The organism is Streptomyces sp. NPDC085932 (assembly GCF_044540525.1).
Taxonomy (GTDB): domain Bacteria; phylum Actinomycetota; class Actinomycetes; order Streptomycetales; family Streptomycetaceae; genus Streptomyces; species Streptomyces levis.
Genome location: NZ_JBITSJ010000010.1, coordinates 57,260 through 110,894 on the forward strand (window position 1 = coordinate 57,260; position 53,635 = coordinate 110,894).

Here is a 53,635-nt window from a genome sequence, read left to right on the forward strand (position 1 = left end):
CCGATGGTGGCAGGGGGCCAGCCCTACGCGGAGGGTATACGGCGCATCGGAGCCAACGTCCTATGGGCGGGCGGCATGCCGACCACACGTCAACTCGACGTGATTCGGCGCGTCCAGGCCACCGGCATTCTGATCACTGCTTCCTTCGCCGGCCACCTCGCCGAGCGCTGCGAGGAGCTGTTGGGGGAACCCGCCTCGGCACTGGGCATCCGCCGTGTTCTCTCCGGCGGTGAACCCGGGCTCGGACAGCCCGAGATCCGCCAGGGCATCCAGGCCGGATGGGGTGCGAACAGCGTGCACGAGGTCATGGGGCTCTGCGACGTCATGGCTGGAATGTGGGCGGAATGCGAGTATGGCGGTGGGATGCACTTCACCGCTGCCCGGCACGTACTCGTCGAACTGATTGACCCCCAGTCACTCCGCCCTGTGGAATGGGCAGAGGGCGCAGAGGGCGAGCTGGTGTACACCACATTGGACCGGGAGGCATCCCCCGTTGTCCGCTTCCGGTCGGCAGATCGCGCTGTCGTGGTCAGCACCTCCTGCCCCTGTGGTCGTGGCGCTCCCCGGATCCGCTGCATCGGACGGACGGACGACATGCTGATCTACAAGGCCATGAACGTTTTCCCGACCGCGATCCGGGACGTGGTGCTGGATGTCGCGGCGGACTTGGTCTCCCCGCGCATGCGGGTGCGCAAGAGTCATCGGAACCAGGTTCGCTTCGATAGCCCGATTCCGCTCGAGGTCGAGTCGGCAGCTGTTGACGGATCCGACGTCAAGCGCCGGATCGAGCAGGCTGTGCGCGATCGTCTGCAAGTTCGGGTGGATGTGGAGGTGCTGCCTGTGGGCACCATCCCGGTCAGCGCGTACAAGAACTCACTTGTGTATGTGAATGAGGAGCCCTCCGCATGAAGCTGGTGAGTTTCGGCCCTCGCGGTGGGGAGGAACCCGGTGTCCTGGCGGACGAGGAAACCATTGTCCCCTTGCGCCCGCTTCTGACGGAGCACGGCCTGGCCGGCATCGGCATGCCGGCCTTGCTGGCGCTGTTCCCTACCTTGCGCAAACACATCGAGAAGGTACTCGCGGAACCGTCCGAGACTCTTCCTCTGGCACGCACCCGAATCGGCCCTCCCGTGCCGCGGCCCGGATCCGTCTACGCCGTAGGTGCGAACTACCCTCTGCACGTGGCGGAGCTGGCCGGCTCCGACCGCCGGGAGAGGCCGAATCGGCCGGTGCTCTTTGCGAAGACGGTGTCCTCGATCAATGGGCCGAACGACGCGATCGTCAAACCTGTGGAAACGCAGGCCCTCGACTATGAGATCGAACTCGCCGTGGTGATCGGCGATGGGGGGCGTCGGATCACCAGGGACGACGCGATGGACCATGTGGCCGGTTACATGATCGCCAACGATGTGACAGCGCGAGATGTCTTCCTCGGGGAAAGCAAGAAGAATCCGCTCCACCTGCAGACCTTGTGCGGCAAGGGCTACGACACCTTCTGTCCGACCGGTCCCTGGCTGGTGACAGCCGACGACATACCCGACTACCGCGACCTCAGGATGCGCTTGTGGGTGAATCAGGAACTCCGGCAGGACGCCACCCCGGGAGGCATGTCCTTCGATATCCCCGACCTCATAGCCGCGGCTAGTTCCTGCTTCACTCTGCGCCCCGGTGACGTACTACTCACGGGCACTCCGGCCGGAGTCGGGGTGGGTCTCGAACCACCTCAGTTCCTCACCGCAGGGGACGAGCTTCGACTGGAGATCAGTGGGCTGGGTGAGATGAGGACGCGCATAGTCGGGGAGCGAAGCGAGGCGGATACCGGACTCTGATACCGAACCTCAGGTATCGCCTAGGTAGCAGCGATCTGGTGGAACCGGCTCTGGTCGAGGGAGGGTGGAACGTAATAACCCTCGCGCCCGGTGGTGGCCAGCCCCGCCTGTGTCATTTGCTGCAGGTGCCGGGAGACGGCGATGTCCAGGCGGGGAGCAGCGGCAAAGGCACGTAGGGCTGCGGTAGCTCCCCCGCGATCTGCCGGCGCACTCTTGGCGCGTTGCCCAGGGGTGTTACGGGTTACGTCACGCGGAGCGGCCAGGGGTCGTCACACGTGACGCGCACATGTGGCCACACGTAGTGGCGCGCAGTGAAACTCACCGAGCGGGAACGGGCAGCGGTGATGTCGTGGTCATGCGGGCGATCCAGACGCAGCAACCGGTGCTGGAGGTCGACACAGATCCGCGGGACAAGAGTGTGCAGGATCGGCAGACCACCATCCTGCGCGATCCGTTGCCCTGCGTCGGTAAGGAGGCTCCGTAGCCGGCCGGCGTGGCCGGGGTGGTTCTTGTTGAGCTCGGACCATGCCGCGTGGCGGGTGGCCGGTCTTTGACCGGGTCCTGGCCTTAGACCGTGTCCTACGTGCGAGGGCTCGTTGAGCCATCTATGGGGCGAGGTACGTGGAGTTGGATTGTTCCGGACGGGCTGTGGGAGATCGCGAAGCCGCTGATCCCACCGTCGAAGGTGCGGCCGCAGGGCGGAGGAACGCAGGACACGCATGATGAGGCGCTGTTCGCGGCCATCATCTACGTACTGGTCAGCGGCTGCGCTTGGCGCCAACTACCCCCTTGCTTCGGCCTATCGAAGTCGACCGCCCACCGCCGGTTCCTGATCTGGTCGAGAGCCGGCGTCTGGGGGCGGCTGCACGAGGCTGTGCTGCACCGACTCGACGACGCCGGCCTCGTCGACGTCACCCGCGTCGTCCTGGACACCGCCCACGTCCGGGCCAAAAGGGGGCGAACACACAGGTCCGAGCCCCGTGGACCGGGGCAAGTCGGCCTCCAAGATGCACATCTTGTCGGACGCGAACGGACTGCCCCTCCTCGTCGGCGTCTCAGCCGGCAACACCCACGACAGCAAAGGGCTGAAGCCCATGGTCGAGGGTCACCAAACGAGACACGACCCCCACCGCGGCCGCCACTTCAAGCCCCAGCGCCTGCACGCAGACAAAGCCTACGACCGTGCCGACCTGCGGAAATGGTTACTCGGCAAACGCATCGGCGTACGCATCGCCCGCAAAGGCATCGAGTCCAGCGAACGATTGGGCCGCCGCCGCTGGGTGATCGAGCGGACGATGTCCTGGCTGTCCGGCTATCGACGTCTGAGCCCTCGCTACGAGCGCGATCCCCGCAACTACCTGGCCCTTCTCGGACTAGCAGCCGCCCTGTGCTGCTACAAACGACTCGTCCGCCTCACCACGTAGGACACTAAGTGATCCTGATAAGGCGTCGGACGTGGCGAGGCTGAAGCAGGCCTCGTATCGGTCGTCGCATTGTTCCCCGCGGATCCGCATGCGACGGGGTGAGAACGTCGCGGGTGCGCCTGTCAGCGACACCGCAGGCGGCCTCCTGTCATCGGTGATTCAATGGCCCTTGCTGCCCGGCTTCCTTGGCCGCTCGGTCAGCAGTGCTAGGCAGTTCGTCCCACGCCTGCTTCACTTCACGCGACCAGGCGCCGCAAGCGGGCCATGCCACAGCCGAAGCGGTGCTTCATTCATCGCTACTTCAACGAGCCAGTGGAGGAGCGCACAGGCAGGGTCCTGACTCATGCGGCGTCGGGCCGATCTGGTTGGGGCAGCACCCCGGCATCAGCCTCTCCGGACCGCGCTGTGCCGATGCTGCCTGCTGCTCCGCAGAGACAACTCCGTCCGGGGCGAACACGGCGTTGCGGCGCCCAACCTTCCTGGCAGAAGTCGCCGGAGCGCCCATGCCTGGCGCCGGCGCAGACAACCTGGCGACGACGGCTTCGCCGAGTACTTGCTCCTGAGCGAGTTACGTCACCCGCCACAAGGTTCGTGTCCGTGTCGAGCACGTTCGATCCCGCATGCAGAACGAGAGATCCTCCCCTGTCGAAGCAATGAGGCGGCGGCGTCTCCCACACCGCCGCCTGCATGCGCAACCCGGCTCTCGCCTCGCCAGACATCCTTGGCAGCACCCTAAGAGACCGTTCTTGCGGTAGCAGTGCGGACGCGGAATCTAGGGAATTCCCCTGGTCCTGGAATGCCACTGACCATCGATACTGGACGGCTGGAGCAAAGTGAGGGATCCGCAGATCCATGGAGCAGTTCTTGGGCTGACATCCCGTACCGAAAAATGAGACCCGCTACTGGGTTAGACCTCACACCCTGACGAGAATCCACGCACCAGAATGATGCAATCGGAAGAGGAAACTGTGTCACGTGGTCAACTACTGACCTTGGTTGCGAAGACCGGACCAAACCGCACAACGACATCGCCGGTATCACGGTTCCGCCTTGCCGGAGCAATAGGAATAGTGACTGTCAGTACGGCAGTCACACTCAGCGGATCTGGCGGCGCCGCCGCCTTGGGCGGCGATTACGAGGGTGCCTGGGAAATTCGCAACGACCTCAACCTCACTGTCGATGCGCTGAATAATGTGAGCGCGCAGGGACAGCCGATGCAGGCTCGGTCACTCATAGAAGGAAACACACTCAGCTGGGAACTTGTCCCGGTCTCCAACCTGCTCACCATAGACGATTCCGGGCGGCAGGTCGAATCTTTCAAGTTCAAGGCGATCACGGCCGAGAATCACGACCTCTGCCTCGAGGCAACAGGTGCCTCTCCGAGTGTCGGAGCTGTAGTGCAACAGTACAGATGTGACCCAAATGCGAAGGACCAGCCTAACCAGTCGTGGTTCGTGTACAAGGCCCCTGCAGGCCATACCTATCTGGTCAATGGCGCCTCATGGGACCTTGCTGACATGCCGGTTGGCCCAGAGGGGCGTGGAATCAGTTCCCGAGTTTGGTGGCGAAATATTCGCATGGTGGACGGGGAAATAAAGGTAACCACCTACTACAACGACAACACCCATGTGACCAAGTCTGCTTTGGTTATTGAAGCACAGGCACAAGACTCGACGCATCGCCTCTACCTCAAGGAGGGCCTCAGCTTCCCGCACTGGCAGCACTTTTCACTCAAGGAAACGAGCACCGTCTCGTTCGATGAGGCCGCCGAAAATCCGGCAGATGAACAATGCAACGTCTGGTGCCAGCTGGTCGATTTGTTTTGAGGCCGCCCGCTGCAGGCAATAGACTGTTCGGGTGCGAAGCCCATAAGGCCAGGACGGCTTCATCCCTCGATCACCGAAAGATCTTACGGCCGGGCTGCACACGCCATCAACGCTAACGTAACCGGCGGGCTTACCGCAGCCTTTTGAGAGGCTGCGGTAAGCCCGCCGCGGACTCCAGTATTCCTTTCCTGTCGCCTAAGGGCGAAAGGGGACCAGATATTGCAAGTCGGCCATGGAAGGCATTGCCATCACTCCCGGTAGCACGTCTCCCACAGTAGTGTGGGGTTCGGTACGGTCGGCCAGGGAAGTTTGGTCTTGCCGGTGTCACAGCTGGCGGAGACACCGTTGACGGCGGGGGTTGTGAAGGCGACCGTCGTCTCGGGATGAAGGTAGGGAATCGACCTTTGGTATCTATGGCGGTGTGCGTCGAACGCCCTCCCTTGAGGCTTGCTGCGGCGGCGTTGGCTGCGGTACTGCTCGCGGCGGGATGCAGCGCCGTGCCGCCGACGGCCGAGGGGGCCAGTGGTGAGGCGCAGCGGGAGTCGCCGGCTCCTTTCCGTGGGGAGCAGCCGTCGGCTGGGAAACCCTCGGAGCGGCCCCGGCCCGGGGATTTGAACGGCGACGGCTACGACGACTTCGCTGCGGTGGTGGCGGGCGAACGTCTGGTGGTGGTGTACGGCTCGGCGTACGGACTCAATCCAGACCAGTGCACCGTGATCCCGCAGCAAATTTCGCGGCTGAAGCACGAGCAGATTCCGCTCTTCCGTGCCGATCTGGATGACGACGGTTTCACCGATCTCGTCCAGGCCCCTCAGCAGCGTAGGGCGACCGTCCTGTGGGGTGGTCCGCATGGCGTGGGCGACCCGCAGCCTCTTGCCCGAGCGCCGCGGAGTCCCGGTGCTACCGGGGACTTCGACGGTGACGGCAAGGCCGACCTACTCATCCCCGGCGGCACCACGGGCCCTGAGGGCACGGTGTGGTTCGGTCCGATTCGGCGTGAGGGCGCGCCTGCCCGCAAGCAAGACCTGACCAACGGCCGTTGGCCAAACTCCCTCCCCTCGCGCTTCTTGGCCGGTGATTTCGATGGTGACAAGGCCACGGATCTCGCTCTGTGGTTCCACTGGAGCGATCCCGATAGCGAAGGCGACGGCGATGTGACGGTCAGTGGTCTGCACTACTTGCGCGGCGGCCAACGTGGGCTGAGGCTGGCCGAGCGCCGCGAGCAACCAGATATCGGCATGGAGGGGCAGACGGGCGACGTAGACGGCGACGGCATCGACGACCTGTACACGGCGAGTTTCACCGCGGCCCGGAAGGAACTGGAGGCCGGCTACTGGCTCAGCACCCGCGCCGGACCTGAGAGCGGCAGGCACGCTGCACTGCAGGCAGTCTCACCACCGGGCCTGAAGGCGCAACCTCACTACGGTGGCATGGGTGGCACCGCCCTGGGCGACGTCACCGGGGACGGCAAGGCCGATCTGGTCACCTCGGCAACCGGCGCCAACAGCAGTAACGGCGTGATCTGGTTGATCCCCGATCTACTGGCGGCGGACACCAAGGCGGTGCACGCACTTCACCTCGACACCCCCGGAGTCCCAGGGAGCGACACCCCCTCCGCGGGCCGCGGCACGAACCGCAACCGCATCACGGCCCTCGGCCCGCTTCTCGACACCGACGGCGACGGGCACCTGGAGGTGGTCTTCGGAGCCACAGGGTTCCTGGACTCGAAAAGGCCGGAACTGGATGCGTTCTGGGTGCTGCGCGGCAGCAGTGAGGGGATGAAGCATCAAGGGCACTTCACTGCCGAGGACCTCCGCTGAAGCCATCGCTTTGATGTGACGCAGCCACACACCGATATGAGCGAATGCGGCCACGAGGAAGGTACGGCATCCAGTTGTTCGGGTCGGCACGGCCCAGAGGCGATCGTAGGTGCCGAGCGGGTCGAGGACGGACGTCGGCCTTCGCCGTCGCCTTCGCCTTCGCCTTCGCCTTCGCCTTCGCCTTCGCCTGGAGGAGAGGACTGTCAATCGCCTGCTGACACCAGGCACGGAGTTTCTGGCCGGGATCGTCTACGTGGCGACATCGGGCTGCAACTCTCCTCTGCCTCGTTCGGACCTTCGAGTGCCACCGCCCGCCGGTGGTTCACGGAGTGGCCGAAGTCCAGGGTGTGGACGAGACCACGCCGTCTGGTTCCGACGAGCTCGATGCCCGCGGTGAGCTGGATTGGTTACGCTGAGCGATCGACTCGGTGACCACGAGGATGCTGAAAGGGTGCCGACAGGCCCGCATCCTGTGGACGGCGGTAAGTACGGCTCGAACATCCACTTGATCGGGGCCCGACCCTGCTTGTGCAGGGGCGACCGCCGATCCGCTCCTGGCGGGGCCGACGACCCCGAAGGCCAGGCAGGCTCCGTGACGAGAGCTATGACTACGACGACCTGCGGCGGTGGTTACGCGGCCGCAGCATCACACCACCTACCGCCCGCTGAGGCGCGGATTCAGGCAGCAGCTCGGCCGCCATCGCCTGCTGCCCGTACAAGCGAGCAACTGGGTCGCAGTCGATTGGAGCATCAAGCAGGCGGCTGAGGGCGCTGTGCTTCCGCACCGACACATCGAGTCATGCATCTCTGTGGGTACGACTGGATGAAGTCGGACGGGGATCCTGGGTAGGTGCCCCTGCATCACCCAGCCTCATCCCCAAGGAACGCCAACTCACCCCTCTTGGGAGAAGACTCCTCCCGCAGAGCCGTAGATGTCCACCGAGCCGCTCGGCACGGTGAAGCTGAGGATGAGCAATTAAGGAAACAGACGTATGTGCTCATTGACGGGAGCCGCGTGCCACGTTCCACGAGAGACAGCATCGTGAGGAGAGCGCTGAGGAGGCTGCTGTCATGAGCGCCGTCCCCTGCATCTGAATTATCTTCGGCTGCAAGGCCACCCGCTGATGTACGACGCCCTTTGGCCTCACATCGGGTTCAGAGTGACGCGCTTAGGTGCCGTCTGCAACAGAGCCCGTCTCATCACATAGGCCACAGGCGGCTACCTCTTCCGAACCGGCTCAGTGGCCGGATATCGCAGGGGGACAGCACGATTATTCAATGGCACCTTACTCGCGAATGCAGGGAGGATCGCATGTCTGAGCTGGGACTCCTCGATACCAGCGGCATACTCCGGCAACCTTGGGTGAGCCAGGATCGCACGAGCGCAGGGTTGGGATGGGAGCACGCCTACATCTCTACGCAGCGAGAAATTCCTTTTCACTCGATATTCAAGGCTGCCCCTACCCATCTGCTGATTCTGCATCTGGACGGGCCAGTGACTGTCCGGCGTCGTTCCTGCGGGGCCATGAGGGCCCGGCGGATTCCAGCCCGCGGAATCTTCCTCCACCCCGCGGGCCGCGAGCTTGATGTCGAATTGCAAGGTGTACTAGCCACCATACACGTCTACCTTACTGATTCGGCCCTGCAGGAGGCGAACGGACTACCGATGGCAGTGGAATTGGCCGAGGAACTGGGCGGCTCAGATCCCATGGCCGAGCAGCTTGTGCTGGCTCTGGACCATGTAGTGCGCCATTGGGAGCCAGCTGCCCGCACCTATGCTGATCATCTCGTGGGAATGCTGGCTGCGCAGCTCGCTCGGGCCCATGCGATCGGACGACCAATCGTCCGGCTGGGAAAGTATCCGGCGGGCTTGACAGCTCGCCAACTCACCGACGTCAGGGAGCTGATGGAGCAGCACCTTGCCGAACCGCTGCCCATCTCTGTCCTGGCTTCGACAAGTGGTCTGAGCCCGAGTCACTTCAGCAGGCAATTCAAGAACAGTACCGGGCAGTCACCCCATCAATTCCTGCTTCACCTTCGCTTGGACCGCGCGGGTCGGCTTCTTCGAACCACCATGCTGCCCATCGCTGACGTAGCCCTCCGCTGTGGCTTCTCGCACCAGGAGCACCTGACGCGTGTGATGCGAGCCAAGTTGGGTGTAACACCAGCTGCTCTGCGTCGAGCAGGCTGACCATTCGCTTCCCGCTTCCCGGCAACTACAAGGGGGACAACATCCGGCGCCCGACCAGGCATGGTGTCCCCGGGCCGCTTGCTGCAGTCAGATGCTCGTCGGATGTGTCCGCGTCAGCAACACGGCCACCCGACTCGCGCGCCGCACGGGCACTTCCCAAATCACCGCTACGGCCACCGTGCGCCGGATGCACAGCCGCTCCGGACCACATGGCATCGGCGGCGATCACGCACAACACCCCTTTCCGTCCCTCACATGAGCACGACAGGCCGCAGGGCAGGTGTACATAGGCCTTCGAACCGCACTAGGAGGACGCTGCTACCGCTTCGGCGAAGACCTGGTAGCTGTAAGCGTTCGTCACGCATTCGAAGCAGTACTCCTTTCCGAGCCCTTGTCCTTACGGTACGCGGACCTGTCGAGGGTGTCGCTGTCGACGAAGTGTGAGAGCTGGTGCCGGACGCAGTAGCCCTGCTGATCGGCATCGAGAGTTCAAAGCCCCTCCACCAGGAAGATGGCGTGCCCATAGTCGGTGTAGGCGGACGCGCTGCCGTCGGCCATGGATGAGCTGAGCTTCTTGTTCCCTCCACCTCCGTACATCAAGATCGCGGCATGATCGGCAGCCACCGCCTCGACACCGCAGGCCGAGCCACGGACCGCTGGGCGGCTGCCGATTGGCCTTCGCGAAGTCCCGGGCCCTGTGGAGCACTTGCGTCTCTTCGACGGCCTGCAGCCCGGGTGCCTGTGCGTTTCATGCAGGGCCTCGCGCGGATCGTGCAGGACGCGTGAGGGAGCTCTTCGCATAATCGGTGCCCTAAGCGGCCGGCGCAAACCGGATGCACATGTGGAGGCAGAGCACGATGCGAACTACTCCAGGTCTCGCGGAGCCCTCCCCAGGCGTGCGTGGAGCACTACCACGGCTGACAACACCCCGCCGCCCTCGGTGTGATGCACCACACCTCCGGCCCTTTCGCACCGTGCCCGAATCCGAGGGTGTCTCTGAGGTGCTGAACGGTACCCGGCGCTGCCATCGCTCAGAAGGCCCTCCGCTCGACGGAAGTCAGGCTGACCTTCGGCACTTGCGCATGCTTGTCCCCCATCGACCCTCTCACGGATGCCACCTGGCTGTGCACCAGCGACCTTCTGGCAGCCTCCAGTCATCCACCGCCAGTTCTGTGGGAGCCCTGCAATGATCGACCACCCCCGCGACGTGTACATCGTCGACGCCGTCCGTACGCCCTTCGGCCGTTATGGCGGCGCCCTGTCAGGGGTGCGTCCTGACGATCTTGCGGCCGGCGTGCTGCGAGCACTTCTCGACCGTAGTCCGAACCTGGACCCGCCATGCATAGACGACGTTCTGCTCGGTAACGCGAACGGCGCAGGAGAGGACAACCGCGACGTTGCCCGCATGGCTGTGCTGCTCGCAGGGTTGCCTGTCACCGTGCCAGGTGTCACCGTCAACCGGCTCTGCGGATCTGGCATGGAGGCCGTGATTCAGGCGGCTCGCGCCATCGCTGTCGGCGACGCCTCCATCACGGTGGCCGGCGGGGTCGAATCCATGAGTCGCGCACCTTGGGTGCTGCCCAAGCCGGACCGGGCCTTCCCCGTGAATCAGCGACTGTACGCGACGACGCTCGGCTGGCGGCAAGTCAACCCCCGCATGCGCACTGAATGGTCGATCCCACTCGGAGAGAGCGCGGAATTGGTAGGTGCCGAGTTCGGCATCACCCGCGACGCACAGGATGCGTTCGCCCTCGCCAGTCATCGCAACGCCGCTCTTGCCTGGCACTACGGTGACTACGAAAGGGAAGTCGTCCCCGTCGAAGGCGTAGACCTGCCGCGCGACGAGAACATCCGCGACAACACCTCTCTGGATGCCCTTGCCGCACTCAAACCGGCCTTTCTCGCGGATGGCACGATCACGGCAGGCAATGCCTCACCACTCAGCGACGGGGCGTCTGCTCTGCTACTCGCCGACGGCAAGGGTCTCGCAGCAATAGGGCGCGAGCCACTGGCTCGAATACGCGCGGCAGCGGTGACGGGCATCGAACCCCAGCGCTTCGGGCTTGGCCCGGTCGACGCCATCCGTAAGGTACTGGCCAAAGCAGTGGTCGGTGCAGCTGACCTTCAGACGATCGAACTCAATGAGGCCTACGCGGCTCAGTCGCTGTCTTGTCTGGCCGCGCTGCCAGAACTTGACCCGGACGTCGTCAACCAGCGTGGTGGCGCCATTGCCCTCGGACACCCACTGGGCGCATCGGGCGCCCGCATCACCGGAGCCGTTGCGCATCAACTGGCTGCCGCGGGCACCGGCGTGGGACTTGCGGCTCTGTGCATCGGGGTGGGCCAGGGCCTGGCATTGGTGATGGAGCGGTGAAGCGTGGCCGCGTCCGCCATGCAGAGCAATGTACGGCCAAGAGCGCTTCTGTGTGAGTCTCACCTGCGGAGGCATCAGTGGTGCGGTAGATGGCTGCCCTGTCCCGCCTTCGACGAGTTTCCCTCCCGCTCGCGGACGCAGACCGCGGGAGATGCCGTACAGAACGATCCAGCAAGGGCACCGTCTCGGCGGCTGGGTGACTTTGTCACTGCTGCCGTCGGGTGTCCCTCGGCAGGTCACGGTCTCGATGAGTGGCACCCTAGGTTATTCCCTAGCACTATGTAATGGGCCTTGCTTAGCCCCTGATCCGGTGCTGGGATAGGCGAGCACGATACTCACCAACTCATGCGCACACGTCCCGGCCACTCCGCCGGCCGGGATTCGGTTGAGGACGTTGCAGTGCAAGCCCCGCAACTGCGCACAATCCCCGTCACGTGGCCTCGCCACGTGACGGGACCTCGGCCGGGGGGTGCTGCCTGACCTCAAGTGGCACCCCCACTTACATGCTGACAAGAGGTGTCTTTCGCCTGGAAGCCCTCGCTGGTCCCCGTCGGCACCATCCGGTTCGCCATGCCCGGGCCGCCGCGGCCGTCGGCTGCGGCTCTTACCCGCTACAGTCCTGATCATCGCTACGGGGTGACGCCGCATTCTCCTCTCGCCGGGCACTGGTCATGGACGCTTTGGTCACGGCATTCTGCCGCCGGCAAGTTGACGACCTTCATGAACACGGGCCGAGTGTGCTGCACAAGAGCGCCGGACGTGGATGGAAAGGTGGCTGGCCGACAGGGCCCGTAAGACGCAACGGCCGCTCTCATGCGGGAGCAGCCTTCCCGCCCGGCGGCGTAGCCTTCGTCGAGCGCAGGCGCCGTGCCTTGCGCACCGCCCGCCGTACGAACGTCTCGACCCCGCCCTCCCAGCAGCCCGGGAACGCCCGGGCCTCGTGGGGCTCGGCGAGGTAGACCGCGCGTCCGGGATGCCCGCGGCACGGTCGCGGAAGTGCGGGTAGGCCAGGTAGACGCGGCGGCCCTTCTTCTCCAGCAGGGCCGCCGCCTGCTTCTTGGCCTTCACGAACCGCACCACGTCCAGGAGCAGGTCCGCGCGCTGCTCGGCGACCAGGTGCAGGCGCAGCCGCTCGTGGACCTTTAGGCGCTGGGCGACGCCCTCTGTCCAGTACGTGTCATCAGCGGCTTGGCCAGCTCCAGCTTGTGCCGCCGGAAAACTCCTCGCTGTCGATGGCGAACTTCGGTCCGAACTGCGGCAGCAGGGTGACCAGGACCAACAGCCTCCTCGGCGACGCGCTCCGTCCTGAAACTGAGCGCCGTACACCCCTGACGCCACCCCGCCGGAATTACCCTCTCCGAGGGTCCATTGTCGGCAGCGGGACACTCGCTCGCACGAGAGTCTGCCCCCAGTTCCGCAGCCACGCCCTGGATCCCACGCGGCCGCACTTCGAGAGTGTTCACTTAGCGAACCGCATGTGCGGATCCGATGCATCGGAGATCCGACGCCAACGGTCTCGGCCATCTCTCTCTGCCGGCCGAGATGCCCCAGGGGCGCGCGGACGCCTTCGATGGCCGTCGCCCACGGTGGCGGCCGTCGATTGTCGCGGAGAAGCCCGCCGGGCCGTGATGCGCGGTGTTTCACCGCGAGTCAGGTCGGCCCTTGGGCAGATCGACGGGTTCCCAGGCCGTGATCCGCGGCGGAGCAGCAACGGCTCGATCACCACCCCCAGGTCATCGGGGAGCTCGTGACAAGGCACTACGAACAGGCCGAGGACCCACCGGTGTTGCGGGCACGATCCGGCCTGGCGTCTCGACCGAAGGACGCGTTCCGGTGATGGGGAAGCCTTGCGACAACCTCACGTGACGTAACACCACAGACCCGGACTGCTTCACTCGTGAACTGCCGGCTCATCGGCCATGCAGCGGAATCAATGGGGCTGTGTGCGCATCTCTCCCATGCCGTGCAGCCCGGATCATATGACGTGCATTACCGAGACCGTCCTCGCCTGAAGCGGTGACGCTGAGAGGGCACAGTGAATCACTGAAAAGGCGCCCGTTGCATCGATGATGCCGTGTAGGTTTGGATGCGCAGAATCTTCCTCAACTCTGCCCTGGATCGGATGCCGAGCTTGTTGAAGATATTAGCCAGATGAAATTCCACTGTCTTGGTGGTGATATAGAGCTCATCAGCGATCTCCTGGTTCGTCATCCCCGAGGCCACGAGAAGGGTAACCGAGCGCTCTCGCTGTGTGAACCGACCTACTGCCCGCAGAGGTTGCCACACCTGACAGGTCGATGCATGGTCTGGCGCAGTGGAAAGAACATCTGAACTCCGCGTACCGAAGATGCACCTCAAGGCAGCGCACAACTCCTCTACGTGCCCATCATCTTCGCTGCGCAGGCTCGCTTCCAAGAGCATCTGAGCAGCAACCCTTACGTACAGTGCTTCCATCGCGGTCATATCCGCAACCGCCGGCCGCGAGCCATCCGACTGGATTCCGGAAGCTTTGAGGGCGAATTCCCGAATGGCAGATACTGCTTGGGCGGCAGCTTCACAGAGATCATCTATTTCCCGCGATCCAGTCACCCTCGCCACCCTCTTCGAAGCTGTGCACTTGCACCCTTTACTGGGACATGGAATTGACGCTTCCCCAGGTGCAGGGCCTCCACAGGCCTTTCCACCTCACGATGACTCGCCCCGCGGCTGCCATCAATGCGTGCGATGGGTGACTCGCCGCCTCGTGAGGGTGAGTCCACTCCGTGGGTCGGGTGGCATGGGTGGAGCGCTCAGCACTTCCTTCCTCAGGTATCAATCTGCTGTTTCCGGCCGTTGAGTCCCTCAAGCGCGTGGCGGGCCAGGTCAGGTTATGTCGGTGCCGTTCGCCAACCAGAAGTCATCCGGTGAAGTGGATCTGCTTGTACCTCCAGGAGGGTCGCCTGAAGGCGGTGTCTTGGGACCGACCGAACCAGGGTGCGGTCGGCGCCGAGGAACCATCGGCGGTCACCCGGCCCCGAGCCGCCGCGTCATCGACCTCCCCGCCCAGAACACTTCCAGCGAACGCACACGCGGGAAGCGGTGGACGCCGCCCAAAGCCGTCCTGCGCCTACCCGCTGCCTCGCCACCGGTGGGGGCGGGGCCTGCTCCACCCATCTCCTCGGCAGGAGTTCAGGCGCCGGTGACCCTGCTGCTTTTGTGCAACAAGTGAGCAGGAACTTGCAGGATGCGCGCCGCTCAAGGTCGCACACTGCTTCAATCAGCGCGACGCTTGGAGGTTCTCAACATGAGTACCGTTGATCGCCAAGTGGCGGCGTCGCGCGCGGTGCGTGCCGGTCGATCCCGAACTCGCAGCGACGCATAAAGAGTAATCAAGCGGGTGCTACCCCATACAAACAGACACATGACTCCCGCGGCGACCAGGCCGGTTCAGTCGCTGTGCTCCGCTTACTCCCTTCTGGAGCACCCTCCGCACTAGGTGTGAACGAAACCGGACATGCCGTCGCGGCATTCCTCAGGAAACCTCATTCAGCCAATGCGCGGGTCTTCGCTCTTCTCAGCGCTGACCATCGGAGTACTGCCTGTGATTGCGTTCTACATGCCTCGAATTTAGGACACATAAATGGAAAGATCCAATACTCCTGCCGATTCCTTCCTTGCGCTCACACTCCGATCCCTTCGAACGCCGGACGCGGGGATTCTGATTTTCAGAATCATATTCGGAGCGATCATGGTCGCGCACGGGACACAGAAGCTTTTCGGATGGTTCAATGGTGGAGGCATAGAGGGGACTTCTAAGTTTTTTTCGACTGTCGGCTACCCGGCTAGCAGCGCCATGGCGATCCTTGCCGGCCTCACGGAAACTCTGGGCGGCATGGGGATTGCACTTGGGCTTTTCAGTGCAATATCAGGTGCAGCAGTTCTGGGAACCATGGCAAATGCGCTTTGGATAAGCATTCCGAATGGTTACATGAGTGGTCCCGGGGGGGTAGGTTACGACCTTCCGCTTGTGCTCTGCGCAGGAGCCTTTACCCTCATACTGACTGGCCCCGGGATGTATTCGATTGATCGCCTTCTGAGAGTAGGCTGCATTCGCTCCGTAAACTCTCCTATATGGGCACTAATCGGTCTCGGGGTGGCCGTTGCCACGCTGCTGTCACGCGGTTAGTACTACTGGAATCGGGAAGCCGGACGAGACAGCGGATCCACGACTCTGACCGGACACGAGATCGGCTGGATGCCGCGCCAAGAGCCGGGGAGAAAACCACCAAAAGGCCACGCGTCAGCTTGAGGTGTTCTCCGGCCCTTGGCGCAATGCAGTCGTCGGCTCACTCAGGCCGGTAGCCAGTGACTGCGCTCCGGTCGCAAGTGCTGCTCCGGACGGCTCTACTCGGCACCAACGCTAGGTCTGGGAGCTCCCGCGCAGGAAGCGCCGACTTCCGGAAGGACGCCCTCAATGAGATATTTGGCTATTCTGCCAGTCGCACATCGATTACTCCCATGCATCCCGTGAGTTCCCTCGTCTCGCACCGTCAGAAGCCGATGACTCAGTTTCCGAGCCATCGCGACACCGCCCTCGTAGGGTGTCTTCGGATCATGAGTCGCTTGAACCACAAGTCCCGCAGGGTATCCCTTCCGTTCCGGGATAACGTGTTGCTCCGTCAGCCCAAATGACCGGAAGGTGCATGCCGTTGGAGCTGCCGCTGTCGCTCCCTTGCCATAGGGGAACTCACGCACGAACCGCGACATCTCCTCGTAGTAGACGTCGGGGTGGGTCGGCCACTCGACCTCGCAAGTGACCGTTGCATGTGTGCCATTGAGCTGTCCATCGTCCTGGGCTGTGGCGCTCTTTCCGATCAATTTCACCAAGTCGGTACGGAGCGGAGCCGCTTTCAAGAGCGAGAGGCGCAGTTCGGATACCATAAGAGCAATTTTATGCCATTTCGGGCGGGCCCCGAAGGTACCAAGGAACTGATCAAATCGGTTTCGATCTAGAGACATCCGCGGTGGAGAGGCCGGAGAAGCAGAAACCTTCTGCCCTTCAAGGCCATCAGCTATCCCTTCGATGGCAGCCATCACCTCGCCGCGGGACGAACCGAGCCCATAACGACTATTTCTATGACTCACCCAATCCGCCCACTCTTCGAGATTTTCCTTAGCGGCTATAGGCATTTGCTTGGTCGCTTCATAGTACAGCCAATTTGGGTGCATTGAGGAGTCCAACACGCTGCGGTTCAGACGGCCTGGGAACAGCGTGCCATAAACCGCACCGAGGTAACTACCGTAAGAGACTCCCAAATAGGATATGCTGCCCTCGCTCAGGATTGCTCGCATCACATCGATGTCCCGAGCCGTATTGGCTGTGTTGATGAATGGGCGGAGTCCTTCATTACCCCGTTGACAGTTTTCCTCGTATGTTCGGGCCTCCTCCATGATATGCAACATCTCCTCCTTCGTGGGTCGAGTTATGACTCGCTGCGATCTGGAGGGTCCATCGCATTTGAGCGCGGTTGACCGGCCCGTCCCTCGGGGATCAAAGCCAATCAGATCAAAGTTACGGGACAGCTCCACGTTTTGTCTCGCAACCTTTGCGGGCATGAACAGTCCTTCGCCTCCAGGCCCACCCGGATTGAGGACAAGGACGCCCAAGCGTCTACCTTTGTCTCTAGCGCTGAGGCGGCTAATCGCAATCTCTATCGTTTCGCCATCGAGGTTTCTATAGTCCTTTGGCACCTTTATCACGCCGCAATCCAGATTTGATCGCGATTCTACCTCGGTGATGGATGGCTCGCCGGCGGGTGATGGCACACGACAGGTCTCCCAGGTTATGACTTGCTGGTGAAAGCGTGCACCGACGTCAATCTGCCGACCACCGCCGTCATCCTGGGTAACAGACACCACCCCGCCGGCCAGCAATGCGAGACTTGCCACGAGAGATACCTTGCCTGCGTGCTTGACCATGCGGGCCACCTCGTAGTACATAGACATTCGTCACGTGTCGAACCTCTTCGGACTTCGCCCTGTGCAGGGCTGACAACTGCGCCCGCCCACTCATCGGTACACCCTCTGCGTGATGGGCGCAGATGAGTATCACCCACGCAGCGGCATTTCTCCCGGGGGACTGTTCCTAGTGTTCTCGCGCTCTGCGCTCCCCGGCAGGTGATCCCGTGCGTGTTGAAACGGATTCGTGATTCGATCCGCTAATCCTTGTGCCAGTGGTTCAGCCCAGCGGGCACTTCAACTTCGGCCGCAAGCGGTCGATTGCAGCCTCCTTACAGGTCCGCATGGACGGCGGCGGCGAGGCCCCTCAGGGACAGTTGCTCCCGGTCCGCGCGTCTCGTCCTACGCCATGTGCAGGGGCCACACCTCTAGATTCGATGGACCAGGCACCAGCCAGGAACACGCCACGCAAGTGAACGGCAGTAACGGCAGTGGTCACAACTAGTTACTTTGTCACGGCACTTGAGCACGCCCCAGGGTCCTCGGCCCCGTCACGGCCACGCCCACCGCCCTTCGCCCCGGGATCACACACACCCGGTCGGCAGCGCGACACCAGTGACCTCATGGTCGCAGTCGTGACAGTTGCCGCGGGGATCTCCAAGGGGGATTCGAGCGCGAAGGTGCCGGCCTTTTCAGCGATTTGTGCCGACAGCCGGTCGATCGTCGGAACATCAGGCTTCCCCCCGAGACGCCCGTGATCGCGCGCGAGGTCCATCATGGGGGCAGGGGCGCATCGGACCAACCGGTCAGGACGGGAGGTGCCTCGGCGCCCTCGGACAGGATGACCTCGTCGACCACGGGCGGGCTCTGCCAGCCGTTACAGAGGGTCTTGCCCTGTGACGTCTCCGGCCGGTTCGTCGAGCAAGGCGATGCGGGCGGTGACGCGCTTGCCGACCGGCTCACGCTGCGCCTGCAAACCCTGAGCCACGGCCATCACGATCTCCAGCCCGTGCTGGCCCACACGGCCTGCGCCAGCCGCCCTGGCCACCGGCAGCACTGGGTTGGAGTCCCACACCACGACCTCCATCGTATCGGCGGCGATCCGCAGCTCCAGCAGCACCGGACCGGGGGCGTACTTGAGGGCATTCGTCACCAGCTCGCTGACCACCAGCTGAGCCGACTGAGTCGCCCGCTGCGAGACTGGCAGGCCATACTCCCTCTGCACTCGGGTGAGGAATGCGACAACTAGACGGCGGCCCTGCGCTATATCCGTGCCGTTGCCGTCCAGCGCCGCCGCGCTCTGGATGAACCGCTCATCCCGTGTCGTGCCGTCCCCACCCAGCGGAACCGGTTCCGTCACGGCCACCTTCGCCCCCCCGCTCACGTCCCGCGCCCACCCCCACCCCTGAGTTGCACGCCTTGCACCAGCTCCACGTGTGGCGGAGGGCGTGCCCCTGTCCGGGAAGAGGCAGCAACATCATGAGACCCGGGGTAAGCAAGTATCACCGAAGCGGCGAAGGAACGTATAGAAGACGCCAACAACGCGCGCAGCCGGAGCGCTGCCGGTCGTGGTCACCGACACCGCCAACACGGTTGGTGCCGCGACGGCCCACGAAGTGACGTGACGCGAGTCGATCACGAATGTGGGGCCGACTGCCGCGATCTGGTCTTCGATTCTGAACATCACCACCAGGACGATGCAGGGCGAAGGACACTCAGCTTGGTGCGTAGCGCCATTTCCGCATCCCGCGCTACGAACGGTGTGCGTCAGGCAGGGGGCCATGAACGTTGGACCCGCCTGTCGCGCATCCCGGTCGCTCCTGCGAGAACCTTCGTGTCACTGCCGCATCCGGCGCAGCACGCCCGTCTCCATTCCTGCTTGCCAGGAACAGGCCTAGGTCGTGTCCGCAAAGTGCTGTGGTCGTTGGCTGGTTCGTGGTGCGTCGTCATGAGCTGACTGTTGAGTCGTGGGCCGTGATCGAGCCGTTGCGGGCCCCGCCGCGAATGGGCCGTCCACTGCGGGATCGCCGTCAGGTGATCAACGGGATCCTGTGGAAGCTGTCCACCGGGGCGGCCTGGCGGGACCTGCCCGAACGCTACGGACCGTGGAAGACGGTCTACGAACGCTGCCGCCGCTGATCGGCCGACGGCACCTGGGACCGGCTCCTGGCCCACGTCCAACAGCACTGCGACGCCGCTGATGCCGTCGACTGGAGCGTGGCATGCGTCGACTCCACGACCGTGCGGGCTCACCAGCACGCGGCCGGGGCCCGAAAAGGGGCCTCTGGCCGGGCGAGGCGATCGGCCGGTCCCGCGGCAGGCTGACCACCAAGATCCACCTCGCCTGCGACGGGCAGGGCCGACCGCTCGCTTTCACGATCACCGCCGGCAACGTCAACCACTGCACCCAGTTCGAGCACGTCATGGCCCGCATCAGCGTCAGCCGATGCGGGCCCGGACCACCCAGGACGCGACCCGAGCAGGTCGTCGCGAAGTAAGGGCTACCCGTCCACGAATACGAGGTTGCGGCGCCTTGTACAGCCCTTCTTCACCCCTAGGTACTTGCAGAAATTTCGGCCTTGTGTCCAATACGCAGCAAGTTCCTGCTTCCAGCACTTCTCTGCCTCGGGCGCGCCTGCCGATCTGGTGTGTGAACTGGCGTACCCGTTCACCATGCGGGTCACATGGGACCTGCTGGGGATCGCGGATGTAGACGTGGCTCTGTTTCGTTCCTGGGCCGAGATCATCCCATCGCTGACCCACTGTGGTGCCCAAGATGTCGACCATGCTTTGCAAGACATGGATGACTATCTACGGGCACAACTCGAAGCTAAACGCAGTGCGCCGCGCGACGACATGCTCAGCACCATCGTCGCGGCACAGGACGCCGGCGAGCTGACGGATCCACAGGCACTGAATCTGGCCCGCCTCATGTTCTTCGCCGGTCCGAACTCCACAACCGAAATCATAGTTCCGGGGTATGAAGGTGCTCATGAGCCACCCGGAGCAGTGGGCAAGACTCGTCGCTGATGTATCCCTCGTGAACAGCACGGTGGAGGAGGTGCTCCGATTTTCCATGATCAGCGGGACAGGCATGACGCATATTTCAGTCGCCACCGAAGACCTTACGTTGGCAGGTATTCGCATCCGGGCCGGCGAATCAGTGGTGACGCCACTGATAGCAGCCGATCGTGACCCACGCCAGTTCAATGATCCAAACCGTTTCGATATCACGAGAAAGGGAGTCTCGTCCCATGTCGCATTCGGTCGCGGAATCCACTGCCGCCTCGGAGCTCCGCTGGCAAGACTTTAGCTGCGGGAAGCCTTTCGTAACCTTGCACAATACTTTCCAGCAATGCAGCCCGTGCCGGGAGAGGATCTGACCTGGTGCGCCGACATGCTGACCAACCGCATAACAGAATTGCAGGTCACCTGGTGAAGGCAATGGACAATCCGCAGGAAAACGCGACATAGCGCCTCTGGACTCCGGTAGTCGACTCTACCGAATTTGCGTAGCTCAGGCTGTCTTTACAAGCCCTTCGCGGGACTGACATGCTCACGACGCACTGCGGGACGTCCGCGACAACCTCACCTGCTGGGGGCAACCTATGCTGAGCAAGTCCGACTCACCTCACTTATCACGGCTCAGATCACCAGGACTGATCCTGCTCGCACTGGCCACGGTGCTAGCGGCCCTTCTGCCCTTGTCGAGTGCGTTCGACGGCAGAGCAACGGCTGCCGTCTCTCCCGTGAACGCTCCTCCAGCGCCTCATCACGGAGCCGCTCCCGCCGCGGCGATGCGGCCTCGGGCCTCCGTACTGCCCCGAGATGGTTGGACCGTCACCGCGGGTAACGCCAGGAGCACCGCAAGGGATAGTCGTGCGGCGCTTCTGCTGGACGGCAGGGCGGGCACCGTTTGGCAGAGCAAAGGGTCAGGCGCCTCAAACTCGCTGCCCCATCAGATCACTGTCGACATGCACCGCACGTCGGTGGTATCCGCCCTTGTGTATCAACCGCGTGCGGACATGGCGCTGGGCCGGATCGGCCGGTACGTGCTTCACCTGAGCACCGACGGCACCACGTGGGGGCCGGCCGTCGCTACGGGCACGCTCGCCGATGACGAGACAACGAAGACAGTGGCCTTCGCGCCGAAGGGCGCTCGGTTTGTGCGTCTGACTGTGCTCAGCGAGGCGGGCAACCGTGGGCCGTTGGTCGCGGCTGCCGAGATCAATCTGCTGGGCGACCCGGGTACACCGGCGGCCGTGGTGGACCTGCCCCGAGACGGTTGGACCGCGACCGCCAGCAGCCAGGAGACCACTGCCGGGGATGGCCGTGCCGTCAATGTGCTGGACAGCAGCGCCGGCACCATGTGGCACAGCAAGTGGTCGGGCACCCCAGCAAAGCCACCCCACCACCTCACCATCGACATGAAGACCAGCCGAGCCGTCTCCGCACTGAGTTATCAACCTCGCAAGACAGGATTGAACGGCCGGGTCGGTACATTTGCAATCTCCACCAGCGCAGACGGCACGACATTCGGCGCCCCCGTGGCGAGTGGAACGTGGAGGGACGACGGCACGGTCAAGGTCGCCACATTCACCCAGACGGTACGCGCCCGGTATGTACGGCTGACGGCCACCTCCGAGGCGGGTGAGCGCGGCCCGTGGGCCTCGGCGGCCGAGGTGCGCCTCAGCGGACCGGCCAGCCCTGCCACCCACGGTGCTTGGAGCGGGCTGATCGGGTTTCCCCTGGTTCCCGTCGCCACGGCCGTGCTGCCCAACAACAAATTGCTGGCCTGGTCCGCCTACGGCCTCGACCGCTTCGGCGGCAGCAACGGCTATACACAGACCGCCATTCTCGACCTTACGACCGGACAGGTCTCCCAGCGTCGTATCGACAACACTCGGCATGACATGTTCTGCCCCGGTATCGCCGTTCTGAGGGACGGACGGGTATTGGTCACCGGTGGCAGCAACGCCAAGCGGGCCAGCATCTACGACCCTGAAGCGGACCGCTGGACATCAACTGCTGACATGAACATCCCACGCGGCTACCAGGCCATGACGCTGTTGTCCAATGGCGACGCATTCGTCTTGGGTGGCTCCTGGAGCGGCGGCAAAGGCTCGAAGGACGGCGAGGTGTGGTCGGCCGCTTCCGGCACCTGGCGCAAGCTGCCCGGTGTGCCTGTGACCAGCACGATGACCGCTGATCCGGCAGGAGCCTATCGGGCTGACAACCACCAGTGGTTGCACGCGACTTCCGGGGGCAGGGTTCTGCACCTGGGTCCGAGCCGACAGATGCACTGGATCTCCACCACCGGGAACGGCACCATCAAAGCCGCCGGCACACGGGCCGACAGCGCGGACGCCATGAACGGCAACGCCGTCGCGTACGACATCGGCAAGCTCCTCACCCTGGGTGGGGCCACCGCTTACCGGGATAGGCCAGCGACACGGCGCGCCTACACCGTCGACTTGAACGGAGGCGCCCAGCCCGTCGCAGAACGCACCGGCGACATGGCACAGGCCCGGTCCTTCGCGAACAGCGTCGTCATGCCCGACGGCAAGGTCGCCGTCTTCGGAGGGCAGTCACTCCCCGTGCCCTTCAGTGATACCTCGTCCGTGATGACGCCGGAAATCTGGGATCCCGCCACGGGAAGCTTCACCCCCATGGCATCGATGGCCGTCCCGCGCAATTACCACAGCGTGGCCAACCTGCTCCCCGACGGGCGCATCTTCTCCGGCGGCGGAGGCCTCTGCGGTGACTGCGCCACCAACCACGCGGACGGCGCCATCTTCACCCCGCCGTACCTCCTCAACGCTGACGGCACCGAGAAGACCCGCCCGGTGATCACCGGCACCCTCCCGTCCAAGGCAGCTCATGGCGCCAAGTTGAAGGTGACGACCGATTCCGCCGTCACCTCGTTCGTCCTCGTGCGAGCCGGAGCCGCGACACACTCCACAGACAATGACCAGCGCCGCGTGCCGCTGACGGCGCGTCCGACCGGTGGCAATGCCCACGAGCTGACCATCCCTGCCGACCCGGGTGTAGCGCTGCCAGGGACGTATATGCTCTTCGCCCTCAATGCCCAAGGCGTCCCGAGCAAGGCGAAACTCCTCACCGTCGGCTGACGACTCACCCCCTCGGCCGAGCCGGTCGCATCCCACAGAATGCGACCGGCTCGGCCGGAAGGAACCGACCAGGGTGCGAAATCCTGCCGGGGCGCTCGGCCCCGCGGGTGGGGTGTCACCACCGCCATGTCGTGGGAGGCGATCGAGAGCGCGGGTCGGTCTTGTCTTGACGGGTGCCCGATTACCGTCACCATCGGCATAATCCGGTCCGCTGCTTATAGCAGGGCCAGCTACATGCGCGGACTCGGCGCCGAGGTTCCGGGGCGGTGAGCTGGTAGGGCACCGTCGCCCCTGGAAGCGTGCGGACGGACGATGCGACGCGGATGGCCTGTTGTGCGCGTACTCGGCGGGCTCCCGTCACTGCCGTTGTCAGGCCATCCCTTGAGTACACGATCACGCCTCATCGAAAAGAGCTTTCCACAGCTGTTCACGATCGTCCGCTACGACCCTATGTGCTGGTTGTAGCGCAGAATGCTGCTGACGAGATCGGGCCCCGGGTAGTCCATCATCACCACGCCGCTCCGAATCATGTCCCGCCCTTCAAACCAGTGCAACGCATGATGGTTGACTCCCGTGAACCACAGTGCGCCGGCAGCGACCGCATGCGGATGGGCGCCAAGACCGACACCGCTGAGGAAAGTGACGTACAGCGTCTGCGGGTTGCGGCTCGCGGCTTCTTCGAGGTGCCCTTTGGCCTTGTCCCACTTGTTCTTGATGTCGAACAGCGTGGGTACGTCGTAGGCGTCCTGGATGTTCAGAGCTGGGCTATGGTAGCTCAGACCGAAGTCCGTCCCCTCACCGCTGAATTGCTGCAGAATGACGAACTTGCCGCGGACTTCGCCGAGGGTAGGAGCCGGCTGCTCGCCGTCAGCCGGCCACCATAGGTGGTCGCGGGCCAGCGGCGCCGTGTCTGGGTTCTGCTCCAGGTACCACCGCAGTGTCTGGGCGAAGGAGCGGGTGTTGCCATCAGCCGTATGTTCCTCCTTGAGGCGCATCAGTATCGTCTCGCGGGGATGGGCCTTAAGGAAGTCCGTCGTCTGGCGCAGAACGTCGGTGAAGTTGGCGTTCAGATACACCACTCCGTGGTGGATTGTGAAACGGTCCTTGAAGTGGCGTGCTCGGATGTCCAGTGCTCTCACACCGGCGTTGAGCTGTTCGGGTAGCGCGCTCTGCTGGGTCTCGGCGACGAAGGTGACATCGCGGGCCATGGTGTCGTGCGTACCCGGAATGGACAAGTCCGCTAGATTCGTCGTATCGGGCAGTGCGGCCATCCAGTCAGGGTGGGACACTGCGTTGAGTCCCTCGCTGTGCCGGCCGTTCGCCCATGCGGTACTGCTGGGCAGTAGCACCAGCAGCATGGCGATGAGAGTCGTCAAGCCCGCTCGTACCAAGGGCTGTGAGGGGTGGAAGCGGGAGGTTGGTGTCGTGGCCGCGGGTACGGGTCTGTGGCTTTCCCAGACATGCAACGTGTCGCGCATATGGTCCCTTCTGCGCATGGCCCGGCCGATGACGGCCGAGCGGGTCGATGGGCGGTATGGGCAACGCGGATGGTGACCTTGCCGGGCGCCCGGACCGGGTTGGGGGAAGAAGCAGTGGTGTCGAGGGGCACCTGCCACCCTCGGGTGAGGGGCACCCGCACTCGTCGCCCGGGGCGTGCCGGGGCAAGCGAAACGATCGCCGAGCGCTGAGCGTGGCGATGCCGACTGCTCGGTGGTCGGTGAGGATGCTGTGCATCCAAAGACCAGGGGTGACCAAGCGCTTGAGCACGCTCCCATGACCGGCTTGCCCTCTCGCCGGCGGGTACGCAGACGCCCGCAGGTGGAGCCGCACCGGTAACAGAGCGGTTGCACGGCCACTGCCCCGCAGGGCTCGGCAGCCGGATCGCCTCCGGTGCGGCTGCCTCTGGGCAGGTCGTTCTCAGGCCGGGATTCTCTTGGTGACCGGTCCCTGGATGTGCGTCGGCGCTCCTCAACTGCCACGGCTATTCCCCTTCGCCGCGTTTGTCAGCTGTTTCCGTGCTGATGCGGTCCACGCGCTCGCAATGTCGCTGCACTGACAGCACGGGCAGACAGTACGAGTGCTGCCCAGCCGCCGTCATTGGCCGTGGCGGCCAGACGATTGACATCTCACTGTGCCGGCCACTTCACTCGCAGGCGTGACTGAGAGAGCAGAGACGAGCGTGTCAACGCGCTATGTGCGCAACGTCGTTGAGATCGCGGCCGAGCGAGGCGCGGACCCAGACTGTCTACTGCGGAGTGCAGGGCTGAAGCGTGGCGATCTCGATGGGATCGAGCGAATCGGGTCCAGCGCCGTCCGCCGCATTTGGGACCTTGCCATTGACGCAACCGGAGACCGCGGTTTCGGTCTCCATGTCGGGGGGCGACTGCCGCCTGGCGCTTACCACATCCTGGGACACGCCCTGCTGGCGAGCCCTACTTTACGCGAAGCGGCCCACTTCACCGTTCGCTATCACAGCCTCGTCAGCGACGCCGGCGGATTGTCGTTCACCCTGCAATCCGACCGAGCCGTGCTGACCTATCACAGGTTCGACCCGCCCAGTGAGGCCGGAATTCAGCAGACCGAGGCCATTTTCGCCGGGATCCTCACCGCAGCGCGGTGGCTGAGCTCCGACGGCTGGAAGGCCACACACATCTCCTTTACCCACGTCGCTCCTGCATGTGGAACGCGGCTATGGGAGACGGCTCTTGCCGCGCCGGTGACCTTCGAGGCTGAGGCGAACCGCATGGAGTGGACGCTGCCACAGGTGAACGCCGCTCTCCCCTATGGCGACCCCGTTCTGCTCGACTTTTTCCGCACATATGCCGACCGGATGATGGCCGGGTCGCGAAGCGATCTTCCGGTGAGCCACCGTGCCGCCACTTGGCTGAGCGGCCAGAACCTAGCCGCCGTGAGCCCGGACGACCTCGCCAACGCCCTCCACTTGAGCGGACGCAGTCTGCGCAGGGCCCTGAGCCAGGACGGTACATCCTGGCGACGTCTGCTGGACCAGGCCCGCCATCGCCTTGCCGTGCAACTGGTCAGCCACAGAGGCCGGACCCTCAAGGATGTGGCCCGACAACTCGGGTACAGCGATGCGACCAGCCTGGTGCGGGCATTCCACCGCTGGGAAGGCATGTCCCCGCGCCGCTATGCCGCCAGTGCCGTTGCCTTGGAGGCGCAGACACCTCTGCGGGCACATGCCGAAGCTAACTAGGACCTCCGCTCGGTGTACGGCCGCCGCGGCCCGCCCGCCGTGACCCGGCAGCCCGGCGAAACGCCACAACGGATGGCCGCACCCCGACACTCATTCCGAACGGTGCAAGCTTCACGGGCGTTCGATCACCAGAGCCGATGACAGCACTTGGCAGGGCGGGGTACCTGCGGCGTTGTCTAACGCATGTCATCCGGGAGGTTCCACCAAGCATGGCCTGCAGGGTCATCAGCGCCGGAACAGGGGCCAGACAAGTCGCTGAGTGGTCAATGCGCGGCCTCGAACGCCTCGCGAATCTCCCTCCGGACCCGGCCACGGTCGCTGACGTCGTAGCCATTGTTGCGTGCCCACGTCCGGATCTCTTCGGCACTGGATTCGCCCTTCGAGGCCCTCCGCGCCGCAGCAGCACCCTTCCTCCGACCTGTCTTACGGCCGTGCTCGATGAAAGGCCGCAGTGCCGCATCGAGTTGGTCGTAGTTTTCGGGCGTAAGGTCAATTTCATACTCGACGCCGTTGAGCGAGAACCTATGCGTGGACACCTCATCCGATTCCGCGCCAGTGAGGTCGTCCGTCATGATAGTCACAACCTTTTGAGCCATGTACAGATCGTACCCCATTAGTTGCCGAGCACTCCGAGGCCTCCTGGTCGTGACTCGGCACACCGGCCACGCCCTTTCATGTGATGACATTCCAGAATCAAGGTCATGGCAGTGAACCTGCAGCCCTCCGACTCACATGAAATGGCCCGAATCTGGCTGTTTGCCTGAAAGGGACCAGAGAAGCCAGGGCCATCGGAAACCGCGGCTTCCGGGTATGCTCGCATCGCTCCGAAGACGCCGGCAGCAAGGATCTCCGCAAGACCAATCTCGCGTCCTGGAGCCATCAACTACCGCCGCGCCATGGTCAGAGCAAGGACGACATGGTGTGGAGTGCGCCGAGAAGAAGGCAAGCAGGAGGATGGCGGGAGCCTTCTCACCATCTGGTCACTTCGCGTCGCCTGCCAAACGACAACCGCCAGTCCCGCGACGGCATGCGGATACCTGGAAGGACCACCACCCTCCTGCAGGCACAAACGGGCCGGTGTCCAGCAGCGACCGGCCCCTGCCATAAACCGTGACCACACCCACCTCATCGCAGCGCACCGACGCCTGGGATTCGCCACTGTCTGCCTCCGATTGCCTGGTTCTCCGCATGGAGGCGATGCCCTCAAGCAGGATTGCGTCATACAATCCGGTTCTTGCGGATGCGTATCCCCCGGTGCGCGAGGGGCACTGCGCCGACTGTCGGCAAGGTAGTGCGCTGAACGTCGCGGCCACCATGCTCAGGACGGCGGACAGACACCCCACGCGACCGCAGAGGAGCGGGTCCGCAAGTGCAGGAGACGCCGAGACCGCTCGCGCTGCTCTCCGCGATCGGACACTTGCTGGCCCTGACATCTGCGGTTTGGTCATGTGACTGCCCGCTTGATCGTTTGTTGGTGTGGGCATGGGGAAGCGTCAGTCGAGGCCGTGGATCGTGTCGGACGAACTGTGGTCGATGACAAGCCGTTGCTGCCCGAGCCGCCCCCAAAATGGGTCAGGTCTGGCTGCGTGTCGCGTACGGCAGGCTCTGTGCGGCATCCTGTTCGTCTTGCACACGGGCATCCAGTGGGAGTACTCACCCCGACAGCTGGGTTTCGGCTCGGAGATGACCTGCTGGCAGGCCCTGACGGCTTGAAACGACACCGGCGACTGGGACCAGCCTTACCAGCTGCCTGACCAAGCTCCGGTCGGAGAAGCAGCTGGCTGGCCGCGGGCGGTGATCCACTTCTCCCATGTCCGGGCCGCATGCAGGGACCCAAAGGCAGACGCAGCCCGGTCGACCGTGCACGGCCGGGCAGCAGGCGCCACATCCTCACCGACGGCCTAAACGTCCCACTCGCGATGCCGCTGACCGGCGGCAACCCCAATGACGTCCCCCCAGCTCCTGGCCCTGCTCGAAGGGGTCGCAGCAGTCGCCCGTGTCGCCGGCCGGCCCCGACGCCTGATGCCGCCGTTGCCGAGTCTCGCTTCGCGATCGGCCCGAGTGACGTATCCATGGCAACGGACTACGAGGAGAGGCGTGCCACGGCCTGACTAGGGGCGTCGAAGTCAGCCTGATTGGGCAGAGCTGAGCGCCGCACCGAGGTGGACCCAGCCTCTTGGGGGTCTCCTTTCCGGTCGGCCCCCGACCTGTCTGCACGCACGGACGTGAATGAAGGCCACAACAGGTGTCAGGACGTGAGTTCGCACCAGACCAGCGTTCCGCTTGAACATCCTGTGATGCCCCAACTCGTCGCGAGCTGATCGATGAGGAACAGTCCTCGACCGCCCTCCCTCTCTGGATGGACTGCATGAGCTGCGTCCAGCACGTCGTCCGGACCGGCCTCCAGGAGTTCGGTGGTAGCCGCGGGAGGCATCCGGCCGGTGTCGATGACTTCCACGCGGACCGTGTTGAGAGCCAGGGACCAAGGAGTGTGTTGGATGCGCATCATGACCGGCGGCCTTCCGTGCGTTACGGCGTTGGAGACCAGCTCCGAGACCACCAGACGCAGGTCGTCCGCAAGACCGTGAAGATGCCAGGTACTCAGCTGTTCAATGGCGAACGTACGGGCCAGTCCGGAGGCCGTCGCGTCAGCAGGGAGGGCATGCCATGACGCCTCCGAACGGCTGTCCTCCATGGCGTCCGTGGGGCAAGCTGTGGTTTTCATGATTGGCCACCTTGGGGGTGGGACGGGCTTGGCTGGGCGACAGGAGAGACCGGAGAAGGTCCATATCGCAGCGGAAGCGCGATAGGCGGCCTGTGCCCGCTTCAGGCCGCCCACCTGTCGTCCTAGAGGCCGATAATGACCTTGGGGTCACCGGTGAACCAAACGTTGTCGATGCACGCGCGTCGCATGAGCCATCGCCGGCCGTCCCGCACGAGATCAACGTCGTAGAGGTTCTTCAGTAGCGCATGTCGGGTGTGGTCACCCTTGGGCAAGTGCTGGGCTTCCACATGCGCTGTCAATCGCGCGTGATCATCTGCCACCTCCACGCGGACGTTTGTCACTACGTGGGTGGTATCAAGTGGGATATCAGGGTTCAGAATGATATCGGCGATCGTATCCCGACCGGACATCAGCGGGATATCAAGACCGCACTTTGCAGCGGCAGGCCGGAAGTCGAACTCTCCATCGACGGTAAACGCAGACAAGAAGAGATCGCGATCTTGGAGGTCCGATCCCAGGGCGAAGCGATACAGAGCGTCGATGACCTCCAGGCGATCTCTCAGCTCCCGTACCACCGTCTCGGTGCCACTTGCATCAATGGCGTGATGACGCGTGACGTACATGTTCGTCCTTATGACTAGGCCCTGTAGGGTCGCGATCCGAAGTCCGTCTTGTGGTGTTCCTTCGCCGAAGCCGGACATCTTCGATTCTTTTCGCGTCTTCCGTCCCAGGCCAGGGCTCCTGGGGGTGAGCGACCCGCATGCGGGGGTGAAAGGACGAAGATCGGCAGCGCTAACGGCACATTGATTACCGTCCGCGCTCAGTCGCTTACCGCTCGTCTGCCATCCAGCACAAGCGGCCGGAAGGGGACGCTGGACATTACTGATGGATTATGTCTCAGCCGCCCTCCCTGGTCGACGAATGGCCACTTTGACAGCGGGACCATCGCGGGCAGGCCGGCAGAGGTCTCGACCAGCGACAGGCCCTGGTTGCCATAGCGGCCAGCTCAGTCGGTCGGACATCGTGCACTCGATGACACGCCTTTCCCTTTCGAACCAGCGCCGGACTGGGTTGAGAGAGTCTTTTGTCTCACGGCAGGATGAGCTGCCGTATCGGAACGCATGCCAAGGCGCGCCGAGTCGGTGCAGCTCGGAAGCCGGCTCGACACGCTGCACGTCTCCTTGGCGAATCAGGCCCTGCAAGACGCCGCGAGCGCCGGTCTGCCGTTGCGACTCACCGCAGCCCAGCCGACGTGACACCACAGCGACGCTGCTCTGCGCACGTGGGCGCAGCGCCTTCCGGCCTGACAGACAGGCAGTTCGCGGTAGCGGTCGAACTGATCGACGTCTACCCGGCCAATCCACTGTCACTGGCGGACATGGCCACCGCTGCCGGACTGAGCAACAGCCACTCTGCACGCGCTTCAGGGCCCGCACGGGGAACCATTTCATTCTCGGACCAGGAGCACCTGACGCGCGGCATGCGTGCACTTCGCGGCATCACCCCGGCGGCCATGCGGCGATCCGTCCGAACTGAGGCCGATTCGTGCAGCCCAGCGCAGCACGAACGTGCAGGAGAACTTCCGAGTGGTGTGCGAATACTCAGCAGACCGAGACGCGCAACACGAAGGAAGGCTCTGATGCGAGACTTCACCCATACTGCCGGTTCCTCTCGGATCATCTTCGGTGCGGGAACGCTAGGCCGCCTGCGCGACGAGCTGGAACGGCTGGGGTGCCGACGTGCCTGGCTTGTGAGCACGCCTCAGCAAGGGGAGACGCTCGACCGTGCGCGGAAGATCCTGGGACCCCTTGTCGCTGGTGAGTTCCGCGATGCGGCGATGCACACACCAACCGATGTCACCGAGCTGGCACTCATGTCCCTGCAGGACAAATCCGCTGACTCTCTGGTAGCCGTGGGTGGTGGCTCGGCGATAGGCCTTTCCAAGGCTCTGGCTGCGCGCACAGGCTTTCCTCAAATCGTGGTACCCACAACTTACGCAGGATCAGAAGTCACCCCTATTCTGGGCGAGACGAGCAACGGAGTAAAGACGACCCGATCTGCGACCTCCGTCCTACCGAACGCAGTCATTTATGACGTGGACCTCACGCTCACTCTTCCCATCCCGTTCTCGGTCGCGAGCGGCCTGAACGCGATAGCTCACGCCGTCGAGGCCCTGTACTCTCCGGACGCCAACCCTGTGACCGACCGCCTTGCGCTCAGGGCCATATCTCTCCTCTCCACCTCTTTGCCGGAGATCGTCAAGGATCCCACCCTTCTTGAAGCGCGCGCCGACGCACTGGAGGGGGCATGGTTGGCGGGTACCTGCCTGGGCACCGTTGCCATGGGTTTGCACCACAGCTTGTGCCACACGCTCGGCGGGACCTTCGGACTTTCACACGCCGACACTCACGCCGTCCTACTCCCCTATGTGATGGCCTACAACGCGTCTGCCGTCCCGGAGGTCATGCACCGAATTGCTCGCGCCCTCGGCGTAGGTGACGCACCCACAGGCGTGCGTGATCTGTGTCAGGCTCTGCTCGGTCCTCTCACTTTGCGAGATCTTGGCATGGCCGAGGACGACCTGCCGAAGGCCGTTCAGCTCACTGCTTCGAAATCATGCGCCAACCCGCAGGACGTCAGCGCTCATGCCATTTCCTCGATCCTTGAGGACGCCTGGCACGGCCGTCCACCGGAACCCGCCGACCGGCTCGCTGCGGAGCTGTACAAGCTGACGGAGACGGTGGTTGCGAGTTTTGAAGCAGCTCCCGATCCCCGCGTCAGAAGCCTGCTCACCGATCTGGTCCGTCGCCTGCATGAATTTGTGTCAGTAAACGACCTGACTCAGGACGAGTGGAATTACGCCATCGGTTTCCTCACCCGCGCCGGCCAGCTGTGCAGTGATACTAGACAGGAGTTCGTCCTGCTTTCCGACGCCTTGGGAATTTCCAGCGCCGTCGACATACTCAGCAACTCGCGAACGACCGGCAGCACACCCTCTGCCGTCCTTGGTCCCTTCTACCTGGAAGGGCCGCCATCCCTCTCGAACGGATCCGATATTGCCGAAGGCCTGGCGGGTACCCCTCTGTTCGTCTCGGTCAGCGTCAAGGATCTCGCTGGGAATCCGCTGCCCGACGCAGTGGTGGACGTGTGGCAGTCCAACGATGAGGGCTTCTACGACGTTCAGCTGACCGATCTGACAGGGCCTTCCCTGAGGGCGCGCTTCCGTGCTGACGCCGAGGGACGTGTGGCCTTCCGGTCGATTCTTCCTTCCGAATATCCGATTCCTGCTGACGGCCCTGTGGGACAGATGCTCCGATCTACGGGCCGCCATCCGTACCGTGCTCCCCATCTTCACTTCATGATCGATGCGCCGGGACAGCAACGTCTGGTCACCCAGCTGTTTGTTGCCCGTGGTGCGTACATCGACGGAGATGCGGTGTTCGGGGTAAAGGACGCTCTCGTCGTGGAATTTCCCGAACATCACGGACCAACCCCGGACGGCCTGTCGGTGAACGGCACATGGCGCTCGCTCGACTACACGTTCCGTCTCGCGCCTATTCCCGGAGACAATTCATGAGCGAAACCGTGTATGACACCGACGTCCTGGTCGTCGGCAGTGGCCCGGCAGGGTCCGCCGCTGCCCTCCTGCTTGCCGAGTACGGAATACGTGCCACCCTCGTGAGTAAGTATGGCTGGGTTGCCAACACCCCCCGCGCGCACATCACGAACCAACGCACTCTGGAAGTGCTGCGAGATCTCGACTTGGAGGCCGATGCTCTGGCAGCGGGAACGCCGCAGCAGATGATGGGCGACACTGTGCTGTGCACCTCGCTGGCAGGTGAAGAAATCGGCAGAATTCGATCATGGGGTACGGGCGAAGATCTCCTCACCGAGTATGCCGCGGCGAGCCCGTGCCCCATGATCGATCTTCCGCAGACGTACCTTGAACCCATCCTTGTGACCAATGCCGCCAAGCGCGGTGCCAAGGTGCGATTTGACACCGAGTTCATCGAACTCACACAGGATACGAACGGCGTCACCGCCCATCTTCGCGATCGGCTGCGCAAGGATCGGTTCGCCGTGCGGGCTCGATACCTCATCGGTGCCGACGGCGCTCGCAGTCGCGTCGCGGAACAGATCGGCCTCCCTTTCAGTGGGATGGAAGGAAAGGCCGGCAGCATGAACATCGTCTTCAAGGCCGACTTGGGCGCCTACGTCGCCCACCGGCCCAGTGTTCTGTACTGGGTCATGCGCCCCGGAGCCGAGACCGGCGGGATCGGAATGGGCCTCATCCGTATGGTTCGGCCCTGGAACGAGTGGCTACTCACCTGGGGGTACGACATCGAGCGTCAGCCTCCGCAACTCGATGAGGCTGACGCCCGCCGCATCGTGCACGACCTGATCGGCGATGAGTCGATCGACGTCGAAATCACCTCCACCTCACTGTGGACGGTGAATCACAGCTACGCCACGACCTATTCAGCCGGCCGTGTCTTCTGTGCCGGAGACGCCGTGCATCGTCACCCGCCATCCAATGGGCTGGGATCCAATACATCCGTACAGGATACCTATAACCTCTGCTGGAAGCTGGCCATGGTCCTCCGGGGGCATGCAGGCACGGCACTGCTCGATACCTACAGCGCGGAACGCGCCCCTGTTGGTCGGCAGATCGTTGACAGGGCCAACCTGAGCCGGGACCAGTTCGGCCCCATCTTCCAGGCTCTGGGTATCAGTGGCGGCAGCGACCAGGACGGTATCACCCGTGCTCTTGAAGCCTGTCGCGCAGAGGATGCGATCGGCGCGATACGACGCCGCGAGCTTGAAGCAGCCATCTCGCTCAAGAACTATGAGTTCAATGCTCACGGTGTAGAAATGAATCAGCGTTACGCATCTTCGTCCGTCCTGGACGATGACTGCGGACCCGAGGTCTTCTCGCGAGATGCAGAGCTCTACCACCAGCCCACTACCCGGCCTGGCGCGAAGCTACCGCATTTCTGGCTGGTCGATGCCGATGGCCGTCGTATCTCATCCCTGGATCTTGTGGGGAGGGGCCGCTTCACTCTTCTCACTGGCGCCTCCGGCACTGTATGGGAAGCCGCAGTGCGCAAATGCGTTGAAGATATCCAGCTCCCACTGGCGCTGGTACGCATCGGCTCATCCGGCGTGCGTGACGCCTATGGGGAATGGCACCGAGCGCGGGAGACGGAGGAGAGCGGCTGCCTGCTCATCCGCCCGGATGGTTATGTAGCGTGGCGGAAGCCGTCCGCGCCACCGAGCGACAGCAATGCATACGAGCAACTGCGCGCGGCTCTGTTTGCGGTACTGCACCGCTCTGACGACGGAAACCCCAGGAACTCGGCGTTGCCTCCGACATCGGAAAGGTAGGGGCTTTCCGGGCCTCTACCCATGCCCACCCAAGGAGTATCCCATGACGTCTCTCTTCGATGCCTCGCATCCTCAAGTTCCCCGGCGAACGGCTATTGGGACGATTATCGCCGCTGCCTCAGCGGTTGGTGTGCCTCTCACTGCATGCACACCCCAACTCAAGAAGACCGATGGCTCGGGCGGAAGCGGAGCCGCCACGGTACGCATTGGCTATGTCAGCCCTCAGACCGGACCTTTGGCGCCGTTCGGTGAAGCCGACAGCTACGTCATTGATGCCCTGCGCGCCCACTTCGAGGCCAAGGGCGCGCGCGTCGGTGGAAAGAGAGTGGATGTCGAAATAGTCGTCAAAGACAGCCGTTCAGATGCAAAGCGCGCGGGTGACGTGGCTGCTGATCTGATCCTTCGGGACAAAGTGCACCTGGTGCTTGTCGCCTCAACTCCTGACACGACCAACCCAGTGGCTGACCAGTGTGAGGCGCATGGTGTTCCCTGCATCTCAACCGTTGCCCCCTGGCAACCATACTTTTTCGGCCGTAACGGAAATCTGTCGAAACCGTTTCGTTGGACCTATCACTTTTTCTGGGGCTTGGAGGACGTTCAGGCTGTCTTCAGAGATATGTGGAAGGCGATACCGACAAACAAGCGGATCGGCGCACTGTGGCCCAATGACCCTGATGGCAACGCGTGGGGAGACGCAAAGACCGGATTCCCGCCATTTGCCCGCAAAGTGGGTTACTCGATGGCCGACCCCGGGCGTTATGCCACCGGTACCCAAGATTTTACGGCACAGATTTCGCGGTACAAGTCAGAAGGCACTGACATCCTGATCGGCGTACCAGTACCCCCCGACTTCACGACCTTCTGGAAGCAGGCGGCGCAGCAAGGCTTTCGCCCCAAGGTGGCCACTGTCGGCAAGGCGCTGCTGTTCCCGTCAACGCTTCAGTCGCTCGGGGAACTCGGCGAAAATTTGGGGACCGAGGTTTGGTGGAGTCCTCGGCACCCCTTCCACAGTTCACTTACCGGAGAATCCGCTGAACAGCTTGCGAAAACGTACACGGAGAAGTTCGGGAAACCCTGGACTCAGCCGATTGGTTTCGTGCATGCGCTCTTCGAAGTGGCTGTAGCAGCACTGCACAACGCCTCCGCACCCGATGACCGCTCCGGCATCGCCTCCTCGCTCGCGCGGCTGAAACTCAGCACGGTGGTCGGCCCTCTGGACTGGACGAAGGGACCGGCGCCGGGCGTGGCCAAGACGCCTCTCGTGGGTGGACAGTGGCGTCGCCGCCCCGATGGCCAGTACGACCTTGTCATCGTGAGTAACAGCGAGCACCCCCGGATTCCCGCCGGCGGGCGGATGGAGGCACTGTCATGACCGCCCCAATCCTGCAGGTCCAAGGGCTCAGCAAACGCTTCGGTCACGTGGTGGTGGCTGAGAATGTCACCTTTGAGGTGCAACAGGGCGAGGCCCTCGGCATCGTAGGGCCCAATGGCGCGGGCAAATCTACGTTGCTGAACCTCATCGCCGGCACAGTAAGACCCGATAGCGGTAACGTCCGCCTGTCCGGACGGTCCGTCACCCGGGAGAGTGCGGCAACGCGATGCCGGGCCGGCATCGGCCGCAGCTACCAGATTCCGCGGCCGTTCTCCGACATGTCCGTCTTCGAGAACGTTCTTGTTGCCACCACTTTTGGCGCCGGCACACGAGGGGCAAACGCTCGGAACGCTGCCCTACGGTGTCTTGAACGCACGGGACTGGACTCTCGGGCCGATGAGCCTGCCGGAACACTGCGTCTTCTCGACCGCAAGCGGCTTGAGTTGGCCCGGGCACTGGCCACCCGTCCTGACATCGTGCTTCTTGACGAAATCGCCGGTGGCCTGGCTCAGCCGGAACTCCCCCAACTCGTGCAGACGATCCGTCAGGTGCAAGCGGAGGGAGTGGCGGTCGTATGGATCGAACACGTCGTGCAGGCGCTCATGGCCGTCGCCGACCGCCTGATGTGCCTGGCCCAGGGACGTGTCCTGGCCATAGGGGAGCCGAAGGCCGTCATGGACTCCGCCGAGGTGCGCACGGTGTATCTCGGCACGGATCCAGGAGTGGAGATGGCGTGAACATCCTTGAGTTGGATCGGCTCCAGGTCTGTTACGGCGAGTTCCGCGCCTTGTCCGACGTCACGCTCACTGTCGCGGAAGGCGAAACGCTGGCCGTACTGGGCGCCAACGGGGCCGGCAAGTCCACTCTGCTCAGGACGCTTGCCGGCCTCCTGCAGCCGAACGAGGGCCACGTGCGCTACTGCGGCGAAGATCTCGCAGGCGTACCTGCTCACAAACGGGTTGGACGAGGCATCGCCCTGGTGCCCGAAGGACGGCGCCTCTTTGGCAGCTTGACTGTGGAGGACAACCTGCGGGTGGGTGGGGTCCGCACTCGGCAAGGCCCATGGACTCTGCGGACTGTGTGTGACCTCCTCCCTCTCCTCGCCGAGCTGAAGAAGCGACCGGCGTCGAGTTTGTCAGGGGGTGAGCAACAAGCGGTGGCCATCGGGCGCGCCCTCATGAGCAACCCGAGGCTGCTGCTTCTGGACGAGGTATCGCTGGGTCTCGCCCCCGTGGTGGTCAAGGGCCTTTATGCGGCGCTACCCGACATCACCGCCGCAGGCACCACGGTGCTCGTCGTCGAGCAGAACATGGTCCAGGCGATGGCTGTCGCCGATCGAGTCCACTGCCTCCTTGAGGGGCGCACGTCTCTTGTCGGCCATGTGAAGGACGTCACGCCGGAACAGGTGGCACAAGCCTATTTCGGCACCACGCAGGAGGAGGCATCATGACTCTCCTCAATGCCATCGTTCAGGGAATCCTCCTGGGCGGCCTGTACGCCCTCTTCGCCACGGGACTGTCCTTGGTCTTCGGCGTCATGCGACTGGTTAATCTGGCCCACGGCGATTTCGCAGTGCTCGCTGCTTATGCCGCACTGTTGTTGGTACAGGGCTGGGACATGCCTGTCCTTCTTTCGCTCGTCATCGTAGTGCCAGGTATGGCGTTGTTGGGGTACGTGATCCACCGCTCACTGCTGCAGCGCACCGTTCAACCCAGTCCGTTGCCTGCCCTGCTCGTCACTTTCGGATTGTCCATCATGATGCAGAACCTGTTGCTGGAGTGGTTCTCCGCTGACCAGCACAGACTGAACCTTGGTACCTTTGAGACTGCCAGCTTGCCCATGATGTCCGGCTTGACGATCGGATACCTACCGCTTCTGGTCTTCGTCGTGGCAGTCGCGTCGCTTGGAGCCCTATCGATATTTCTGCGGCGCACGATGTCGGGTCGGGTCATGCGCGCCACGAGCGACGACCAGGAAGCTGCCCAACTCGCCGGTGTCGACAACAGACATGTTTACGCCGTCGCCATCGCCATCGCCATCGCCACTGTTGGGCTGGCCGGCGTGTTCAGCGGCATAGGGACCAACTTCAGTCCAAGTTCCGGACCGATACTTCTGATCTTCGCCTTCGAAGCGGTAATCATCGGCGGGCTGGGGAGCTTGTGGGGCACGCTGCTGGGCGGAATCGTATTGGGAGTGGCGCAAAACATCGGTGCCTGGATCGATCCGACTCAACAGGTTCTGGTAGGTCATCTGGTGTTCCTACTCGTACTCGCACTGCGTCCCAGTGGTCTTCTCCGCAAAGGAGCTCTGTCATGAACCACTCCACGCGCTCCACGCGGGTAGCGACATGCATTCTGACGTCTGTTGTGATGGCACTGGCCGTGCTGCCCTATCTCGTGGCGCCCAGCGGCTACTTCCGGTTGACGGATCTGTGCATTTATATCCTCCTGGCCACCATGTGGAACCTCCTGGCGGGCTACGCGGGGATGGTTTCGGTGGGCCAGCAGGCATACATAGGAATCGGCGCGTACGCCTTGGTATGGCTGTGCGACCACGTGGGTCTCTCCCTGCTCTTCGCCGTTCCGGTAGCGGTGCTTCTGGCTGGTGCGGTCGCCTTCCCGGTGTCGTTCCTCGTCTTCCGGCTCACCGGTGGATACTTCGCCATCGGTACGTGGGTCGTGGCCGAGGTGATCCGCTTGCTCACCGTGCAGTCGGACACTCTCGGCGCAGGGTCAGGGATGTCCTTGCAAGGTCTCTCCGGAACTGACTCCGACCTCCGCATCGCGCTTGTCTATTGGTCCGCTCTCGTCACGTGCGTCGTAAGCGTAGTTATCGTGTTCCTCCTTGTCCGCTCCCGCTTTGGGCTCGCTCTCCGGGCGGTCCGCGACGAGCCGACCGCTGCGATGAGCAACGGAGTCAGCGTTGCGCGAGTCAAGAGAGTCGTGTTCGTTGTCACCGCGGCCGGTTGCGGCGCTGGTGGAGCCCTGGTGGCGATGAGCACACTGCGAGTTCAGCCGGACAGTGCCTACGGAGTGCAGTGGACTGCTTTCATGCTCTTCATGGTGGTAGTCGGCGGCGTCGGCACATTGGAAGGACCGATCCTCGGAGCGATCATCTTCTTCGTCTTTCAGGAGTGGCTGAGCAGCTTTGGATCTCTCTACTTGGTGTTCCTCGGCGCACTCGCGATCGCGGTGACTCTCTTCGCACCACGGGGTCTGTGGGGGCTACTTACCCGTGGCCGCTTTCCGCTCTTCTCCGTTTCCTCCAGGGCGGTTGTCCCAACTCGCCGCAAAGTACAAGCACTTTCGGAGGACGGTCGTGCGTGACACCGAAGCCCGTGTCTTGGCGCGTTCTTCTCCGGTGAGTACTGTTCCATCTGAAAGGACCTCGTAGCGATGGACAAGGTCTGGGCCACCGCCGCGGACGCGGTCGCCGATATTTTTGACGGGGCGACATTGGCCGTCGGAGGGTTCGGCCTCGCGGGGGTACCGGCTGAACTCATAGCAGCCTTGCAGATCTCCGGCACAACTGGGCTGCACGTGGTGTCCAACAACTGTGGCGCTGACGGCTACGGCCTAGCCACCCTTCTGGCCACAGGACGCATAGCCCGGGTCACCGGCTCTTACATCGGGGGTAACCAGGAGTTCGCCCGCCAGTACCTCGCGGGTGAACTCGAGCTGGAGCTGATCCCGCAAGGCACTCTCGCGGAGCGATTGCGAGCCGGTGGAGCCGGCATACCCGCCTTCTATACTCCTGCTGGAGTCGGCACGCTCGTGGCCGCTGGCGGCCTTCCGTGGCGCTACGACGGTACTGGCCAGGTTGCCGTGGCGTCTCCGCCCAAGGAAGTCCGCACCTTCAACAGTGTCGACTATGTGCTGGAGCGCGGGATCTCCGCGGATTTCGCCCTCGTGAGGGCCGCGCGGGGCGACAGGCATGGCAACCTGGTGTTCGCCAAGTCCGCCCGGAACTTCAATCCTCTTGCCGCCATGGCCGGTCGTGTCACGATTGCCGAAGTCGAGAAAATCGTTGAGCCCGGGCAGCTTGATCCTGACGAGGTGCACCTGCCCGGAGTGTTCGTCCAGCGAGTCGTGGCACTCAACGGTGAGCAGGCCGCCACCAAATACATCGAGCACCGCACGACCCGGAAGGCGGATTGATGGCCTGGACGCGTGACCAAATGGCAGCTCGCACGGCGCACGAGCTGCGTAACGGTGAGTACGTCAACCTCGGCATCGGGTTGCCGACGATGATCCCCGATCATCTGCCCGACGGGGTACAAGTAGTGCTTCACTCAGAAAACGGCATCATGGGAACCGGGCCGTACCCGAACGAACATCAGGTCGACCCGGACTTGATCAATGCCGGCAAGGAAACGGTCACCGTTCTCGCGGGCGCCTCCTTCTTCGATTCTGCGATGTCGTTTGCGATGATCCGCGGCGGCCACATCGACACTGCTGTCCTCGGTGCCATGCAGGTTTCAGTTCGCGGCGACCTTGCCAACTGGGCCGTCCCAGGCAAGCTGGTCACAGGCATCGGCGGCGCGATGGATCTCGTGCACGGCGCCCGCCGCGTCCTCGTCATCATGACCCATACCGCCAAGGACGGCACACCCAAGCTCGTGGAGGAGTGCACCCTGCCGCTGACCGGAAGGGCATGTGTCCAACGTGTCATCACTGATCTGGCCGTCCTCGACATCACGGCGGGTGGTCTGAGTCTCGTCGAATGCGCCCCCGGCGTGAGTATCGATGACGTGCGCAACGCGACCGACGCTGAGATACATGTACACGGAGGGTCCAGTGCGCTCTGGGATCACGACGAGGGTGTGCACCTGCCCCGAACAGATCTACACTGAGCTGATCGCTGACGGAGAAGTCGCCCGTCCTGCCATCGCGGGCGCGATAGGACATCCCTTCGCTTCCGGCTGATACCTCGCCCTGCCGCTGCGCTTCCGAGTCGCGAACGCCATCAACTCCCAGCCCGCGAAGGCAACGCAGCACCGCTGGCAGGGCAAGCGGTAACCCTGGTCCGGCTAAGAGGCCTCACAAAGGCGTTGGGCGTGGCGGTGGGGTGTCAGGCAGGTGGCGAGGCCGAGGAATGCTTCGCGGATGTCGTCGGGTCGTTCCCGGCGGCTGCGCAGTCGGCGGAAGCTGTGGCAGGAGATGGTGCGTTCGAGGACCCAGTGGAAGATGCCCGGGCGGAGCCGTGCGGCTGGCCGCGTTCGGCGATCACCGGGCGGATGCCGCGCTTTCAGAGCAAGCGCCGGTGCTTGTCGTGGTCCTAGCCACGGTCGGCCAACAGCGCGTCCGGCCGCCGGCGTGGTCGGCCGACGCCACCGGCAATGGCGGGGATCTTGTCGAGCAGGGGCAGCACTTGGGTGACGCCGTTGCGGTTGCCGCCGGTCAGGGATACTGCGAGCGGGATGCCCTCAGCGTCCGTGAGGGAAGTGATGCTTGGTGCCCGGCCGCGCGCGGTCGACACGGCTGGGTCCGCTCTTGGGTCCCGCCGAGCGGCCCTGATGTGGGAGGAGTCGATCACCGACCGGGACCCGCCGTTTGTCCGCTGACCGCAGCTCCTTCAGCAGCACAGGTGCAGCTGGTCCCACACGCCAGCCCGTTGCAGGCCGCCAGATGCCGCCAGATGCCGCCAGCAGGTCATGCCCGATCCGAAGCCCAGTTCCGGCGGCAGGTACTCCCACTGGCCGCACAGGGCTTGCCGGTCCGGCACCCGTTGCCGGCCCGCGACCAGGTTCGGGCCCGGCTCCGGCAGCGACGGTTCGCTCAACGACCACAGCTCATCCGTGACGATCCACGGTCGCGACTGTCGCTGCCCACGACCACACCAACGAGCAGGCAGCCCGACAGTCACATGATCAACGACTTCTGCTGGGGCCAGTAAGTCGATCAAGCGTTGGCACTTCATCGCGTCGACGACAGGAAGGGACTGCCGCTCGTGGCCATGGTCACCCCGAGCTATGCGCGCGAGAGGATGCCGCGCGATGTTCTCCACCGGCTTGTCGAGGACTTGGCCCACGCCGGACTCGAACTGAGCGACTGGGCCACTGACTTCCGGACCCTCACCGTAGATACCGGTCCCCCGCCCTGAATGACAACCGGGGATCATGGTGCTGCCCGCCGATGAGGCCCGCCGTTGGATCACGCATATCCGACGCGTGGTCCGCGACTACGGACATCACCCGCGGCACTGCGAGACCCAGGTCGGACACGAATTCGATGCCCCTTCGGCTGCCCCAGCCGACGCCTGAAGCTCTCGTAACCGGGCCCAGCGGCACTCCCGAGATGGACTGCTTGCCCAGGTTGAACCGGTCTCGCTCACCCAGCCCTGATCACACACACGACCCGGCTGTTAACAAACCGGAAGGCAAGCCTGCCGAGGGCCGCGACGTCACCCACGTTTAGGTCTTTCCGGATTGGTGTCGGCCGGCCAGGCAGCGGTGTAACGATCGGCGGTCAGTCCCCCGGTCGGTACAGAGCGAGACCCGAGGCAGCGATCCACCCAACGCCGCGGCTTCTTGCGATAGAGGCCGGGCACCTCGGCGGCCATCCATATGCCAGCCCCGCCCAGAAGGCGAGGGGCCCCGACCCTGGTGACGAGACGCACTCCTGATGCGGCGGCAACTCCGAGCCACCTTCATCGAGGATCAGCAGGGCGGCCATACCGATCGACACCATCCCCGCGGGAGCGGCCAGCTCCAGCCAAGGCTGACCCGTCACAGCTCTGACGGCGGCCCAGGCCAGGCAGGCGATGCCATGCGAGCGAAGGACGGACTGCCTTCGGCGAGCTCGATCAGCTCGCGAAATCCGACCAGGCCAGCCCGGCGGATGCGGCCACGTACCACAAACCTCAGGTCGGCCACTCATCATCAGTCGGCAGCACAACCCGGGATGGTCCACTGGCCCGCCCCGGAGTCGCCGGCCTTGTGGCTGATGGCCCCACCACGCAGGGTGCATGCCATGGCGGGCGTTCTCGTCATGAAAGCCGGCCGTTTCACCTGACTGGACAGCCACTCGTCAAGACCGACACCGCTCGAGGCCTCACGTTGGCTTGGTGTGCACCACTGTGCGGTGCGCGATGCCACGAGGGACGCGGAACGGCTCAATGGTGGGCCGAGTCAACGGCTTCCGAGGGCCGACGACTGATGAGGGCCACAAGCGCACGGACAGTCGCTGCAGCGGCGAACCCGAGCTGATCGGCAACGTTGCACAGCGAGAGGTTCCGCTACGACGGAGGATCGGACAGCACGGATGCAGGCCGCGAATCCTCACGTACCGGTGGGGAGCAGCATGAGCGAAACTTGCCAGTCGCAGGCGGAGGCAGCGGAATGCAGGTCTGCGGAGCACCCACGCCCCCGCCCGCGATGCGACGCCTGGAGGACCTTGCGTCTCAGCCCGTTCTCACGCCAACCAGGCAGACGTGACTACTGGCCGGTTGTCAGTTGCGGCAGTCAGCCGACGAATATGGCCTTCGGGTTTCCGATGAACCAAACATTTTCAATCACCAAACGGCGAATAAGCCATCGGTTATTCTCCCGCACCAGGTCCACGTCATAGAGGTTCTTCAGCAGGGCATACGTCCGGCGATCTTCAATGAGTACGTGTTGCGCCTCGACAAGAGCTGTCAGGCCGGCCTCATCTGCGCTCAGAGAAATCCGGGGATTGGAGACGGTATGCGTAGTATCAATTCGACCCGCAAACAATCCCAGGATGTTATCCACGATAACACTCCGTCCGCTAAATAGAACCGGCTCCGTGCCGATTTTTTCAGCTGCGGGACGGAAGTCGAGTTCAGCGTCAGGAGTGAAGGCGGCGAGGAATAGCTCTCGGTCCTTCAGATCCTGCCCCAAAGCGAACCGGTAGAGGGCGTCTGCAATCTCCGCTCGGTGCCGGATCTCCTGGACGAGGTGATCTTCGCCGACCGACGGGATTGCGCAGTGGGTGGTGACATACATGAACGCAAGTTCAGCACTCGATCTCGAGTATGCCCAGGCGAGGCAGGGGTGATTCAGGGCGAGAAGGGGATGATGGCCGTGAAGCGATCATTCACCTGAGCCTGCGTTCCTCGGGCCAGCCGGGGACGAGCGAACGGAGAGCGACGCGACCGCTCCACTGAAGGGGGGAGCACAGGAAGTGTCCGTCTCGACCGCCCCAGGGCTTCCCTGCGGGCAAGGCAGTCCCGAGGCCCAAGCCCTGAAAACAGCCTCCTACGATCGGCCTGCCGAACCTGAGAGCCCACGAAGTGCACCAGCGGCAAAGCAGAAGCGCCCATGAAGGCAGCCGCCATGGCGTAGACCTGCAGCGTGTTCCCCGCGGCGAGCGCTGCGGGAAGTTGATAGCCCATCCATGGGACGGCTGCGATCACTCCGCCGCAAGCAGTCGCACGTCCGTCTTCACTCCGAACCGACCAGAACAAGGGGATCGCCAGGACCAGGAACGGCCAGTACAGATGCCAGACAGGATGCAAAGCTCCTGTTCCTGCGAAGAGCGGCATCTTCCTGCACACCTACAACCACCACCGCTGCCACACCGCACTCGGCAGCCAGCCACCCATCAGCCGCGTGAACAACGCTCCGGGGCAATACACCTAGGGCACCGGAGGGAGAGGGCAGCCTGGGAGGAATTGGGCGCCTCGGCGTTCCGGCGACATCGATACCCCTACCCACGCCACGACCGAGCACTGGGGAAATTCTCTAGTCCTTCCAGCTTCTCCCATTTCCAAGGGGGGTGCAGTGAGCCACGACCCGTACGTCCCTCACCCAGGCGCTCTGAGACCTAGTCGACATCGTCAAACGGGCGGGCAAGCAACGGCAAATTGGCGGCCTGATGCCTATTTTCCACCCCTAGCTTCCTGTAAATATTCCGGGAATGAGTCTTTACGGTATTGATCGACAGGAATAGATCAGCGGCAATCTCCCGCAGCGTCAGGCGACTGCGAAGATATTGGAGTATCAGCATCTCCCGCTCACTGAGCAGGTCGACTGGTGCAGGAGCGACTCCCTCTGGGGTAACCTCCGTGGCAACTGAATTTCGGAAATCTGCCAGCCCCATCGGGCTAGGCAGTTCCTCCAACTCGCGGTCTGCTTGCGCCAAGCGCGAGGCGGCTTCTTCGCCGTTGCCCACCCTTGACAGGACATCCGTAAGGTGAAGGAGCGCAAAAATTCTCATCGTCCGGTCTCCTCCAAGCCCTGGGGATGCGTCGACCAGACTCTCAAGCTTTCTCACAGATTCTGAGGGCGATACCTCAAACAAGGCGCGAAGTATGACACTCTCCGGAATGGTTCTCGGACTCGGTCGAATACCGCACTCGACCAGTGCATCCAGCATTCGATCATGCTCGTTCCGGGCCTCTTCCAGATCTCCCGACATGTAAGCCGCCAGACCGTGCAGCCCATTCAAGGAAACGCGAAGCGCCGGCGGAGGCAGGCGCCGCTCCCACCTTTCTGAGATTTCACTGATGACTGAAAGGCATTCAGCGAACTGTCCGGCGAGGAGAAGGCTGCGAGCCACAGCAATTCCGGCTTGCGTAGGTACCATGCGCGAGGTGAAAGCCGACTGGGGCCCGCCGGACAGGATACGCCGTCCGGAGCGCAGTGCCAGGGCGAGGTCACCTCGCTCGCGGGGGAGGCACAGGCGCCACACGTCGTCGGTGGCAGGACGCTCGGGATCAACAATATCCTGAATGTGCGCCCACCGATCACGTTCGTCGAACCGGCCGAGCGAGCACCAGAGATTCAGCCCTTGTTTGAGGAAGCGAGGGTTCTCCCTGATCACCTCGTCTGGTAGGGCGCTCAGCCAACGTTCCAGGGTAATGAGATGGCCCTCATCGTAATACGAATCGAACACCTTCTGCATCAGGCCGGCAGCCAGCCTGAAGTCGCAGGCCTTCATGGCATGCTCCACCGCATCCTCCGAATGCCCCACCCTTGCATGCCACTGCGCAGCGCGTTGGTGGAGAAAGCGGCTACGGGACGGGTTGGTCACTTCCAATCGCTGGGCGAGACTCTGCTGGAACATCCGCTGATAATGCAGCCACGCTCCCGTCTCGTCCTCGAACACCAGGAAGAGGCCGTCGCGTCGCACCTGGTCGACCAGATGAGCGGAGTCGTCCTGATCACGTACGAAGTCCGCCAGGGTGACGGAGAATCGTCCGAGCGTGGCCGTATCGAGGAGAAAATCGCGCGTGCTTGCCGACAAGTCACGCCACACGTTCTCCAGTAGATACTCGTGGGCCTCGTTTCGATCTCTCGCCAGGAAATCTATTATTCTTCCTATGTCGTTTCCTGAGCGAGCATGCGCGCTTGCAAGGGCTACTCCTCCGGCCCACCCGCCCGTCGCCGAGGTGAGAGCCGCAGCATCAGCCGGTGTGGCATCGACACCGAATGCATTCCGCAGCAGGCTTAGCGTCTCGTGCTCATTGAAGCGCAAGTCGGACCAATTGAATACAGTGAGTCGCCCCGCGAGGAGGAGACGCTCCAATCGCCATGGCGGGCGACCGCGGCTGGCCACGACAACGGTAAGGTGCTCCCCACACGACTTCGTCAAGAGTTCTATTCGGTCATGAATATCCCTGTTGACAATATGCTCGTACTCATCAAGTACGAGAACAGGCCTATAAGACGCCTTGATTATATGAGATGAAAGAGCAGCGACATACGAGTCACTTCCCGGCGCTGCGTCTCGTGAAAGCGTAAGGAGCTCTTCGCCTGCAGTCGCGTTGACCAAGGCTCCCACGATGTGACGCCACAGACGGGGCGGATCGTTGTCACCCCTATCTATGGTTACCCAAGCGAGCGGCCTGCTCTCCACCGCCGACCATTGCATGAGCGCTGCAGTCTTACCGATTCCACTGGGCCCTACGACAAGCACGACCATGGATTTCTCGACTGCCACACGTATCCGGTCGACGAGTGCCGGCCGCAGGACCACGGGCGAAAGTGGCCTCGGCACTTGGACCTTGGCTCCGATCAGCCCATCACCCTGCACGGACCACGAACGTGCGTGGCGCGTTGGTACCTCACTCATGTAGTCACGATAGTCCGGCCAAGCACTCAGCGCGCCCTCCTGGACCACTTATCGGTGGTTTGACCATCGCCTCGTGGCAGTACCAGGGCTCACCTCATGGACCTCTCGTCCGCCGTCACCGGCCAAGCCGAGAGACGCCAGAAGTCATGGATCATGCGCCTGCCGACCTGTCTCCATTCGCTGATCGCCTCATTCGTTTGATCGGCGGTCAGAGAGGTCGCAGTGGTGCTCGTGCCGGACGAACTGTGGTGCTTGGCTGAGCCGTTGCTGCCCGACCTTGTTGGTTCCGCATACGGGCGTCCAGAGGCAGCACATGTCGCGAGACCACCACTTCGGGTGCCCTCCCACCGGCACCCCGCCGCGGATCTCCTCAGATCTGCCACTGACGCCGCCCCAGCCAGGCGCGCTCCGTGCGGCGGAGGTCGCTGGCGAACGCCGAACGCTGACGTATCCGCGAACGGTGATCGCTGCAACGGCAGCCCTGCATCCCTAAGGTCGTGTCCGCAAAGTGCTGTGGTCGTTGGCTGGTTTGTGGTGCGTCGTCATGAGCTGACTGTTGAGTCGTGGGCCGTGATCGAGCCGTTGCTGGCCCCGCCGCGAATGGGCCGTCCGGTGCGGGATCGCCGTCAGGTGGTCAACGGGATCCTGTGGAAGCTGTCCACCGGGGCGGCCTGGCGAGCCCTGCCCGAACGCTACGGGCCGTGGAAGACGGTCTACGAACGCTTCCGCCGCTGATCGGCCGACGGCACCTGGGACCGGCTCTGGCCCACGTCCAACAGCACTGCGACGCCGTTGATGCCGTCGACTGGAGCGTGGCATGCGTCGACTCCACGACCGTGCGGGCTCACCAGCACGCGGCCGGGGCCCGAAAAGGGGCCTCTGGCCGGGCGAGGCGATCGGCCGGTCCCGCGGCGGGCTGACCACCAAGATCCACCTCGCCTGCGACGGGCAGGGCCGACCGCTCGCTTTCACGATCACCGCCGGCAACGTCAACGACTGCACCCAGTTCGAGCAGGTCATGGCCCGCATCAGCGTCAGCCGATGCGGGCCCGGACCGCCCAGGACGCGACCCGAGCAGGTCGTCGCGGAGTAAGGGCTACTCGTCCACGAAGATCCGCTCCTACCTGCACAGGCGAGGCATCAAGGCCGCGACCCGGAACGGATCGACCAAGTCAACGGCCGCATCCGGCGCGGAGAAAAGCGCTGCCGGCTCGACCGGGCCGCCTACCGGCGACGCAACCTCGTCGAGCGCTGCTTCAACAAGCTCAACAAGGCCCTGGCCACCCGCTACGACAAACTCGCCCGCCACTACCAGACCCTGGTCACCATCGCCTGCCCACAACTCTGGCTTCCCTGACATTGCGGACACGACCTAGCGGTGCTCAAGCGGATATGGAAGGCGACTTGTCTCACGACGAGGACGCCACGCAGGCGGACGGCGTAACCGTGTCGAACTCGTCAAGGGCGACCTTGTGGCTCCGCCGCCGAGGACCGGTGCTGCTGGCACAATGGACGACGCCATGCACTCGGCCGACGACGCCACTGCCTGGTTGAGATCGTGGCGTCGTTGCATCTGCGGCCACCGCGCTGAGGCACCATGGGCTCATACCCGGCATCCCACGGCTGCGCGGCTGCGGGACATGACAGGTGAGCTGCGTCCGGCGTTGCTGGAGTTGCGCGCCGTGAAGTTCAGCAAGATGCGCTCGAGCCGCCCGCCAACTCCTTACTCGTGCCGCGGAGAATCTTCCGCACCGTCAGCCCGCCTTCCCCGCATGCGCGCCACAGTCTCGCGCAATACGCGCTCTTCTCGGACTGAGAAAGTGCGCTCGATCATAGTAAGAAACAGCATGCTGATCGTGTGCGAAGAGAATCCGCACGCGCATCCGGATGAAACATGGGCAGGACATGGCATCAGCTACTTTTCCTCCGATTTCGAAGTGCGGACCTGAGCGAAGAGTTGATCGGCTTCCTGTGTGAGCGAAATCCATCCTCACCATTCCTTATTCACCCTGCAGTCGTTGTTCCGAGCCGTCTACCAGCTGAAGGGATGAATGTAATCCCGGAAGGGGTGACCACCACCCACTCGAGGACGCCTTGGAGCAGATAATCCACTCGGGGCCACACCAAGATCGCCTCCACCACGATGAACCCGCCCAGGACCTTACGGCCTGGATGGCCAGCACGGCATGCCAGCATGCTCTTGTCTGATCACACGCTTCGACGCCGCACGCCATGCGTTGGCCGTATGTGTCTCCCCCACATGCAGGGCCTGCAGCCAGGTAAGGCGCAACAAGAAGCCGGCTTACGAAGTCGCGGAGACCAGCCCGCCTAGGCAGTAGGGAGCGGTCGCTCCGTCACCATGTACGGCGACTGGTCCGCTCTCGACCGCGGTCAGAACCTGAGCGGCTGGGCGGAACGCGTGGCCTGGGACGGCGAGAGCTCAGCGACCAACTGGGTCAGTATCTCCGTCCCTGGGTCGCTTTAGTCGCTTCTCCATCTCTGGTACATACTCTGACCTGGCGTGTTGCCACGCCCCTCAGGAGCGACTGACATGCGTCCGGTCACTTCCTCCAGTCGCTGAGGCGCGGGAGCCACTCCTCGCACCGTAGAGTGCCGACGCCGTCTGAGCGCAGCCTGTCGACGAAAGGCTTGCCGGCTCATGTCACCGCGGCACGCCACCAGCACGAAACGGCTGACTGGTGCAATGAACAGCCGCTCCCCCGCACCAGCCAGTAACCGTGCAGATAATGTCAATGCCTTCTGGGAGACATGGCATACCAGCAGAGCTCCGAGAGACGTTTCCGGAGCTCATATCTCGAATTCACTTGCAATTTATTGTATACATTAGCAAGGTGAAACTCGACCGTTTTAGTACTCACATAGAGTTCAGCAGCCATCTCTTTGTTGGTCATTCCACATGCCGTCAAATGAACAACCGCACGCTCTCGCGTGGACAGGCATGGAACCGCCATCACCGAAGCGTTCCACGCCGGCCCGCACGTTTCTATTGCTGTTTTCGAGAGCCAGCGGATCAGAGAGTCGTCGGTCCTGAATATTTCCGCGAGCGCACCATACAGTTTGCCAACAGGATTCTCACTGTTCGCGATACTGATATCCGAAATCCGATAGACCGCGAGTCTCGCGCGATCATCACATGGCTGCGTTGGTCTGCCATCACAACCTTGACGTGAGAATTCGACAAGTTCCACGAATTGACGAAGACTATGCACAGCGACCTCTGCCGCCTCATAAGCTGGACTCAGGCGATCAAACATGAATTCTTTTGACATTATCAATGAGACGCAGGAGTCGCGGATTTCTTCACTAAACACCATGAAGTTGAAAAACCGGTGACCGGTTCGCCTTTCCACAACCGACTGACCGGGACATTCAAGCAAGGTTGGGATCGCAGTAGAACATTACCCGCGCGGTGCGCTTTTGCGCCGGAATACCCCAGTTGGAAAACCAGAATGTAACGGTGTTCTCTCCAGGGAGATACTCTGGAATTTGCTCGGCACTGAAAGTGCCCGAGAAGAAGCCTTTTACGCTTGGGAACGCCTTCCATTTCAGCCAGTAGCTGAACTTGCGAATATCATCCCGCAGTAGTGGGTCTGCACTGACTCCTACCCCCTTACTGCTGCTGTTGTGGTATGTGGGCCACTCCGTCCCCGAGTCGGCCCGCACGTGATATCGGCGGGAGACGCACGAGTAGGTGCCCTTGTCGATCTCTCCGATAGACAGATTTTCGGTGACCGTTTTTGAATACGACTGCCACTGCCAGGAGACCGGTGAACCACCCTCTGACTGTACCAACCTCCCCGAAGGAGGAGCACTTATATTTTTCCCGCTGTGCACCGCTCGCAGGAAATTGTTGTGCGTTATATGAAATGCCTGGTTGGCCTGACCGTTACAGTGCCATTGAATCACGCGCGCGCCATCATAAGTCGACGCCTGTTCGACATCCAGACACAGACCGCTGTGCACATTGACGAGTGAAAACGATTCGTCACCGAGTCCCGAATCCTTCACCCGCCACTTTTGATTTCCTGCTCCATGGTAGGGCCAAGTCGCGATCTCGCCGCCAGGGGATGTACTGGCTTCCAGGACATCCCACGCTTCCGCACCCGTAGCGGCGCCAGTGCCCGAGTGCAGACTGACGATGTCATCATGGGCGAACACTTGGCGAGGGCTTTCACGGACCAGAGCATCCTGGGCCTGTGATGTGCCAGCGGCAGTCACGAGCAGACCCGCGGTCAGCAACAGTCCGGTGAGAACACCGGCGGCGCGCCTCGGCGACCTCTCACTGGAAATTGCCCTTACGATGAATGGGAATGAGGCGTCATGCGCAGAATTTACAACCAAGCGGGCCATACCATTGGGCCTGGGGTGGTTCACGACTTCGTATGCCGTCGAGTCGCGAGGCGCCCATTGGTCCTGCCACCCGATGCCGACCCGGGCACGCTCCTGCCGACCTGTGGTCACTAAATCCCATCCCAGGCCTGAGACATCGCCCCCGTCTCGATTGCGATCGCCCTGAACCATCTCCACCGTAGTGCTCTTGCCCCCACCGTTGGGCACGAGCAAGCCAAAGGTTTCGCCGCGCCGCACCGTCAGGCCGAATCCCTTGGCGGCATTCACCGCGCCGTAGCTCTTCCGCAGGCCTCGCACGCGCACCGCCACTTCGCTGGGTCCGGCGACGTCTGTGTGTCGTGTCATGTCAGGCAGTCTCATCTCTGCGCAAGCACAGACGGGACCACAGATCGGTCACTATTGCGTCCATCGAACGGCGGACATATGGACCCTAAGGCGTGCTCTGTAGGGGATGCGGTCTCGACTGAGCGGCGCCCTTGGGGCGGGCTGGATCTCGCTGGTGTCACGCGCGGGCGCGATCGTGCTCACCGGGGTGGCTGCTGCGGGGTCGGCCGGAGCGCCGGGGACGTGATCCCGCTGCTGCCCGCGTCCCGGGAAACGCCCCCGAACTGGTTCACGGCCGCGAACTCGTGAGCTCCGCCCTCGACGGCTCCCGCACCGCGATCAAGGAGCTCCGCGACCTGGTGCGTGGCATCCATCCACCCGCCATCAACGATGGCCTCGACGTCGCCCTGGAAGCCTTGGTACGGGTTACGTGTTGCCCGTAAGGCTGGACGTGAACCTGCTCCAACAGCCCGCAGAGGCAACCGAGACCATCGCGTACTTCTGCGCGGCCGAGTTCCTCACCAAAGCCGACAAGCACACAGACGCGACCCGTGCCGAAGTGGCGGCATGTGCGAAGGACGGGGCGCTGCACCTCTCCGTACACGACGACGGACGCGGCGGCGCACGACCATGCGCGGGCGGCGGTACAGGGCTGGCAGGATTGTCGGAGCGGGTCAGCACGGTGGACGGGTAGCTGCTGATCGACAGCCCCGTCGACAGCCCGACCACCGTCGCTGCCGAACTGCCGCTGGGCCGCAGGACCTAGGATCCGCCGCATGCGCATTGTGATTGCCGCAGACGCCGTCGTACGCGAGGGCCTGGTCCAGCTACTGCGTGACCGTGGCCTGGACGTCGCCGCCGCAGTGGACAACGCCGAGGCACTGCTCAAGGCAGTCCAGGAACACCGGCCGCGCGCCGCTATCGCGGACATTCGCATGCCGCCCACCCGCCGCGACGAAGGACTGCGCGCCGCGCGCACCCTGCGCGAGCGCCATCCGGACCTCGGGGTGCTGCTCTTTTCGCAGTAAGTGGAAACGCGCTACGTCAACCGGCTCGCCGCCACAGGCCTGGCCGGCTCCGGCTATCTACTCAAGGGACGCGTCGTTGACGTCGTCGACTTCATCGACGCCCTCCCGGAGGTGGTCTCGAAACTGTTGGCCGCCCAGCACACGGTAGATGGCCTGGTGTTGTTGACCACACGCGAGCGCTAAGTCCTCGCGCTCATGGCTGAGGACCGCACAAATGCGTCGATCGCCGACGGGCTCGCCATCTCCCAGCGCGCGGTAGAAAAGCACACAGCGAGCATCATCACCAAGCTGAACCTGCTGCGCACGCAGGCCAGCCATCGGCGGGTCCTTGCGGTGCTGCGGTATCTGCAGGGTGAGGACTGAAGACGGCAGGCCGAAGCACGGACTCCAGTCAAGGCTGGGCTGGCACCGCTGGCCCCTGAATGGACCTTGGCATGGCACGACGAATGCCTACGCCTGCAGCGCCGCTCGACATGGCAGGACCGTTGCGACCCCAACGGCTTCCTTCTCGATCACAGTGCTGTGTCGGTTGGGGGTGGAACACGCCGGCGTTCAACATGATACCCATGCTAGATAATCTTACGTAAGATGGTTTCAAGTTATAGTTGTCGACTGGAGATCTGTGCCTGTGGTGACCTGGCCTTCTCT

36 protein-coding genes and 4 pseudogenes (1 of these 40 only partly in view) are annotated in these 53,635 nt (G+C 63.3%); 26 read left to right on the top strand and 14 right to left on the bottom strand.

Going from position 1 to position 53,635, the window contains the following annotated elements; all coding sequences use genetic code 11:
• The 7 genes from ACIGAQ_RS36465 to ACIGAQ_RS36495 form a co-directional block, all read left to right on the top strand.
• Positions 1-909: the 3' portion of a phenylacetate--CoA ligase family protein gene (locus ACIGAQ_RS36465; protein ID WP_399790738.1), read on the top strand. It extends 441 nt beyond the left edge of the window; only the last 909 of its 1,350 coding nucleotides appear in the window; its start codon lies beyond the left edge, outside the window; it ends in the stop codon at positions 907-909.
• Positions 906-1,829 carry a fumarylacetoacetate hydrolase family protein gene (locus ACIGAQ_RS36470; RefSeq protein WP_399790741.1) on the top strand — a complete coding sequence of 308 codons (924 nt, stop codon included), beginning with the start codon at positions 906-908 and terminating at the stop codon, positions 1,827-1,829. The genes ACIGAQ_RS36465 and ACIGAQ_RS36470 overlap by 4 nt, the downstream gene beginning before the upstream one ends.
• A 607-nt stretch (positions 1,830-2,436) precedes the next feature.
• A protein-coding gene (locus tag ACIGAQ_RS36475) for an IS5 family transposase (RefSeq protein ID WP_399790744.1) occupies positions 2,437-3,253 on the top strand; the annotation gives its coding sequence in 2 pieces (ribosomal slippage) (positions 2,437-2,780 and positions 2,779-3,253; 819 coding nt in all).
• Positions 3,254-4,323: 1,070 nt separating this feature from the next.
• A complete protein-coding gene (locus ACIGAQ_RS36480; RefSeq protein WP_399790747.1) occupies positions 4,324-5,079 on the top strand; it encodes an RICIN domain-containing protein in 756 nt (251 codons plus the stop codon).
• Between the two features lie 413 nt (positions 5,080-5,492).
• Positions 5,493-6,899, top strand: coding sequence for an FG-GAP and VCBS repeat-containing protein (locus ACIGAQ_RS36485; protein WP_399790750.1), 1,407 nt, complete (start codon positions 5,493-5,495; stop codon positions 6,897-6,899).
• A gap of 1,312 nt (positions 6,900-8,211) precedes the next feature.
• Positions 8,212-9,090, top strand: coding sequence for a helix-turn-helix domain-containing protein (locus tag ACIGAQ_RS36490; RefSeq protein ID WP_399790755.1), 879 nt, complete (start codon positions 8,212-8,214; stop codon positions 9,088-9,090).
• A 1,186-nt stretch (positions 9,091-10,276) separates the two neighbouring features.
• Complete coding sequence (locus ACIGAQ_RS36495; protein ID WP_399790758.1) at positions 10,277-11,464, top strand: thiolase family protein; 1,188 nt, start codon at positions 10,277-10,279, stop codon at positions 11,462-11,464.
• Between the two features lie 811 nt (positions 11,465-12,275).
• On the opposite strand, the pseudogene ACIGAQ_RS36500 reads toward ACIGAQ_RS36495, so the two are convergent.
• Positions 12,276-12,737 (bottom strand): annotated as a pseudogene (locus ACIGAQ_RS36500) (glycosyltransferase family 2 protein); the annotation flags it as partial.
• A 767-nt stretch (positions 12,738-13,504) separates the two neighbouring features.
• Positions 13,505-14,053, bottom strand: coding sequence for a LuxR C-terminal-related transcriptional regulator (locus tag ACIGAQ_RS36505; RefSeq protein ID WP_399790761.1), 549 nt, complete (start codon positions 14,051-14,053; stop codon positions 13,505-13,507).
• Positions 14,054-15,083: 1,030 nt separating this feature from the next.
• Here ACIGAQ_RS36505 and ACIGAQ_RS36510 point away from each other — a divergent pair.
• A complete protein-coding gene (locus ACIGAQ_RS36510; RefSeq protein ID WP_399790764.1) occupies positions 15,084-15,629 on the top strand; it encodes a DoxX family protein in 546 nt (181 codons plus the stop codon).
• A gap of 218 nt (positions 15,630-15,847) precedes the next feature.
• Here the strand turns inward: ACIGAQ_RS36510 and ACIGAQ_RS36515 are convergent, their stop codons facing one another.
• Complete coding sequence (locus ACIGAQ_RS36515) at positions 15,848-17,422, bottom strand: alpha/beta fold hydrolase (protein WP_399790767.1); 1,575 nt, start codon at positions 17,420-17,422, stop codon at positions 15,848-15,850.
• A gap of 856 nt (positions 17,423-18,278) precedes the next feature.
• The gene (locus tag ACIGAQ_RS36520) at positions 18,279-18,761 is read right to left on the bottom strand and encodes an ATP-binding protein (RefSeq protein ID WP_399790770.1); all 483 of its coding nucleotides are present in this window, start codon (positions 18,759-18,761) and stop codon (positions 18,279-18,281) included.
• 557 nt (positions 18,762-19,318) lie between these two features.
• On the opposite strand from ACIGAQ_RS36520, the pseudogene ACIGAQ_RS36525 reads away from it, so the two are divergent.
• From ACIGAQ_RS36525 to ACIGAQ_RS36540, 4 genes and pseudogenes are all read left to right on the top strand, one after another.
• Positions 19,319-19,893 (top strand): annotated as a pseudogene (locus ACIGAQ_RS36525) (IS5 family transposase); the annotation flags it as partial.
• A 181-nt stretch (positions 19,894-20,074) separates the two neighbouring features.
• Entirely contained in the window at positions 20,075-20,431 is a 357-nt protein-coding gene (locus tag ACIGAQ_RS36530; RefSeq protein WP_399790773.1) for a hypothetical protein, read from the top strand.
• A 46-nt stretch (positions 20,432-20,477) separates the two neighbouring features.
• The gene (locus ACIGAQ_RS36535) at positions 20,478-20,714 is read left to right on the top strand and encodes a cytochrome P450 (protein WP_399790839.1); all 237 of its coding nucleotides are present in this window, start codon (positions 20,478-20,480) and stop codon (positions 20,712-20,714) included.
• 484 nt (positions 20,715-21,198) lie between these two features.
• Complete coding sequence (locus ACIGAQ_RS36540) at positions 21,199-23,532, top strand: discoidin domain-containing protein (RefSeq protein WP_399790841.1); 2,334 nt, start codon at positions 21,199-21,201, stop codon at positions 23,530-23,532.
• A gap of 440 nt (positions 23,533-23,972) precedes the next feature.
• Here ACIGAQ_RS36540 and ACIGAQ_RS36545 read toward each other — a convergent pair whose 3' ends face one another.
• Positions 23,973-24,803 carry a phosphatidylinositol-specific phospholipase C gene (locus ACIGAQ_RS36545; protein WP_399790776.1) on the bottom strand — a complete coding sequence of 277 codons (831 nt, stop codon included), beginning with the start codon at positions 24,801-24,803 and terminating at the stop codon, positions 23,973-23,975.
• Between the two features lie 908 nt (positions 24,804-25,711).
• Between ACIGAQ_RS36545 and ACIGAQ_RS36550 the strand changes: the two genes are divergently transcribed.
• Entirely contained in the window at positions 25,712-26,746 is a 1,035-nt protein-coding gene (locus ACIGAQ_RS36550) for an AraC family transcriptional regulator (RefSeq protein ID WP_399790779.1), read from the top strand.
• A gap of 263 nt (positions 26,747-27,009) precedes the next feature.
• On the opposite strand, the gene ACIGAQ_RS36555 is transcribed toward ACIGAQ_RS36550, so the two are convergent.
• Positions 27,010-27,342, bottom strand: a complete 333-nt coding sequence (locus ACIGAQ_RS36555) for an Lsr2 family protein (protein WP_399790782.1) — start codon at positions 27,340-27,342, stop codon at positions 27,010-27,012.
• Between the two features lie 937 nt (positions 27,343-28,279).
• Here ACIGAQ_RS36555 and ACIGAQ_RS36560 point away from each other — a divergent pair.
• Positions 28,280-28,459 (top strand): transposase, encoded by a 180-nt coding sequence (locus tag ACIGAQ_RS36560; protein WP_399790844.1) that lies wholly within the window; start codon positions 28,280-28,282, stop codon positions 28,457-28,459.
• Positions 28,460-28,994: 535 nt separating this feature from the next.
• Here the strand turns inward: ACIGAQ_RS36560 and ACIGAQ_RS36565 are convergent.
• A complete protein-coding gene (locus ACIGAQ_RS36565; protein ID WP_399790785.1) occupies positions 28,995-29,471 on the bottom strand; it encodes an ATP-binding protein in 477 nt (158 codons plus the stop codon).
• A gap of 122 nt (positions 29,472-29,593) precedes the next feature.
• Positions 29,594-30,094, bottom strand: coding sequence for a nuclear transport factor 2 family protein (locus ACIGAQ_RS36570; RefSeq protein WP_399790788.1), 501 nt, complete (start codon positions 30,092-30,094; stop codon positions 29,594-29,596).
• A 1,016-nt stretch (positions 30,095-31,110) separates the two neighbouring features.
• Between ACIGAQ_RS36570 and ACIGAQ_RS36575 the strand changes: the two genes are divergently transcribed.
• From ACIGAQ_RS36575 to ACIGAQ_RS36615, 9 genes are all read left to right on the top strand, one after another.
• Entirely contained in the window at positions 31,111-33,048 is a 1,938-nt protein-coding gene (locus tag ACIGAQ_RS36575) for a maleylacetate reductase and hydroxyquinol 1,2-dioxygenase domain-containing protein (RefSeq protein WP_399790791.1), read from the top strand.
• Entirely contained in the window at positions 33,045-34,856 is a 1,812-nt protein-coding gene (locus ACIGAQ_RS36580; RefSeq protein WP_399790794.1) for an FAD-dependent oxidoreductase, read from the top strand. The genes ACIGAQ_RS36575 and ACIGAQ_RS36580 overlap by 4 nt, the downstream gene beginning before the upstream one ends.
• Positions 34,857-34,899: 43 nt before the next feature.
• Positions 34,900-36,228, top strand: a complete 1,329-nt coding sequence (locus tag ACIGAQ_RS36585) for an ABC transporter substrate-binding protein (RefSeq protein WP_399790798.1) — start codon at positions 34,900-34,902, stop codon at positions 36,226-36,228.
• Entirely contained in the window at positions 36,225-36,965 is a 741-nt protein-coding gene (locus ACIGAQ_RS36590) for an ABC transporter ATP-binding protein (RefSeq protein ID WP_399790800.1), read from the top strand. The genes ACIGAQ_RS36585 and ACIGAQ_RS36590 overlap by 4 nt, the downstream gene beginning before the upstream one ends.
• Positions 36,962-37,678 (top strand): ABC transporter ATP-binding protein, encoded by a 717-nt coding sequence (locus ACIGAQ_RS36595; RefSeq protein WP_399790803.1) that lies wholly within the window; start codon positions 36,962-36,964, stop codon positions 37,676-37,678. The genes ACIGAQ_RS36590 and ACIGAQ_RS36595 overlap by 4 nt, the downstream gene beginning before the upstream one ends.
• Positions 37,675-38,544 (top strand): branched-chain amino acid ABC transporter permease, encoded by an 870-nt coding sequence (locus ACIGAQ_RS36600; RefSeq protein WP_399790806.1) that lies wholly within the window; start codon positions 37,675-37,677, stop codon positions 38,542-38,544. Before ACIGAQ_RS36595 ends, ACIGAQ_RS36600 begins: the two co-directional genes overlap by 4 nt.
• On the top strand, positions 38,541-39,554 hold the full coding sequence (locus ACIGAQ_RS36605; protein WP_399790809.1) for a branched-chain amino acid ABC transporter permease: 1,014 nt from the start codon (positions 38,541-38,543) through the stop codon (positions 39,552-39,554). Before ACIGAQ_RS36600 ends, ACIGAQ_RS36605 begins: the two co-directional genes overlap by 4 nt.
• Before the next feature lie 69 nt (positions 39,555-39,623).
• Positions 39,624-40,385, top strand: coding sequence for a CoA transferase subunit A (locus ACIGAQ_RS36610; protein WP_399790812.1), 762 nt, complete (start codon positions 39,624-39,626; stop codon positions 40,383-40,385).
• Positions 40,385-41,080, top strand: coding sequence for a CoA transferase subunit B (locus tag ACIGAQ_RS36615; RefSeq protein ID WP_399790815.1), 696 nt, complete (start codon positions 40,385-40,387; stop codon positions 41,078-41,080). The genes ACIGAQ_RS36610 and ACIGAQ_RS36615 overlap by 1 nt, the downstream gene beginning before the upstream one ends.
• A gap of 425 nt (positions 41,081-41,505) precedes the next feature.
• Here the strand turns inward: ACIGAQ_RS36615 and ACIGAQ_RS36620 are convergent, their stop codons facing one another.
• The 4 genes from ACIGAQ_RS36620 to ACIGAQ_RS36635 all read right to left on the bottom strand — a co-directional run bounded on the left by ACIGAQ_RS36620 (position 41,506) and on the right by ACIGAQ_RS36635 (position 46,448).
• The gene (locus ACIGAQ_RS36620) at positions 41,506-41,763 is read right to left on the bottom strand and encodes a transposase (RefSeq protein WP_399790818.1); all 258 of its coding nucleotides are present in this window, start codon (positions 41,761-41,763) and stop codon (positions 41,506-41,508) included.
• A gap of 39 nt (positions 41,764-41,802) precedes the next feature.
• Positions 41,803-42,258 carry a transposase gene (locus ACIGAQ_RS36625; protein WP_399790821.1) on the bottom strand — a complete coding sequence of 152 codons (456 nt, stop codon included), beginning with the start codon at positions 42,256-42,258 and terminating at the stop codon, positions 41,803-41,805.
• A 1,432-nt stretch (positions 42,259-43,690) separates the two neighbouring features.
• The gene (locus ACIGAQ_RS36630; RefSeq protein WP_399790824.1) at positions 43,691-44,194 is read right to left on the bottom strand and encodes a nuclear transport factor 2 family protein; all 504 of its coding nucleotides are present in this window, start codon (positions 44,192-44,194) and stop codon (positions 43,691-43,693) included.
• Between the two features lie 820 nt (positions 44,195-45,014).
• Positions 45,015-46,448, bottom strand: coding sequence for a LuxR C-terminal-related transcriptional regulator (locus ACIGAQ_RS36635; RefSeq protein WP_399790827.1), 1,434 nt, complete (start codon positions 46,446-46,448; stop codon positions 45,015-45,017).
• A gap of 1,329 nt (positions 46,449-47,777) precedes the next feature.
• Between ACIGAQ_RS36635 and ACIGAQ_RS36640 the strand changes: the two are divergent.
• Positions 47,778-48,621 (top strand): annotated as a pseudogene (locus tag ACIGAQ_RS36640) (IS5 family transposase).
• Positions 48,622-50,014: 1,393 nt separating this feature from the next.
• Here the strand turns inward: ACIGAQ_RS36640 and ACIGAQ_RS36645 are convergent.
• On the bottom strand, positions 50,015-50,599 hold the full coding sequence (locus ACIGAQ_RS36645) for a helix-turn-helix transcriptional regulator (RefSeq protein ID WP_399790847.1): 585 nt from the start codon (positions 50,597-50,599) through the stop codon (positions 50,015-50,017).
• Positions 50,600-50,654: 55 nt separating this feature from the next.
• Positions 50,655-51,980 (bottom strand): RICIN domain-containing protein, encoded by a 1,326-nt coding sequence (locus ACIGAQ_RS36650; protein ID WP_399790830.1) that lies wholly within the window; start codon positions 51,978-51,980, stop codon positions 50,655-50,657.
• A gap of 430 nt (positions 51,981-52,410) precedes the next feature.
• Here ACIGAQ_RS36650 and ACIGAQ_RS36655 point away from each other — a divergent pair, with 430 nt between their 5' ends.
• Together ACIGAQ_RS36655 and ACIGAQ_RS36660 are read left to right on the top strand one after the other, a co-directional pair.
• Entirely contained in the window at positions 52,411-52,653 is a 243-nt protein-coding gene (locus ACIGAQ_RS36655) for a hypothetical protein (RefSeq protein ID WP_399790833.1), read from the top strand.
• Positions 52,654-52,735: 82 nt separating this feature from the next.
• Positions 52,736-53,350: pseudogene (locus ACIGAQ_RS36660) on the top strand (response regulator).
• Positions 53,351-53,635 lie beyond the last annotated feature (285 nt).

What these genes read in the sequence shown, in the direction of transcription:
- ACIGAQ_RS36470 (WP_399790741.1), top strand. Translation starts at nt 906, where the DNA reads ATGAAGCTGGTGAGTTTCGGCCCTCGCGGTGGGGAGGAACCCGGTGTC.
- ACIGAQ_RS36485 (WP_399790750.1), top strand. Translation starts at nt 5,493, where the DNA reads ATGGCGGTGTGCGTCGAACGCCCTCCCTTGAGGCTTGCTGCGGCGGCG.
- ACIGAQ_RS36490 (WP_399790755.1), top strand. Translation starts at nt 8,212, where the DNA reads ATGTCTGAGCTGGGACTCCTCGATACCAGCGGCATACTCCGGCAACCT.
- ACIGAQ_RS36495 (WP_399790758.1), top strand. Translation starts at nt 10,277, where the DNA reads ATGATCGACCACCCCCGCGACGTGTACATCGTCGACGCCGTCCGTACG.
- ACIGAQ_RS36510 (WP_399790764.1), top strand. Translation starts at nt 15,084, where the DNA reads ATGGAAAGATCCAATACTCCTGCCGATTCCTTCCTTGCGCTCACACTC.
- ACIGAQ_RS36515 (WP_399790767.1), bottom strand. Translation starts at nt 17,422, where the DNA reads ATGGTCAAGCACGCAGGCAAGGTATCTCTCGTGGCAAGTCTCGCATTG.
- ACIGAQ_RS36530 (WP_399790773.1), top strand. Translation starts at nt 20,075, where the DNA reads ATGCGGGTCACATGGGACCTGCTGGGGATCGCGGATGTAGACGTGGCT.
- ACIGAQ_RS36535 (WP_399790839.1), top strand. Translation starts at nt 20,478, where the DNA reads ATGATCAGCGGGACAGGCATGACGCATATTTCAGTCGCCACCGAAGAC.
- ACIGAQ_RS36540 (WP_399790841.1), top strand. Translation starts at nt 21,199, where the DNA reads ATGCGGCCTCGGGCCTCCGTACTGCCCCGAGATGGTTGGACCGTCACC.
- ACIGAQ_RS36545 (WP_399790776.1), bottom strand. Translation starts at nt 24,803, where the DNA reads ATGGCCGCACTGCCCGATACGACGAATCTAGCGGACTTGTCCATTCCG.
- ACIGAQ_RS36555 (WP_399790782.1), bottom strand. Translation starts at nt 27,342, where the DNA reads ATGGCTCAAAAGGTTGTGACTATCATGACGGACGACCTCACTGGCGCG.
- ACIGAQ_RS36560 (WP_399790844.1), top strand. Translation starts at nt 28,280, where the DNA reads ATGACAAGCCGTTGCTGCCCGAGCCGCCCCCAAAATGGGTCAGGTCTG.
- ACIGAQ_RS36565 (WP_399790785.1), bottom strand. Translation starts at nt 29,471, where the DNA reads ATGAAAACCACAGCTTGCCCCACGGACGCCATGGAGGACAGCCGTTCG.
- ACIGAQ_RS36570 (WP_399790788.1), bottom strand. Translation starts at nt 30,094, where the DNA reads ATGTACGTCACGCGTCATCACGCCATTGATGCAAGTGGCACCGAGACG.
- ACIGAQ_RS36575 (WP_399790791.1), top strand. Translation starts at nt 31,111, where the DNA reads ATGCGAGACTTCACCCATACTGCCGGTTCCTCTCGGATCATCTTCGGT.
- ACIGAQ_RS36580 (WP_399790794.1), top strand. Translation starts at nt 33,045, where the DNA reads ATGAGCGAAACCGTGTATGACACCGACGTCCTGGTCGTCGGCAGTGGC.
- ACIGAQ_RS36585 (WP_399790798.1), top strand. Translation starts at nt 34,900, where the DNA reads ATGACGTCTCTCTTCGATGCCTCGCATCCTCAAGTTCCCCGGCGAACG.
- ACIGAQ_RS36590 (WP_399790800.1), top strand. Translation starts at nt 36,225, where the DNA reads ATGACCGCCCCAATCCTGCAGGTCCAAGGGCTCAGCAAACGCTTCGGT.
- ACIGAQ_RS36600 (WP_399790806.1), top strand. Translation starts at nt 37,675, where the DNA reads ATGACTCTCCTCAATGCCATCGTTCAGGGAATCCTCCTGGGCGGCCTG.
- ACIGAQ_RS36605 (WP_399790809.1), top strand. Translation starts at nt 38,541, where the DNA reads ATGAACCACTCCACGCGCTCCACGCGGGTAGCGACATGCATTCTGACG.
- ACIGAQ_RS36610 (WP_399790812.1), top strand. Translation starts at nt 39,624, where the DNA reads ATGGACAAGGTCTGGGCCACCGCCGCGGACGCGGTCGCCGATATTTTT.
- ACIGAQ_RS36615 (WP_399790815.1), top strand. Translation starts at nt 40,385, where the DNA reads ATGGCCTGGACGCGTGACCAAATGGCAGCTCGCACGGCGCACGAGCTG.
- ACIGAQ_RS36630 (WP_399790824.1), bottom strand. Translation starts at nt 44,194, where the DNA reads ATGTATGTCACCACCCACTGCGCAATCCCGTCGGTCGGCGAAGATCAC.
- ACIGAQ_RS36645 (WP_399790847.1), bottom strand. Translation starts at nt 50,599, where the DNA reads ATGGTGTTTAGTGAAGAAATCCGCGACTCCTGCGTCTCATTGATAATG.
- ACIGAQ_RS36650 (WP_399790830.1), bottom strand. Translation starts at nt 51,980, where the DNA reads ATGACACGACACACAGACGTCGCCGGACCCAGCGAAGTGGCGGTGCGC.